This is a genomic window from Undibacterium sp. FW305-107 (assembly GCF_058788535.1).
Genome location: NZ_JBYTAV010000004.1, coordinates 433,569 through 491,239 on the forward strand (window position 1 = coordinate 433,569; position 57,671 = coordinate 491,239).

Annotated in this window: 42 protein-coding genes (2 of these 42 cut by a window edge); 18 read left to right on the forward strand and 24 right to left on the reverse strand. The window is 51.0% G+C overall.

The genetic code is table 11. The features are described from left to right. Window positions 1-493, forward strand: partial view of a GGDEF domain-containing protein gene (locus tag AC3WQT_RS11480; RefSeq protein ID WP_492703999.1) — the 3' portion only. The gene continues 170 nt to the left of window position 1, outside the view; 493 of the gene's 663 nt are visible here — the last part of the coding sequence; its start codon lies off the left edge, out of view; the stop codon is at window positions 491-493. Between the two features lie 149 nt (window positions 494-642). Continuing rightward, window positions 643-2,607: a CocE/NonD family hydrolase gene (locus AC3WQT_RS11485; RefSeq protein WP_492704000.1), complete on the forward strand. Its 1,965-nt coding sequence runs from the start codon at window positions 643-645 to the stop codon at window positions 2,605-2,607. Window positions 2,608-2,659: 52 nt separating this feature from the next. Here AC3WQT_RS11485 and AC3WQT_RS11490 read toward each other — a convergent pair whose 3' ends face one another. Together AC3WQT_RS11490 and AC3WQT_RS11495 are read right to left on the reverse strand one after the other, a co-directional pair. Then, window positions 2,660-3,532: a DMT family transporter gene (locus AC3WQT_RS11490; RefSeq protein WP_492704002.1), complete on the reverse strand. Its 873-nt coding sequence runs from the start codon at window positions 3,530-3,532 to the stop codon at window positions 2,660-2,662. 144 nt (window positions 3,533-3,676) lie between these two features. After that, window positions 3,677-4,060 carry a hypothetical protein gene (locus tag AC3WQT_RS11495; protein WP_492704004.1) on the reverse strand — a complete coding sequence of 128 codons (384 nt, stop codon included), beginning with the start codon at window positions 4,058-4,060 and terminating at the stop codon, window positions 3,677-3,679. Window positions 4,061-4,772: 712 nt separating this feature from the next. On the opposite strand from AC3WQT_RS11495, the gene AC3WQT_RS11500 reads away from it, so the two are divergent. Beyond that, the gene (locus AC3WQT_RS11500) at window positions 4,773-6,500 is read left to right on the forward strand and encodes a rhamnogalacturonan lyase B N-terminal domain-containing protein (protein ID WP_492704005.1); all 1,728 of its coding nucleotides are present in this window, start codon (window positions 4,773-4,775) and stop codon (window positions 6,498-6,500) included. Between the two features lie 50 nt (window positions 6,501-6,550). On the opposite strand, the gene AC3WQT_RS11505 is transcribed toward AC3WQT_RS11500, so the two are convergent. Then, the gene (locus tag AC3WQT_RS11505; protein ID WP_492704007.1) at window positions 6,551-7,126 is read right to left on the reverse strand and encodes a hypothetical protein; all 576 of its coding nucleotides are present in this window, start codon (window positions 7,124-7,126) and stop codon (window positions 6,551-6,553) included. A 249-nt stretch (window positions 7,127-7,375) separates the two neighbouring features. Here AC3WQT_RS11505 and AC3WQT_RS11510 point away from each other — a divergent pair, with 249 nt between their 5' ends. Further along, window positions 7,376-7,957 carry a CcdC protein domain-containing protein gene (locus AC3WQT_RS11510; RefSeq protein ID WP_492704008.1) on the forward strand — a complete coding sequence of 194 codons (582 nt, stop codon included), beginning with the start codon at window positions 7,376-7,378 and terminating at the stop codon, window positions 7,955-7,957. 8 nt (window positions 7,958-7,965) lie between these two features. Here the strand turns inward: AC3WQT_RS11510 and AC3WQT_RS11515 are convergent, their stop codons facing one another. From AC3WQT_RS11515 to AC3WQT_RS11545, 7 genes are all read right to left on the reverse strand, one after another. Continuing rightward, complete coding sequence (locus AC3WQT_RS11515; RefSeq protein WP_492704010.1) at window positions 7,966-8,778, reverse strand: TatD family hydrolase; 813 nt, start codon at window positions 8,776-8,778, stop codon at window positions 7,966-7,968. Window positions 8,779-9,006: 228 nt separating this feature from the next. Further along, window positions 9,007-9,762, reverse strand: a complete 756-nt coding sequence (locus AC3WQT_RS11520) for a LytR/AlgR family response regulator transcription factor (protein WP_162044253.1) — start codon at window positions 9,760-9,762, stop codon at window positions 9,007-9,009. A gap of 21 nt (window positions 9,763-9,783) precedes the next feature. Then, entirely contained in the window at window positions 9,784-11,124 is a 1,341-nt protein-coding gene (locus tag AC3WQT_RS11525) for a sensor histidine kinase (protein ID WP_492704011.1), read from the reverse strand. Window positions 11,125-11,232: 108 nt separating this feature from the next. Next, a complete protein-coding gene (locus AC3WQT_RS11530; protein WP_492704012.1) occupies window positions 11,233-11,652 on the reverse strand; it encodes an ANTAR domain-containing response regulator in 420 nt (139 codons plus the stop codon). Window positions 11,653-11,769: 117 nt separating this feature from the next. Next, window positions 11,770-14,232: a S9 family peptidase gene (locus AC3WQT_RS11535; RefSeq protein ID WP_492704013.1), complete on the reverse strand. Its 2,463-nt coding sequence runs from the start codon at window positions 14,230-14,232 to the stop codon at window positions 11,770-11,772. Window positions 14,233-14,433: 201 nt separating this feature from the next. Further along, window positions 14,434-15,861 carry a M16 family metallopeptidase gene (locus tag AC3WQT_RS11540; RefSeq protein ID WP_492704015.1) on the reverse strand — a complete coding sequence of 476 codons (1,428 nt, stop codon included), beginning with the start codon at window positions 15,859-15,861 and terminating at the stop codon, window positions 14,434-14,436. 4 nt (window positions 15,862-15,865) lie between these two features. Beyond that, entirely contained in the window at window positions 15,866-17,188 is a 1,323-nt protein-coding gene (locus tag AC3WQT_RS11545) for a M16 family metallopeptidase (protein WP_492704017.1), read from the reverse strand. A 280-nt stretch (window positions 17,189-17,468) separates the two neighbouring features. Here AC3WQT_RS11545 and AC3WQT_RS11550 point away from each other — a divergent pair, with 280 nt between their 5' ends. Next, entirely contained in the window at window positions 17,469-19,427 is a 1,959-nt protein-coding gene (locus AC3WQT_RS11550) for a methyl-accepting chemotaxis protein (RefSeq protein WP_492704018.1), read from the forward strand. A 79-nt stretch (window positions 19,428-19,506) separates the two neighbouring features. Here AC3WQT_RS11550 and AC3WQT_RS11555 read toward each other — a convergent pair whose 3' ends face one another. Continuing rightward, a complete protein-coding gene (locus tag AC3WQT_RS11555) occupies window positions 19,507-19,905 on the reverse strand; it encodes a glutaredoxin family protein (protein ID WP_492704020.1) in 399 nt (132 codons plus the stop codon). Window positions 19,906-20,716: 811 nt separating this feature from the next. Between AC3WQT_RS11555 and AC3WQT_RS11560 the strand changes: the two genes are divergently transcribed. Then, window positions 20,717-22,246 carry a peptide MFS transporter gene (locus AC3WQT_RS11560; RefSeq protein ID WP_492704022.1) on the forward strand — a complete coding sequence of 510 codons (1,530 nt, stop codon included), beginning with the start codon at window positions 20,717-20,719 and terminating at the stop codon, window positions 22,244-22,246. 68 nt (window positions 22,247-22,314) lie between these two features. Here AC3WQT_RS11560 and AC3WQT_RS11565 read toward each other — a convergent pair whose 3' ends face one another. Together AC3WQT_RS11565 and AC3WQT_RS11570 are read right to left on the reverse strand one after the other, a co-directional pair. Next, window positions 22,315-23,706 carry an RtcB family protein gene (locus tag AC3WQT_RS11565; RefSeq protein ID WP_492704024.1) on the reverse strand — a complete coding sequence of 464 codons (1,392 nt, stop codon included), beginning with the start codon at window positions 23,704-23,706 and terminating at the stop codon, window positions 22,315-22,317. A gap of 160 nt (window positions 23,707-23,866) precedes the next feature. Then, complete coding sequence (locus AC3WQT_RS11570; RefSeq protein ID WP_492704025.1) at window positions 23,867-24,271, reverse strand: tautomerase family protein; 405 nt, start codon at window positions 24,269-24,271, stop codon at window positions 23,867-23,869. A gap of 117 nt (window positions 24,272-24,388) precedes the next feature. On the opposite strand from AC3WQT_RS11570, the gene AC3WQT_RS11575 reads away from it, so the two are divergent. From AC3WQT_RS11575 to AC3WQT_RS11600, 6 genes are all read left to right on the forward strand, one after another. Then, window positions 24,389-25,306, forward strand: a complete 918-nt coding sequence (locus AC3WQT_RS11575; RefSeq protein WP_492704027.1) for a LysR substrate-binding domain-containing protein — start codon at window positions 24,389-24,391, stop codon at window positions 25,304-25,306. Between the two features lie 110 nt (window positions 25,307-25,416). Continuing rightward, the gene (locus AC3WQT_RS11580; RefSeq protein ID WP_492704029.1) at window positions 25,417-26,919 is read left to right on the forward strand and encodes a DUF4331 domain-containing protein; all 1,503 of its coding nucleotides are present in this window, start codon (window positions 25,417-25,419) and stop codon (window positions 26,917-26,919) included. Window positions 26,920-26,959: 40 nt separating this feature from the next. Next, window positions 26,960-27,223, forward strand: coding sequence for a hypothetical protein (locus tag AC3WQT_RS11585; RefSeq protein ID WP_492704030.1), 264 nt, complete (start codon window positions 26,960-26,962; stop codon window positions 27,221-27,223). Window positions 27,224-27,317: 94 nt separating this feature from the next. Further along, complete coding sequence (locus AC3WQT_RS11590; protein WP_492704031.1) at window positions 27,318-28,502, forward strand: hypothetical protein; 1,185 nt, start codon at window positions 27,318-27,320, stop codon at window positions 28,500-28,502. Continuing rightward, window positions 28,499-29,644, forward strand: a complete 1,146-nt coding sequence (locus AC3WQT_RS11595) for a HupE/UreJ family protein (RefSeq protein ID WP_492704032.1) — start codon at window positions 28,499-28,501, stop codon at window positions 29,642-29,644. Before AC3WQT_RS11590 ends, AC3WQT_RS11595 begins: the two co-directional genes overlap by 4 nt. Window positions 29,645-29,793: 149 nt before the next feature. Then, entirely contained in the window at window positions 29,794-32,205 is a 2,412-nt protein-coding gene (locus AC3WQT_RS11600) for an alpha/beta hydrolase family protein (RefSeq protein WP_492704033.1), read from the forward strand. Between the two features lie 122 nt (window positions 32,206-32,327). On the opposite strand, the gene AC3WQT_RS11605 is transcribed toward AC3WQT_RS11600, so the two are convergent. The 4 genes from AC3WQT_RS11605 to AC3WQT_RS11620 form a co-directional block, all read right to left on the reverse strand. After that, window positions 32,328-33,797 carry a serine hydrolase gene (locus AC3WQT_RS11605; RefSeq protein WP_492704034.1) on the reverse strand — a complete coding sequence of 490 codons (1,470 nt, stop codon included), beginning with the start codon at window positions 33,795-33,797 and terminating at the stop codon, window positions 32,328-32,330. A 68-nt stretch (window positions 33,798-33,865) separates the two neighbouring features. Beyond that, window positions 33,866-35,017: a GGDEF domain-containing protein gene (locus tag AC3WQT_RS11610; protein WP_492704035.1), complete on the reverse strand. Its 1,152-nt coding sequence runs from the start codon at window positions 35,015-35,017 to the stop codon at window positions 33,866-33,868. 381 nt (window positions 35,018-35,398) lie between these two features. Beyond that, window positions 35,399-36,574: an acetyl-CoA C-acetyltransferase gene (locus tag AC3WQT_RS11615; protein ID WP_110254571.1), complete on the reverse strand. Its 1,176-nt coding sequence runs from the start codon at window positions 36,572-36,574 to the stop codon at window positions 35,399-35,401. A 190-nt stretch (window positions 36,575-36,764) separates the two neighbouring features. Continuing rightward, window positions 36,765-37,658 carry a LysR family transcriptional regulator gene (locus tag AC3WQT_RS11620; RefSeq protein WP_492704036.1) on the reverse strand — a complete coding sequence of 298 codons (894 nt, stop codon included), beginning with the start codon at window positions 37,656-37,658 and terminating at the stop codon, window positions 36,765-36,767. 118 nt (window positions 37,659-37,776) lie between these two features. Between AC3WQT_RS11620 and AC3WQT_RS11625 the strand changes: the two genes are divergently transcribed. Then, window positions 37,777-39,564 carry a sulfatase family protein gene (locus AC3WQT_RS11625; RefSeq protein ID WP_492704037.1) on the forward strand — a complete coding sequence of 596 codons (1,788 nt, stop codon included), beginning with the start codon at window positions 37,777-37,779 and terminating at the stop codon, window positions 39,562-39,564. Between the two features lie 17 nt (window positions 39,565-39,581). Then, window positions 39,582-39,995, forward strand: a complete 414-nt coding sequence (locus tag AC3WQT_RS11630) for a hypothetical protein (RefSeq protein WP_492704039.1) — start codon at window positions 39,582-39,584, stop codon at window positions 39,993-39,995. A 95-nt stretch (window positions 39,996-40,090) separates the two neighbouring features. Here the strand turns inward: AC3WQT_RS11630 and AC3WQT_RS11635 are convergent, their stop codons facing one another. The 3 genes from AC3WQT_RS11635 to AC3WQT_RS11645 form a co-directional block, all read right to left on the reverse strand. Further along, entirely contained in the window at window positions 40,091-40,654 is a 564-nt protein-coding gene (locus AC3WQT_RS11635) for a phasin family protein (protein ID WP_492704040.1), read from the reverse strand. A 244-nt stretch (window positions 40,655-40,898) separates the two neighbouring features. Beyond that, complete coding sequence (locus tag AC3WQT_RS11640; protein WP_492704042.1) at window positions 40,899-41,381, reverse strand: methylated-DNA--[protein]-cysteine S-methyltransferase; 483 nt, start codon at window positions 41,379-41,381, stop codon at window positions 40,899-40,901. A gap of 21 nt (window positions 41,382-41,402) precedes the next feature. Then, the gene (locus AC3WQT_RS11645) at window positions 41,403-42,956 is read right to left on the reverse strand and encodes a DNA-3-methyladenine glycosylase 2 family protein (protein WP_492704043.1); all 1,554 of its coding nucleotides are present in this window, start codon (window positions 42,954-42,956) and stop codon (window positions 41,403-41,405) included. Between the two features lie 163 nt (window positions 42,957-43,119). Between AC3WQT_RS11645 and AC3WQT_RS11650 the strand changes: the two genes are divergently transcribed. From AC3WQT_RS11650 to AC3WQT_RS11665, 4 genes are all read left to right on the forward strand, one after another. Beyond that, window positions 43,120-45,999, forward strand: coding sequence for an ATP-binding protein (locus tag AC3WQT_RS11650; protein ID WP_492704044.1), 2,880 nt, complete (start codon window positions 43,120-43,122; stop codon window positions 45,997-45,999). Between the two features lie 118 nt (window positions 46,000-46,117). After that, the gene (locus tag AC3WQT_RS11655; protein ID WP_492704045.1) at window positions 46,118-47,332 is read left to right on the forward strand and encodes an MFS transporter; all 1,215 of its coding nucleotides are present in this window, start codon (window positions 46,118-46,120) and stop codon (window positions 47,330-47,332) included. Window positions 47,333-47,350: 18 nt separating this feature from the next. Further along, the gene (locus AC3WQT_RS11660; RefSeq protein WP_492704047.1) at window positions 47,351-47,488 is read left to right on the forward strand and encodes a hypothetical protein; all 138 of its coding nucleotides are present in this window, start codon (window positions 47,351-47,353) and stop codon (window positions 47,486-47,488) included. 141 nt (window positions 47,489-47,629) lie between these two features. Continuing rightward, window positions 47,630-49,798, forward strand: a complete 2,169-nt coding sequence (locus tag AC3WQT_RS11665; RefSeq protein ID WP_492704049.1) for a M3 family metallopeptidase — start codon at window positions 47,630-47,632, stop codon at window positions 49,796-49,798. Between the two features lie 139 nt (window positions 49,799-49,937). Here AC3WQT_RS11665 and AC3WQT_RS11670 read toward each other — a convergent pair whose 3' ends face one another. From AC3WQT_RS11670 to AC3WQT_RS11685, 4 genes are all read right to left on the reverse strand, one after another. Then, complete coding sequence (locus tag AC3WQT_RS11670) at window positions 49,938-50,222, reverse strand: energy transducer TonB (RefSeq protein WP_423006498.1); 285 nt, start codon at window positions 50,220-50,222, stop codon at window positions 49,938-49,940. A gap of 202 nt (window positions 50,223-50,424) precedes the next feature. After that, window positions 50,425-52,155 (reverse strand): methyl-accepting chemotaxis protein, encoded by a 1,731-nt coding sequence (locus AC3WQT_RS11675; RefSeq protein WP_492704051.1) that lies wholly within the window; start codon window positions 52,153-52,155, stop codon window positions 50,425-50,427. Between the two features lie 548 nt (window positions 52,156-52,703). Beyond that, window positions 52,704-55,556: a TonB-dependent receptor domain-containing protein gene (locus AC3WQT_RS11680; RefSeq protein ID WP_492704053.1), complete on the reverse strand. Its 2,853-nt coding sequence runs from the start codon at window positions 55,554-55,556 to the stop codon at window positions 52,704-52,706. A gap of 1,058 nt (window positions 55,557-56,614) precedes the next feature. After that, window positions 56,615-57,671 carry the 3' end of a TonB-dependent receptor gene (locus AC3WQT_RS11685; RefSeq protein WP_492704055.1) on the reverse strand. Its footprint extends 1,730 nt past the window's final position, so only the last 1,057 of its 2,787 coding nucleotides appear in the window; its start codon lies beyond the right edge, outside the window; it ends in the stop codon at window positions 56,615-56,617.

Genomic DNA, 57,671 nt, shown 5'->3' on the forward strand with positions numbered 1-57,671 from the left:
CCGCCGCACACTGATGGCGAAGCTTGATGGCGAACTGGCACGCTCCTTCCGTACTGGCCATACCTTTACCCTGGCAGCCATTGCCGTCGATGGTCTGGAGCAAATACTGGAACAACATGGCCAGGCAGTGGCGCGCCAGGTCTTGCAGCAAGTCGCCAAAGAAGCACTGACCATGTTGCGTACCCTGGACTCATTTGGCCGTGTCGCCGCCAATGAATTTGCCATCGTCATGCCCACTACCTGGCTGGAAGCCAGCCGCAAGGCCATTGCCCGCCTGAAGTTACGCATCGCCGAAATAGATTGGGAAGCCATCTCGCCTGGACTGAAAGTGACTTTTGCCACCGGCCTGACCACCAATGCCCACAAGGACAGTGCTGACAATATGCTGAAAAGAGTCAACAGCGCCTTGCAGACTGCCCGCAGCCAGGGTGCAGACCACATCGTGGAAATTGAGCCCCCTTTGCCAGACTACGACCCGAATGCAGAAGATTAAGGGAACTTGTTGGCGTCTTTGCAGACCAAGTAGTGCCGGTTAAGTTTCAATTAAGCATCCAAAAGATATCAAACTGAGTGTGTCCTCTGAGGGTGCTCTATTTGATACCTGGCTGGCCCTAATCCAAACAAAAATATTCAGGGAACCTCATGAGAACACCGCAGTTGCGACAGGCATTGCCTGCGCTATCCATCATGCTGGGCGCAATATTGACCAGCATTGCCACACCAACGCTGGCCTTGAGCAGCAATATCGTCAACACAGGCAACAGCGTCGCCACGGATGACAAAACCGAAGCCGCCAGATTGCGCGCCGAGTACATCCGTAAAAACTATGCCAAGTTTGAATACCGCATTCCCATGCGCGATGGCAAACTCCTGTTCACTGCCGTGTATATGCCGAATGATGCGAGTGCCAGCAAGCGCTACCCCATCCTGATGAGCCGCACGCCCTACTCCGTCGCACCGTATGGAAGTGACCAATACAAAACCATGCTGGGGCCAACTGCCGAGTATGAAAAAGATGGCTTCATCTTTGTCTATCAGGATGTGCGTGGCACCTATATGTCAGAGGGTGAATTCATCAACATGCGCCCGCATCTGGACCAGAAAAAATCCAAAACCGACATCGATGAAAGCAGTGATACCTATGACAGCATAGAGTGGCTGGTCAAGCATCTGCCACACAATAATGGCAAGGTTGGCCAATGGGGCAATTCTTACCCCGGCTTTTATACCTCCGCTGGTGCCATCGACAGCCACCCGGCACTGAAAGCCATCTCACCACAAGCGCCGATTGCGGACTGGTTCCGTGGTGACGACATGCACAGGAATGGCGCTTTCAACTTGCAGATGGCCTTTGGTTTTTTCCACAGTTTTGGTCAGCCACGCCCGCAACCGGTAGCAAGTACAGGCTGGAAGACTTTTAATTTTGGCACACCCGATGGTTACCAGTTCTTCCTGGACCTGGGTTCGGTGGCGAATGCAAATACTCGTTATTTCAAGAACGGCATCCCCTTCTGGAACGAGATCACGGCACATCCAAATTACGACAACTTCTGGCAAAGCCGCAATATCCTCCCTCACTTGAAAAACATCAAGGCAGCTGTGCTGACCGTGGGTGGCTGGTATGACACAGAAGATTTGTATGGCCCGCTCAATACCTACAAGGCCATAGAAAAACAAAACCCCGGTATACAAAACACCCTGGTCATAGGCCCATGGACACATGGCGGCTGGTTCCGTACAGACGGTGACAAAGTGGGTGATGCGAATTTTGGCTACAAGACTGTGCAGACCTACCAGCCCGTAGAACTGGCTTTCTTCAAGCACTATCTGAAAACCGGCGATAAACCTACGCTGGCAGAAGCATGGATGTTTGAAACCGGTGCCAATCGCTGGCGTGGTTTTGACAGCTGGCCACCAAAGGAAAGCAAGGACAAGGCTCTGTACTTCCAGGCTAATGGCAAGCTCAGTTTTAGTGCCCCCACCAATCAGGATGCGCAGTTTGCAGAATACATCAGCGACCCAGCCAAGCCAGTTCCTTACACTACCGAGATAGAAACGCGCTGGAGTAAACAATATATAGCAGCTGACCAGCGCTTCGCCACCAGCCGCCCGGATGTACTGAGCTGGCAAAGTGAGGTACTGGAAAAAGATGTGACACTGGCTGGCCCGCTGAGTGCCGATCTGTTTGTCAGCGTCACCGGCAGCGATGCTGACTTTGTCGTCAAGCTCATTGATGTCAACCCAGCCAACCTGGAAATTGATGCGCAAACAAATCGCGGCAACCAGCAAACCCTGGTACGCGGTGAACCTTTCCGCGCCCGTTTCCGCGATGGTTTCGAGACGGCCAAACCCATGGTACCGAACCAGATGACCAAGGTGAAGTTTGCCATCAATGATGTCTTCCACACTTTCCAGCGCGGCCACCGCATTATGGTGCAGGTGCAGTCCAGCTGGTTCCCCTTCATAGACCGCAATCCACAATCCTTTGTGCCGAATATCTATGAAGCCAAGGATAGTGATTTCATCAAGGCCACCCACAAGGTTTATTTTGGCAGCCAGCAACCCAGCGCCCTGCATGTCAAGGTCCTGCCAGCCCTGGACGAATGAAAAAATGCCGCTTACCCAAATCAGGTAAGCGACATTTTTTAATCAATAATCTTTACGCTGGTTTTGGTGTTGGCTGGAACACGACCAGCCAGGTCGCCAGCACCACTCCAGCACAACCTATGACGGTATTCATGGTGATGTGTTCATTCAGGAACAAGTAACCCCACAGCAGGGCAAACAGCGGAATCAGGAAAGTCACCGTCAGCGCCTTGGTTGGCCCCAGGTCAGCCATCAGGCGAAAATAGATCAAATAGGCAACCGCACTACATAACAAGGCCAGTGCAACACCCACCATCGCTATGGTCAACGTAATCTCGCCCTGCACGGGTGCCAGAGGCAGGAAGGGCAATAGCACAAATGCCGCACCTACTTGCGAACCTGTTGCCATTTGCATGGACGTCAGGCCCGTCAGTTTTTTCTTGGTATAGATACCAACGATGGCATAGCACAAAGTCGCGCCCACGCAGGCCAGCACCGCCAGCACCAGTTTGCTATTGAATTCTACTGGCCCCAGGCGCACCAGGAAGGCGACACCAAGCACACCGATTGCCATGCCAGCCATCTTGCGCAGTGTCAGCCGTTCGTCCAGGAATGCCGCGCCCATCACCGCACCCCATAGAGGACTGGTGGCATTCACGATGGCGGAGTAACCAGCCGGTATGCTGAGCGCCGCATATGAATACAGGGCAAACGGCAAGGCTGAATTAATCGTACCCAGAATTAAAAAAGACTTCCAGTTTTCACGGAAGTTCATCGACCTGCCAGTGACAAGCATCATGGCCAGCAAGGCCATACCAGCCAGCCCCACCCGGACTTCGGCACTCCATAATACCCCGACCACAGGTGCCAGCACCCGCATGAACAGGAAAGACGCACCCCAGATGGCAGCCAGGGAAATAAGACGTAACAGGTCAGCACTGCGCATACACACTCCATCAGAATCAGGATAGCAGCTTAACAAACTACAGGAAAAGCTGCTGGCAGCTTTCGGACATGAGGGGAATAAACAGTGAAAAGCGAATAGCAAGCCATCTCAAATAATGGTGCAGAACCGATTCAGAAATTTTTTTTACTTCTTGAAATCTGGATCACGGCGAGGGTCACTGCCAGGATCACAAGCCAGTGATTCAAGGCTGGCACACTCGCGCTTCCGGTTAGCGGGATGGTCGCTCAAACTATTTTTTCCTTCGGCATACCCTTTCAGGTATTGCTCCCGGTGCGGCGACTGATTACGCAACTTATTGCGCCACTGTTGAAACTCAGGTTCACTGAGATGGCATTTTACCGAACGATACAGTGCATCATTGTAGATCGCAGCCTTTTGAGGGAAGGCTTCAGTACATGCCTGCGCCGCGCCGTCCACTGAGCCGACATATCTTGCCGTTGATAATTCCTGCGCACCTGACACGTTCAGCAGCAGGTAGCTCACTGCAAATAGCAAGATGTGTTTCATTTTTCCTCTTCAATCCACATTAGGTGTTACCGGGCAACCTGAAAAATCCATCATCCAGCGCGGACACAAAAAAACCAACACGCTCCAGCAAGTTCAATACAGCAGCTTAACAAACATAGGGCAAAGCTGCTCGCAGCCTGCGGATATCGCAAGATCGACCGACAAAAAAGGAAGCGGATACTGATGCATTGCAGCAGTGACTCAGCATAAGCCCGGATCGCTCAAAAAAATGATTTATTGATGGAAACGAGGCTATTGTTGTCCAATTGAATTGACACGCTGAATACAGAAAATAATACTGCAAGCACTACACGAGATTTGCGCAGCAGGATTTTCTTTACCTGACTCGTCGCAAACAAACACTCTTTTCATCAACTCAAACATTACACTATTCCCTGTGTTTTTTTGATCGCGGAAGCTGCGCAGATGCGATCACGATGACTGTCTGCAGAACAGCAAACCATGCAGGATACCTATCAGTGTCCTGCTGATGGCTGCTGCCTCAAAAGCGTCCGACCATTCCACGCCCGCGACAGTATCAGAGTAAAGAACTGACAAATATTTTTTCGCCACATCCTGCATAAAACATGAGCATGCCGCATGCTTTACTACATTTGTATATTCATACATTTGAAAAGGAAAAGCACGACATCTGCTCAAGGTAAAAATATAGAAAGACTGAATCACATCCTATCAAGAACAGGAGACAAAATTGAAAACAAGAAAATTACGTAGCTATTGGGCAAGCGGTATATTGTTAAGCATGCTGACCGTGCTGGCAGCTTGCGGTGGTGGCTCGCAAAGCGGTAACGCGCTGACCGCTGCAGTTCCACCGGTACAAGCACCACCAGCCGACACGTTCGGCCTGACTTCCGACAGCAATTTCTTTATCGTCGATACCGGTGCAGGTCTGGTTTTCAAGATACGCCGTCTGGATAATGGCGTCAGTACCCAGTCTGCCGGTGACATTGCTTCTTTGATTTACAACGGCGTGCAATACCAGGACCAGTCGCGTGGTTCACAGGTGAATAGTGGCTTTGATTTTCTGTACACCGGCATATCTGCAGTGACTGTAAATGCCGATGTCATCAATACCGACTATATACGTGTCACCGTGCAGGCAGGCAACCTGACCCATTACTACCTGGCCAAGCGAGGCAACCCACACATTTACATGGGCACTTATTTCACTAGCGAACCCGACACGCTGAATCTGGTGCGTTATATCGTGCGCGTACCCGTAGGCGTACTGCCGTTTGGTCCGGGGCCTTCAGACTTGCGCAACAATACCGGTGCCATAGAATCTGGCGACATCTTTGGCATGGCGAATGGCGAGACACGCTCCAAGCATTATTCAAACATGCGGCTCAAGGACTGGTCTTATATAGGCGGTACCAGCAGCAGCGTGGGCCTGTGGATGGTCAGGGATAATAATGAAGGTGGTTCTGGCGGGCCCTTCTTCCGCAGCCTGTTGAACCAGATTACATCCACCAATCAGGAAATCACTTACATCGTCAACTATGGTGAAAGCCAGACGGAAGCCTACCGCCCTGGCATACTGAATACCTATACCCTGGTATTTACCAATGGTGCGGCACCCGGTACGCTCGATACTTCATGGTTCGCCAACATGGGCATGAGCGGATATATACCCTCATCAGCACGTGGTGCAGTGGCAGGCACAGCCATCAATGGCCGCAACACCAGCTATGGCTACACCGTGGGTTTCTCGAATGCGATGGCACAATACTGGGCCACGGCAAATGCCGGCAATGGTTCATTCTCCAGCCCGAATATGATACCCGGCACCTACACCATGAAGATTTACAAAAACGAGCTGGCCGTCGATACCCGCACAGTCACCGTGAATGCTGGCAGCACCTTTAACACGGGTGCCATCACCATCACAGGTGACCCCAGCAGTAGTGCAGCATTGTGGCGCATCGGTGACTGGGATGGTACGCCCGCTGAACTGTTGAATGGCGACAAGGTCACTACCATGCATCCATCCGATGTGCGCATGAGCTCATGGGTGCCTGGTAATTTTGTGATAGGTAGCTCAACTGCCGCTGCCAACTTCCCGGCCTATCAGTGGAAAGCGGTGAATGGCAGCTACACCATCAAGTTCAATCTGACTGCCAGCCAGATTGCCGACCACACACTGCGGGTAGGCATCACCACTGCCTATGCTGGCGGGCGTCCAAAAGCGCAAATGAATGCCTGGGTCTCTGCCAATCCGGCAGCATCAACCCAGCCATCCAGCCGCACCCTGACCGTTGGCAGCTATCGGGGCAATAACACCATGTACACATTTGCTATTCCGGCCAGTGCTTTTGTTGTCGGTGAAAATACGCTGACCCTGACGGCTATCAGCGGCTCCAGCGGTACGACTTATCTAAGTCCGGGTTATTCGTATGATGCGGTAGATCTCTTGCAATAAGAACGTTCTTCAGGCCAGCAGTTTTTGCTGGCCTGAATTCAAGCATAAAACTATGGATTCCCCATATCTTTCGTGAGTTGTGCAGTAACTTTTTGCAATGTATAGCGCGCTGCTTCTTCTGGCGTATTCACATAAAACCCGGACAACTCCCATCCGCCTTTATATGCATAATCAGCAGTCCAAAGGCGCTTGCCTTCTGCATCGCGTATAACCAGTAACATGGTACTGTTCTGCCAAGTGAATGAAGAGCCAGAACTGACTGATGACCCCACCGTAGTAGCATGTCCGTTGACATACGCCGCATTACCAGAATACCAGCCATTTGAATTGAAATTTGTGCTGGAAGTGTTAGTGGCCACTCTCACCCAAGCGCTATCACCTGTGCTGGCAAAAGTCACTTCGATTCGCCCTTTCGCATCTGCCCCCTCTGTGACTTCGAGCACCTTTCCAAGTTCGCGAACTGAGAACTCGTATACGACGGGCGAGATTGATCCCGCTTTCACAACAATCGCATATGGCCCATTAGAGGCAAGTTTTTGCATTCCCCCTTTTACGGGAATGGACTCCATGGTGGAGCAGCCAGACAATACCAAAACGAACAACAATAGAAAAAAGCGTAAATTCATTTTTTATCCTTTCCCAGAGGTCTTTATGAGGTAATTTGAATATATTACAACTTGATACTCTGCTTAAGTATAAAAATCGACTTGATCCCAACTTTCTTAGTGCAATTTTAAAGTACATTTTCATCGCATTAGTGATACAAAGTACGCCAGCAATATCTGTGTTTTTTACCTGATACATTCTGGTACAGGCGAATTTTTGTACATGGTAGACTTTTACGCTTCATCTGCATGCGAAATTGAAAGTCCATCATGAGTACAAGTCCAACATCAATGCTATTCGGTGCCGCCATCGGTGCGTTCGTAGTCTGGCGCATAGTCTCGCGTATCCGGCGCATGGTGGGCAGGCAAAAATACTCAGGTGTGCGTGCCATTCTCACGGTATGCATTTTCCCTGTATTGATTGCGCTGGTGGCATTTGGCGCACTGAATCATGAAGGCAATATACTGTTCATGCTGGCTGGATTGACAGTCGGTACCGGTCTCGGTTTTTATGGTCTGCGTCTGACCAGGTTTGATAACAGCCCGGCCGGAAAATTCTATACACCGAATGCCCATCTCGGGATTGCACTGTCACTGCTGATGATAGGCCGGATAGCCTGGCGCATGGGTACGCTGTATTTCACGACACAATCCTTTACTGCACCACCTGGTGATTTTGCCAGCAGCCCGCTCACTCTGTTCCTGTTTGGCATGTTGGCTGCTTACTACATCAGTTATGCAGTTGGCTTGTTGCGTTGGTCACGCAGTTTGCAAAAACCAGTGGCAATTGCATCATCAGTTACGTCATCAATTGCAACAGACGTTGTTGAAGGTACAGAGCAGAAAGTGTGAGCAAGGGCTCATGATACGGCTTTGGTCAAACCAAAAAACTGTTCAGTATTGTTTCGTATCTGCTGCGCAAGCGCTACTGGCGATATACGTAAAATGGCAGCAACTGCTTCCAGCACTACCGGCAGATGCATGGGTTCGTTGCGATTATCTTGCGGGCGTACCGGCAAGTTCCGCGGCAACAAAAACGGTGCGTCAGTCTCTATCATCAGTTTGTCTTTGGGCAGGTATTTGATGGCCTTGCGTAAATCATCACCACGCCTTTCATCACATATCCAGCCGGTAATGCCGATATGGCAGTCAAGGTCGAGATAGGCGCGCAGTTCTTCAGTATTACCAGTAAAGCAGTGTACCACTGCACCTTTGAGTTGTGGACGGTATTGCCTCAGCAAGGCAAAAAATTCTTCATGCGCATCGCGCTCATGCAGGAATACAGGCTTTTGCAAACGCACTGCCAATTGCAGTTGCGCTTCAAAACAGGCGCGTTGTTGTACTTCGCTTGAAAACATGCGGTTATAGTCGAGGCCGCATTCACCAACCGCCACCACAGTGTCACTGGTCGCAAGTTTTTCTATCGCTTTTGCACACTGCGCATTCCAGTTTTTTGCTTCATGCGGATGCACGCCCGCAGTGCTGTTTAAATAGCCGGGATAAATTTGCGTCAACACATGGGCATCATGGCTGGCACGTTCGGATGTCCCGGTGACGATGATATGTTCGACACCCGCCTGTTTTGCGCGTGAAATCACGGCATCAAGGTCATTGTGAAAACGATGGTTGGTCAGGTTCGCACCGATATCTATCAGTACAGGTTTTTGTAGCATGGTATAAATTTCCTGTTGTTTTTATTATTTGGATTACTAGCCGCTCAGTAAATAATACAGATAAAACTGAGGGTATTCTGAAGCAGAAACTGCGAGGGAATAGTCTGGATAGATCCAAATCTTATTGTTTAAATTAATGGCGCTGATTTCAACGCCAGCGCCATCTTAATTCGGGATGATGAAAAATATCAAGCGTTTTCATCAAAGTGTGTTGTTGATCCAAGCTAGTTACATTGGCTTAAAGCGCCATGCATACGCCTGACTGACCTTGAGCTTTTCTTGCAAGCCTCTAAGCTCCACCGTGTACTTGCCCAGTTCATCCCTGTGCGCACGCGTAATCGCATCAGCGCGCACGACCGTGCCGCGATGCACTTGCCAGAAGATATCAGGGTCAAGACCATCCATGATTTCTTTAAGTGGTTTGCGTACATGCGCCTCATCATCGGCGCAAACTACCCGCGTGTATTTTTCATCGGAACTAAAGAACAGGATTTTTTCTACCGGGAACATCTTGATGGTGTCGCCAACGCTAGCACTGATCCAGCGTATCCGTTCTGCGGTCGTGTTCTTCAAACGCTTGTCGAGTTCAGACATGAGCTGGCTGACATCTGCCACGGGTTGTTTGCTGGCGATGCGCTCTTTCAATCGGGTGACGGCCTCTTGCAGCCTGATTTCAGAAACAGGTTTGAGCAGATAATCAACGGCACCGGCGGCAAAGGCATCGAGTGCGTGGCTGTCGTAAGCAGTGGTGAAAACGGCGTGGCAACGTCCCTTTACGGCATGCGCCACGTCGAGGCCGGTCATGCCCGGCATGCGTATGTCTAAAAAAGCGATGTCAGGCTCTTCCTGATGTATTGCTTCCAGCGCTTCAGCACCATGTTCACATTCGGCCAGTATTTCAAGTTCTGGCCAGACTTTGTTGAGCATGCGGCGCAATTCCTTGCGGGGCAAATCTTCGTCATCGGCAATGATGGCTGTGGTCATGGGATTATCTCTTTTTATTTATTATGCTTCCAGGGGAAGAAGTATGGTCGCTGCAACACCGCCTTCAACTCTGGCTTTTAATACCAGGCTGGCACGCGGGCCATACGTGGATTCCAGTCTTTCATGTATATTCGCCAGACCTATACCAGTGCCGGAACTGCTACCTGCAAAACCGACACCATTGTCGGCGACGGTCAGTTCCAGCATGTCTACGCCATAGCGTTCGACCTTCTTTGCAAAAACAGCGATATGCACGGCACCTATCTTGGGTTCTACGCCATGTTTGACGGCATTCTCAACCAAAGAAATCAGCATCAGTGGTGGCAGTGCGGCATCTGTCACTTCACTGTCCACGCTATAACTGAGGCGCGGTATGCGTGCCTGCATGAGACCCAGATAAGCACTGGCAGCTTCCAGTTGCTGTTTGAGTCTGGCCTGGGCAGAACTGCCGTCGTTACGCATTTGCGGTATAGTGGCACGCAGGTAATCAACCAGGTGATCGACGATGGCGGTAGCGCGTTCAGGCTCGGTCAAAATGGCTGAGCGTACACCTGCCAGGGTATTGAAAAGAAAATGCGGCTCCACCTGGGCAGCCAATACTGACAGTCGCAATTCAGCTTCACGGCGCGCCTCCTGTGCCAGGCTGAGTTCACGCTGACGCATGACTTCCAGCAGGCGTTTTTTCTGACGGAAGAAATACCAGAGATCAACCGCACCCGCCGTATAGGTGACGAGACCAAACACCAGCATGAAGGAAAAACCTTGCACCAGCATTTTCAAGGCCGGTGATTGCTCAATCTTGCTGACGTTTTTGTCCTTATCACTCTCCTCGGCCGGGCGAACCGTCACTCCGGTGGCTGGCTTGTCTGTTTTCGATGGCGGTAAGCCGGAGGCAGTAATACTACCCTGAACCGCAAATTCCATATTTTCACCACCGTAAGCCAGGTACTTGGTGGCATAGTTAGTCCCAGAAATAATGCCATAGCTGATGCCTGCACCAACCAACAGGGCCAGTGTCAGCGATATGGCTTCTTTCTTGCTCGCATAAGCCTGGTTTCGGACCCATACCGCCATTGCAGGTCCGATCAGGTGCAAGGCTGTGCCACCTATGGTCAGAGGGACGAAGGCCACCGCCAGCTTGCGCAGATCTGTATCTGCCACCAGACCTGTCGCTATCACCAGCAAGTCAACGATGATGAACAAACCTATCCATGCCTGCGCCCGGTAACGGAACCAGGTACGCGAAAACACGGGGTAGTTACGGGCCCGGGTCAGCCAGGTTTCACTTCTCGCCGTTACTTCGGACGGCAATAATTGTTCTGAAGTATGTAAAGCTGTGCGCATAGGATTAATGGCTGACATGGCAATTCCTTATGAAGTTGCAGCTAGTCTAAGGAATGCGACAATGATGTGGGAAGAATGCGATAAAACTGGCTGGCGGTCGATGAAATGCGATTTTGCAGCGACGAATTATTCCACCCCGGCTTCGCTGCCATCTTCCGCCGCGCTCGCTCTTTGCTGTTTGGCAATACGTATGATGGTATTGCGTATGGAGGTCAGTACCGCCACGGAATTGAAGGGCTTCACGATAAAACCCTGTACCCCGCGTTGCTGGGCCGTCTGCAGTATGGTCGCATCAATTTTTGACGACACCAGGAAAAGCAATGCTTTGGGCAATTCAGCCTTGATCTTGTCGAGCAAAGCCAAGCCTTCTTCATCGGTTTCGCCTATGTCCACGCAAACAATCTGTGGCTTGAGTTTGATCACACGGGCCAGGCTGGCGGGCGTCAGATTGGCATCTCCCACTACTTCATGACCCCCATTCACCAGAACAGAAGTCAGCAAATTACGGGCAACAGCATTCGCATCCAGAATGACGGCTTTTAGCATGGCTAAATGTAGAAAAAGATTCAATTTGCATATTAATGCAAAACTTTAAGTTCATGTGAAAAAGGCGGCAGATATGTCGTATCTGCCGCCTTTCCATCACCATTACTTGCGTATGTCCTAATCCCGGTTACCGTCCGGTTTGGCGTTTTTAACATACATCTCCAGCCAGCGGTCTTGTTCCCACAGCATGTGCAGGATGGATTCGCGGGCGCGGTAACTGTGGCTTTCATTTGGCAGCATGGACAGCCTGGTAGCCCCACCCAGGCCCTGTATGGCCTGGTACATGCGTTCGCTTTGCATGGGGAAGGTGCCGGAATTATTGTCTTGCTCGCCATGAATGAACAGGATGGGGTCCTTGAACTGGTGGGCAAAATTGAAGGGGGACATTTCCTGATAGACCTTGTTGGCTTTCCAGTAATTTCTGTCTTCGGACTGGAAACCGAAAGGCGTCAGGCTACGGTTATAGGCACCAGAACGGGCAATCCCGGCACGAAAAAAGCGGGTATGCGCCAGCAGGTTGGCGGTCATGAAGGCACCATAACTATGCCCACCGATGGCGATACGGTTGCGGTCTGCGACACCGAGGCGCACCACTTCATCGACGGCTGCTTCTGCATCCATCTTCAGTTGTTCGAGATAGGTGTCATTTGGTTCTTTCTTGCCTTCACCGATGATGGGCATGGTAGGGCCGTCCAGCACGACATAGCCACGGGCCAGCATGGGCAAGGGGCCGTTATAGGAAATGCGGTTGAACTTGTATTGCGAACCTATGACCTGCCCGGCAGCTTCTATCGATTTGAATTCACGAGGGTAAGCCCACATCAGCAGGGGTCGCGGGCCGTCGCGCTTGGGGTCGTAGCCGGGTGGCAGATACAGCGTTGCCGTCAGGTCTACACCATCTTCACGCTCATAACGGATTTGCTGTTTCTTGATGCCCTTGAACTGCGGCATGGGATGCGGGAATTGCGTCAATGCGCGCGGTGCAACATTTGCCTGCAAATCATGCAGATAGAAATTGGGCCTTTCTTCGACCGATTCGCGGCTGGTAATGAAGCTGCTACCCTTGTCATTCAGCAGTGCCTGTATTTCTTCATAGTACGGGGCTTGCGAGCGCCACAGGCGGGTGATCTGCTTGTTGGTCAGATCGAATTTATCGAGGAAAGGCCGGTCACCCTCAGCACTGGCGCCATTGCCGGTAAAGAAGATGGCCTTGCCATCCGGGCTGATGCGCAAGACCAGGCGGCCCTGGGCGTTTTGTGTCATGACCGGGTTGCCGGGATTGCTGTACTGGTCTTCTGACTTGCGGACAAACATGAGTTCGGGCTTGCTGTCCGGTACGCCCGGCTGTATGCGCCATGTACGCGTGTCGCGGGTCTTTACCCAGTTCTCGGTCACGACGGCCAGATAATCATTGCCCCATTGTACATTTCCAAAACGCCAGCCCAGGTCCATGATTTTTTGCGCCGGGGTATCGAAAGGGGCAGCCTGCTGGAACAGGGCATCATGGATTTTGCTATTCACCTCAGGGTCGCCACCGGCCTGTGCTTCCAGCCAGTACAGGGTGGCAGGTTTATCCGTGCGCCAGCCAAAATCACGCGGGCCGGCTTGTACGGCATCATTGCCGGTGGGGATGCGTTCACGCAGTGGGCGCTCAGCAACCGTCTTCACCTTCTTGCCCTGGATATCCCAGAGTTCTATCAACTGAGCAAAGCGGTCTACCGGCAACATGGTGGAATACGGGCGGCGCAATTGCGTGGTCAAAATCAATTTGCCATCAGGTGAAGCCTGGGATTTGATCAGGGTCATAGGGCGGGTGATACGGCGCACCTCGCCATTCAGGTTGACGATGCCCAGTTGGGTCTGCAAATACCAGTCCAGGGTATCGCTATCCCGCGCTGTCCTTAGCATGTCTGGATAGATGCGGTTTTGCAGGGTTTTGCCACCCTTGGTCTCTTGCATATTCGGCCCTGCCGGTACTGCAGGCAGGGGAGGCAATTCCTTTTGATGCTGGGGAGTCAGCCTGACCAGTATTTTTTCTGAACCTTCTATCCAGGAAAAACCGGGGCCGGTCACGGCATTGAGCTTGTCGGCCATCAGGCGGCGGGCAGTACCTTTTTTGATATCCAGCAACCAGAGTTCGACGCCACCTTCTACCCACAGGCTGAAAGCCAGCCATTGTTCGTCAGGAGACCAGGCGGTTTCGGCGATCTTGAGTTTTGCTGGCAAACCCTTGACTTCACGCGCCTTGCCAGTGGCGATATCCAGCAAACTCATGCCATTGCCAAAGTCAAAATGGCTGGTGGCGCGCGTGCGTGGATTGATGCGCAAACCCGCCAGGCGCAATTCTGGCTGGGAGACATCGGCAATACTGGGCAAACCAGGCAGTGTCAGCAGCAATGCTGTCTTGCGTTGCGGTCCCAGGCGAAACAGCGGGCCTCGGGGGGCATCGACCACGGCTTGCAGTTCTGCCGGTGGTAGCTGGTAGCCGGATTCCGGTACATTGCCAGCCTGGATCTGGCTACTGGCCGACGCTAACAGAGCGAATGTAGCGGCGACGAACAAGGGTTTAATACTTATCATTAACAGAGCATCCTGATTACAACTTAACAACGAGCTTAAGCACGAGCTAAACCGCAGTTTGACAATAATTTCAGGGCTAATTTGATAATTTTTTACGCCCTATAAAGAACTACCGCCCCATATTGGGGCGGAGTTTTTATTGCATTGTAAGCGCTTTACAGGCTTTTTACAGCTTAGTTAGGGCTCCATATCGCTAATCGCTTATTTTGTGCCTGGTGCAAAACCATTGGCGGTAATGTCGAGTTCAGTGACTTCACCATAATTGGCAGCAATACCGCGTATGCTTTCGGCCTTGCCTATCAATACCATTTGCAGCTTGTCGCGTGGGAAGTGTTTGTCCACCAGTTGTTTGGCTTTGTCTACGTTGAGGCCATCCACATCACGCATGAAATGGTCAATTTGTTCACGTCCTACTTTGGCAACAAACATTTCACCCAATAAGCCAGCCAGTTGCTGGTTGGTTTCAAAACGTGGAGGGAATTGCCCTTTGACATAGGCCTTGGCTGATTCCAGGGTAGCGGCATCAATACCCTTGTCCCACAGGCGCTGATAAGTCTTGGCTGCCAATGCGAGCGCTGCCTCTGTCTTGGGCGTGGCAGTGAAACTGGAAACGGCAAAGCTGCCCGTCTCAGCCAATGGTGAGAAGCTGCTATTGGCGCCATAAGTCAAACCGGAATTGACGCGCAATTCATCATTGAGCCAGGAAGTAAAACGCCCGCCCAAAATGGTATTGATGACTTGCAGAGGTACATAGTCAGGGTCATTACGGGCAATGCCCTTGCCGCCAAACAGGAAAGTGGTTTCGACAGCATCTGACTTGTTGACCAGCCAGACCCGGGCCTTGTCTGCTTCAACCTTGCCATTGGCAGCAATTGCAGGCATGGCAGTAGTGGCTTTCCAGGAACCGAACAAGCTAGTCAGCTGGGCACGCATGACGCTGGGCTTGAAGTCACCGACGATCACCAGCGCCGCATTTTCAGGGCGGTAATAACTTTGATGGAATTTTTTGGCATCCTGGGGTTGCAGTGCCGTCACGCTGGTGACCGTACCTGCCACCGGGTTGGCATAGGCACCATGACCAAACAACATGCTGCGGTAATAGGTTTGCACCACATTACGCGGGCTTTCTTTGGCCTGCTTCAAACCATCGACAGTACGCGAACGCAGCTTGCCGAATTCTTCCGCCTCAAATGAGGGATGCAAAATGGCATCGGCAAAGATGGGCAAAAGCACATTCACATCGGCGCTGGCAAAGTCTGCATTCAGGGAAGTGGATTCTGTCGTCGTCGCACTGGAAATACGGCCACCACGAAAATCAAAGCTCTGGTCCAGGGTCTTTTTATCAAACTTGCTGCTGCCTAATAACAGAGCATCACCTGTCAGGTTGGACAAGCCTGCATTGCCAGCATCGCTGACTGCACCAGCCTTGACGACGGCACGCACGGCAATCAGTGGCACGTCATGGCGTTCCATCAGATACACAGTCAGGCCATTGGGCAGCTTGGTGGTTTCAAAAGCAGGCAGGCGGAATTCAGCCGCCTGGCTGTTCGCTGCCAGCAAACTCACGCTGGTCAGGCCGGCCAGACTGCTGGCGAGAATTCTTTTATTAATTATTTTTATACTGATCATCTTCTTATTCCTCCACAGCGGCGAGCACGCCTACTGTTCTTTGTGATTTTTTAAAGTATTTGGCGGCAACACTCTGGATATCTGCAGGAGTCAGTTTGCGATAGGCATCCGGTGCGTCAAAGAGTTTCTTGTAATCGCCAAAGAACATTTCATATTCACCAAGCTGGGCAGCCTTGCCATTGATGGTTTCCTGGGCACGGTAGAAATTCAGGAGTTTCTGGTTTTTCACTTTTTGCAATTCATCTGCCGTGACACCGTCTTTGACCAGCCTGTCTATCTCGGCCAGCAATGCAGCTTCGACCTTGGCGGCAGGCACCTTGTTGGCAGCAACGGCAAAGAAATTGAACAGGCCAGGGTCAAAATTCTTGCCATGGTCGGCACCGACCTGGGTTGCCAGACGCTGATCCACCAAAGCCTGATACATGCGCGAAGTCTTGCCATCAGTCAGTATGCTGGCGATGACATTCAAGGCATAGTAGTCAGGATGGCTGGTCGCAGGCATCTTGTATGAAACCATGAGATTGGCAGCAGTGGCAGATTCCTTGCGCACGAACACGCGGCGCTCACCTTTTTGCTCAGGCTCCACCGTACGCACGGCAGGCGGCAGGGCGCGCTGCGGGACATTGGCAAAATACTGCTCTGCCAGGCGTTTCACTTCTGCTGCCTTGACATCACCAACGATGACAGCCACTGCATTGTTCGGGGAATAATAGACATTGAAATAACGCTGCAAGTCATCTTGCGTCCAGGCCTTGATGTCGGATTCATGACCGATAGTCGGAATAGAATAGGGATGGGCGCGGAATGCAGATGCGTACACCTCGCCCCACAGGGCGCGCAGATTGGAGTTTTCCAGCCCGGTGCTGCGCTCGGACAAGACCACGCCGCGCTCGCTCTCGACCATCTTCGGATCTATACTGAGATTAGCGATACGGTCGCTTTCCAGATCAAAAATGGTAGGCAGGGCAGTGGCTGGGAACCAGTCCTGGTACACCGTCAGGTCATTGCTGGTATAGGCATTATTGGCACCGCCGTTGGCTTCCATGGTGCGGTCAAATTGCTTGGGGCCGAATTTTTTCGAGCCATTGAACATCATGTGTTCAAAAAAATGCGAGAGACCGGTGATGCCTGGCACTTCATTGCGCGAACCGACTTTCCAGTAGGTGTACATATTCGCATTTGGTATTGTACTGTTTTCCAACACCAGGAATTTCATGCCGTTTGGCAGCGTAAAAGTTTTTACCTGTTCAACTGTAACGGCCTGGGCCGTCCCCGCCATCATGCCCAGATAAAGACCGCCTGCGGCAGCCATGGTTTTCCACTTCATTGCATTTTCTCCCTTGTATGCTTATTGATTGCGGGTGCTGATCCCTGAGCTATGACAGAGAATACCGTCTCTAGTTCTGATCAAAAATATTCTGGATATATAAAGATTTCTAAAGACTGCAGATATTTACCCTAATTTGTCATACTGGCAAGCAAAATCGTTGCAAATAACCACTCTTACACCAGGTAATTTATTCACTGCGGCAAGATTGCCTTAATCCGTCATATCATTCACATCATTGCAGACACTTCTGCTTGGAAAACACGCAAGGCTAAGAATCATGACATTAACGACATCCCCAGCCCGCTTTGGTTTGCGGGCAAAAATGCTCTTCGCTGTGCTGGCTATGGTGCTGGCAGGTTTTACCGTCACCATCAGCCTGCTGACCAAGCAGGCTGGCAGCATGCAGCAGGAGTCAGCCCAGCAATACGCCAGACAACTGGCCATCAATAATGCAGGCAAGGTGGCGGAGCGCATCAACCTGGCCCTGCATGCAGCACGCAGCCTGGCGTTTGAACTGGCTGCCATGCAAGCCAGTGGCAAGGCAGAGCGCGCCAGTGCCGACCTGTTACTGAAGAGCGTGCTGGAGGGCCATCCTGAATTTACCGGCGTAGGCACGATATGGGAAGCCAATGCTTTCGATGGCAAGGACAGCGAATACGCTGGCAAGGAGGGCCATGACGCCACTGGCCGCTACCTGCCCTACTGGAACCGTGGCAGCGGCAAGACCCAGGTTGAAGCCCTGACGGATTACGAAAAAGAAGGTGCAGGCGACTATTATCTGCTGGCCAAGAAGAGTGGCAATGAAGTCTTGCTCGAACCGTATATGTACAAGATCGCTGGCAAGGATGTATTCATGACTACAGTCACTGTCCCGGTCAAGGCCAAGGGCCAGGTCATAGGCGCAGTCACGGTAGATTTGCCGGTAGCAGGCTTCCAGGAAGATGTCAGCAAAATCCATCCTTATGAAACCGGCTATGCCAGCCTGATTTCTAATAACGGTATCTATATCGGCGATGCTGATGCAAAAAATGTGGGACAGAACATCGGCGACAGCGCCGCTGCAAAAGCTGCCAAGACGGCCATCAAAGCTGGCCAGACTTATAGTGACAGCTTTGAGCACAGCACCATGCAGACGACGGTAAGCCGCATTTATGTTCCGGTGCAGATAGGTGCCACCACTACACCATGGTCATTTGTCATCAGCGTGCCAGAGAATAAAATATTGGCCGACGTGCGTTATCTGCGCAATACCGCGATCCTGATTGGTATCTTCAGCGTGCTGGTGGTATCGGCCATCCTCAGTTTCGTCATCAACAAACTGGTGATCGCCCCTCTCGGTGGTGAACCTGATGTCGCCGTCAATATTGCCAGAAGCGTGGCTGAAGGTGACCTGACTACGGTGGTGACACTAAAACCCGGCGACCGCAGCAGCATGTTGTATGCCTTGCATGGCATGCAGCAACAATTGACCGTCATGGTCACGCATATACGCGACAGTAGCGAGTTCGTCTCGAACGCATCTGGCGAAATTGCCATGGGCAATATTGACCTCTCGCAAAGAACCGAGAACCAGGCTTCGTCACTGGCACAAACTGCCAACAGTGTAGAAAGCCTGAACCAGACCGTCAGACAAAATGCCGGCAATGCCGAGCAAGCCCGCCAGCTCGCCGTCTCTGCGGCGCAGACGGCACAACGCGGCAGCACCCAGGTCGACAAGGTAGTGAATACCATGGCAGACATCTCGTCAGAATCCAAGAAGATGTTTGACATCATTGCTGCCATAGAAGGCATCGCCTTCCAGACCAATATCCTGGCACTGAATGCTGCAGTCGAAGCTGCCAGGGCTGGTGAACAGGGTCGCGGCTTTGCCGTGGTGGCGTCAGAAGTGCGCAACCTTGCCCAGCGCAGCGCTGTCGCCTCGAAAGAAATCAAGTCACTGATAGAAACCTCGATCGCCAAAGTGGATATGGGTTCTGAAGTGGTTGGCCATGCAGGTAAGACCATGACCGAGATACTGGCATCGGTAGAGGGCCTCTCCACGATACTCAATGAAATCTCCAGTGCCTCTGCCGAACAAAGTCACGGCATAGCGCAGATCACGAATGAGATAGGTTTGATGGACCAAACTACCCAGCAAAATGCAGCATTGGTGGAAGAGTCTGCAGCGGCAGCGGCATCGTTGAAAGAAGAAGCGCAGAAATTGTGGCAGGCATTGCTGGTGTTCAAAGTCAATTAATTTCTAATCGCGCTGTACAGTAAATCAGTAACAAGAAATGGACATCAAAACCAGTGTTTGATGTCCATTTTTTTCAGCATCACTTTGCCGCAGTCTGCACCTTTGCCATGGCCTGCAAAGCCTCAGCAAATACTTCAGGCTGATAACCACGTATCATGCGCTTGCCTATGATGATGACTGGCACACCTTCACCGCCCAGCTCTGCATGTCTGGCCGCAGCGGCAGGAGATTTCTCTACATCCAGGTCCACGAATTCGATTTTATTTTCATCAAAATAAGCCCGCGTTTTTTTGCAAAAACTGCAGCTGGCCGTGCCATACATCAGGACTTTGCTGTTGGTATTCTGGAAGTGGGCCGAATAATCAGCTTCCTGATAAGCAGGTTTCAACCACATGGGAAGACGCGGTGCAACATAGCCTATCAACAATCCTACCGCAATGATGAGCGCATAGCTCAGTATCGTCTTTGCTATTTTCATACTGTCTTCCAGATAAACGGGATTTGATGAGCAAGGTTTTCATGCAATCAGTGACCAGCCTGTTGCTGATCACTGCCGTGGAGCAGCCATGCCAGACCACCCGCACACAAACTGGGTGGCATCAGCTTAGCCAAGCTTCACAAAATCATTACTCCGGATAACCGCTGAGGCAATCCTCCATGCAGGCGGCCCAAGCCTCAGAGCCACGCGGGCCTTCCTTGATGCAGATCTTATTGCAGAAATAGAACGGTGGAGGATAGGCAAATGCAGCACTGCAGCCAATTGCCAATGCCAGAGCGATCAATTTTTTTGTTGTTGATTTAAACATCTAAAGTCTCCTGATTTATTGAATGGGGGAACCTAACAGCACCGGAACATTCGCCCCCAGATCAAATGCCGGTTTTATGACACAAGGTAGTTTTGGCTACCGTCTTCTCTGCATTTCTTATCAAGACAATCTAGTAACATGCTTTTTTATAATTATTAATTCGACAAAATAATACCATCAAATATATTTGACTTAACATTATTTAACTATTGCACCTGCACAGAAATTTTGCTTTTTTACTATTTATTTTGTTAACAAGAGCCAGCTCTTCAGAGGGGGGATGGCGACATCCTGAATAAAGTTGCTAGTGGAAATCAGCACAGCATTTTTTGCTGCGGCGCAGCATATGTCTTTTTATATGAGATTTTTGTCGTGGTAAGCTACGCGCCGAATTGACTCAATTCACATCATTTACAGGTACGCATTGAAAAAAATTTTGCGGCCAGCTGCGACTTTTATACAAAATAATTATTGGAGAGCACTTTGAACAAAATTCAAACGCCAGGTGCACACACTATTCTGGGACACCCGGATAGCTTGTTCGTCCTGTTCTTTACAGAAATGTGGGAACGGTTTTCTTACTACGGCATGCGCGCCCTGCTGGTGCTGTTCCTGGTCACCACGGCAGCCAAAGGCGGCTGGGGCTGGAGCCGTGCCGATGCAACGGCCCTGTATGGCTGGTACACTGGCCTGGTGTACCTGACCCCTATCCTTGGTGGCTATATCGCCGACAAGATACTGGGCAGCCGTCGTTCCGTCGTCCTGGGTGGCTTCATCATCGCTGCCGGACATGCCTGCCTGTTGTTTGATACCCCGGCCATGTTCTATACGGGCTTGGGCCTGGTGGTTGCCGGTACCGGTTTGTTCAAACCAAATATCTCTGCCATCGTTGGCCAGTTGTATACCAAGGAAAATGAAGGTGGCCGTGATGGTGGCTATACCCTGTTCTATATGGGTGTGAACTCTGGCGCTTTCTTCGGCATCCTGTTGTGCGGTTATATCGGTGAAAATATCTCCTGGCCTATGGGCTTTGGCCTGGCCGGTGCCTTCATGATTTTGGGTGCGATCCAGTTCTATTTTGGCCAGGGTATCTTTGGTGATATCGGCCTGGCAAAATCCCAGCAAAGTACGGACGTGGTTGCGGCGGAAGAAGCTGAACCGCATATCGTCGCTGACCGCCTCAAAGCAATTTGCGTCTTCTCTTTCTTCACCATCTTTTTCTGGTTTGCGTTTGAACAAGCCGGTGGTTCGATGACGATTTTCGCTGCTGACTATACCGACCGTGCACTGGTTGGTACCAGCGGCATGATGTTCAAGATCGTCAACAGCCTGATGACAGTCATCCCGACCATCATCCTGAGCTGGCTGCTGATCAAATTGTTTGCAGGTACGGCAAAACGCTATCTGTTATCGAATGCCTTGCTGGTACTTTGCATAGGCCTGATCTGGGTGCTGGTGATCTGGATGTTGCGCCGTGAATTTGGACTTGATCAATCCAGTGTACCTGCTACCTGGTTTGGTGTGTTGAACTCCTTCTTCCTGGTGATCCTGGCACCGATGTTTTCCAAGATGTGGGAAAAATACTGGAACCCGAGTGGCCCGGTCAAATTTGGTGTGGGCCTGATCTTGTTGGGTCTGGGCTTTGCCGCCTTGTCCTATGGCGCATCCAGCATCCCTGCCGGTGCCAAGACAGCAAGTGTAGGCATGGTCTTCCTGATCGCTGCTTACTTCTTCCATACCATGGGTGAGCTTTGCGTTTCTCCGGTAGGCTTGTCATATATCAGCAAACTGGCGCCACCACGTTTGCTGGGCCTGATGTTTGGTGTCTGGTTCCTCAATACGGCGATTGCCAACAAACTGGCTGGGTTCACCGGTAGTTATATCGACCATATTTCTGAAACTTATTCACTGTCAGTCTTCTTCCTGATCTTCACGCTGATACCTATTGGGGCTGGCCTGGTTCTGATGATGTTGAACAAGTGGATGGAAAGAAAAATGCACGGCGTCCACTAAGCGGCTGACTGCATAAAAAAATCCCCGCCCAATGATGATTGCGCGGGGATTTTTTATGGCAGATTACTTTAAGCCTTGAATGTCACCCAGGGTTTCAATCTGACTGCTGCCTTGATCAGGCCTGCGGTCTCTTGCGCCTCTATCACCGGGCCTATGGGTTTATAGGCTTGCGGTGCTTCTTCTACCTTGCGCTCTTCCCTGAGAGTCACGCATTGCCAGCTGGCGTCGGCATTATCATGACGCAGACGCCGCACGTCCTGCCTGCGTACACGACGACCCGCACCATGACTGCAAGACCATAACCAGTCAGGGTTGCCCAGTCCTTCTACCAGGTAGCTGGCATCACCCATGGAGCCGGGTATCAGGGCCAGGTCACCTTCCCTTGCCGGGGTTGCACCCTTCCTGTGGATGTTCATGCCATGCTCACGCAGGATGACATTGTGAGGTACATCCACTATCAGCGATGATTTGGCATGACCCAGCACCACCTGCAATTGCTGCCTGACCAGTTCTGCCAATACCATGCGATTGGCCCAGGCATAGCGCGCTGCCACGCCCATGGCTTGCAGATATTCTTCAGCCAGTTCCCCACTGAGTCCATACAAGGCAGACTCAGGATGTTTGAGACCGACAGGCCATTCTGCCCTGGCCCTGTCCATCCAGCGCTGGCCAACGTAGAAGCCTAAATCGCGTGAACCGCTATGTATCATGACGACGATATCGTCCTTGGACAGACCAGCACGATATGCCAGATGGCGGTCGAAGACAGCATCGACGATCTGCAGTTCGACAAAGTGGTTACCACCACCTGGCGTACCAAGGCTGGGGTCACGCACGATGCCATCGCGGTTGAACCAGGCCTCAGGTGCATAGCGACTGGCACCGCCAAACTCTTGCAAGCCTATACAGACAGCCAGTTCTTGTTGCAGACGGTCACGGTCGGCTGCGGCCCAGATACCACTATCAGGCAAGCTGTCCAGAAAAGCAGAAGGACCGGCATCGCTGAGTGCAACAAAGGCTTTGGCGTGGGCAGGCACATCCCGGCCATTTTCCAGCAAGACTCGTTGCAACTGCCGTATCAATGCAGGCTTATGCTGGTTTGCCTGGGACAAATTAAACCCGGTGGTCAATAAGCGCATGCCGCAATTGATGTCGGTGCCTATGGCCGCGGGAATCACAAAGCCTGCATCGGTGGCAACGATGGAACCTACCGGTGCAATGCTGCCGGGATGAAAGTCTGGCGTTGCACAGGCCTTGCAGACTGCATGATGGCCGTCTGCCGATTTGACTGCGGCAAAAGCCATTAATTGTTTTACTGCTTTTTCTTCCAATGGAAGAGTGTCAGGCAATAAGACTGTTGCCTGCGCATATTCATGATGAAGCTGAAATATGCCATTGGCATGTTCAACATGGATGCCCTGTCTTTGCAGGGCCGCTTGTAAACGAGATATAGAAGTCATGGCTGCTACCAAAATTTGAAGTACAGGTGAGCCTCCGGCGATTCGGGGGCATTTGTACCTCTAGCAGCAGCGCCAAGAGGAAGATTTTTAGTATAACTAAAATTGCTGCATCTGCAAACAATTTGGCGGGGGGATGTCTCTTGCCAGCATCCCTCGCTTTTCAGCCAGCAGCCACCTGCTGCACCAGCGCCATGGCAAATTTGCCGTTGCCTGTAGACCAGTCGGAATAGTCGTTTTCATGCATGAAGATGAAAACATCGGCCTTGGCCACACCCGCATTTGCTGCCAGGTTTTCTGCAATGTGAGCGTACAGATCACGCTTCATGGCGTCGCTGCGGCCGCGCCTGAGGCTGATGTCGATGACCACCAGTTTGTCTGAACGCGCCACGCCGTTGAAGCTGCGGCTATAGAAAAAATCCTCTGCCTCATAGCTGCTGACGAGATTGAACAACTCGTCTTGTGGCATGCCTATGCTGCTCACCAGCGCCTGGTGTATGCCTTCGACGATAGCCTGGCGTTGTTCCTGGCTGGTGCTCTTGCTGACATGGGTGCGGATGAATGGCATGTGATATTTCCTAAAATTAATTTGATTGAAATGTAAAACCGCAAACAACATTCTCATAGGTATCATCTTGAAAGAAAATCGATATTCATTCACTCATATGTGCGATAAACTCACATAATGAAACGTCGCCTGCCTCCTCTGAATGCACTCCGCGCCTTTGAATCCGCTGCCCGGCTGGGGCGCATGACTGCCGCTGCCGATGAACTGGCGGTGACACCCGGCGCCATCAGCCGCCAGATACAACAACTGGAGCAAAGCCTGGGTACAGTCTTGTTTGAAGGCTCCAAGAACCGCCCGCAACTGAGCGCCATGGGCCAGCAGCTATTACCAGCACTGACAGCCGCCTTTGACCAGATGGACACTGCAGTGAATGCTGTGCGCAATGACAATAACGGTACGCTGGACATTTGCTGCTTCAACACTTTCACGGTGAAATGGCTGATACCACGTTTGTATGATTTCAATTCCAGATATCCCGACATCGACGTCAGGCTAAGCTCCACTGACCGTCGTCCCTACGCTGCGCCAGATACTGAGTATGAACGCTACGACCTGTTGATCAGCGTGGATGAAGCCAGTGCAGATTCAGACGACCGGAACAGAATCTTGCCGCTGTTCCAGGAATGGCTGGGGCCAGTACTTTCACCAGCGCTGGCAAACAGTATCAGCATCACTGCAGCAACTGACCTGACCGGGAAACCCTTACTGCACACCCACACCAGAGCGAATGCCTGGCAAATGTGGGAACAGGCAGCTGGTTGCACAATCGCTGTGGCAGAAGGCAGGGAGTTTGAGCACTATTACTTTACGCTGGAAGCTGCCATCGCTGGCCTGGGTATCTGTATTGCCCCCTGGCATCTGGTGATAGATGATATCCGCAGTGGCAGGCTGGTCGCCCCCCTCGGTTTTAGTGCCAGCACTTATCGCTATGTGGCACGGCGCAGCCGCAAGCAAGATAAAAAGCTGGACCTGTTTTGCAACTGGCTGCAAAACCAGGCCGCACTCAGCCCATTGCCGGGTGACAAGCTGAAATAAACATTATTTTTAAATAATTGCATCCAAAACCAAATCTCCTGCGTAAGAACAGTGCCCGTAAAGTTTTTTAAATTTCGACGGTCATTTTTCCTACACTTCAGGAGTTGGTCATGAGACAAGTAACATCGAAGTTCAAGCAAAAAATTCTGCTCACCCTGGTCACTGCAGGCAGTATAAGCGGCATCGCCGCCCTGCCGGCACAGGCATCCAGCCATCGCGAAGCACCCTTTATTACACGCCACCCAAAAGTGGATGCGGCTGATTTTTATATGTTCCGCAGCTATGAAGCCAACCGCGCGGCATTTACCACATTGATCGCCAATTACTCGCCCCTGCAGGATTCTTACGGAGGCCCGAATTATTTCTCCATGGATCCGGATGCGCTGTATGAAATCCATATCGACAATGTCGGCGATGGCAAAGAGCACCTGACTTTCCAGTTTCGCTTCAGCAATACCAATAACGATGCACAGTTCACTGTGGGCGGCAAGAAAGTCTCCATTCCTCTGGTCATTAATGGCGGTGCGATTGATGGTGTCAATCCGGCGGGTTTGAATGTACGTGAAACCTATACCGTCACCATGGTGACGGGCGACCGCCGTACCGGTACCCGCCAGGCCGTGACTAATGCCAATACTGGCTCCGCCACCTTTGACAAGCCAATTGACTATATCGGTAATAAATCCATTCCTGACTATGCAGGCTATGCCGCCAAGCATGTGTTTGCTGTCAATATCCCGGGCTGCACGACACCAGGCAAAGTCTTTGTCGGCCAGCGTAAAGACCCCTTCGTCGTCAACCTGGGTGAAACTTTTGACCTGATCAATATCAAGGCACCTGCTACAGCATTTGATCCGAATGCAGAGAAAGCCGGTCATGATGACCTGGCCATGAAGAACGTCACGGCAATAGAAATGGAAGTACCGACCAGCTGCCTGACCAATGGCAAAGAAGCCGTGATCGGTGGCTGGACCACGGCCAGCTTGCGCCAGGGCCGTGCCATCAATCCTACGCCTAGCAGCACAGGTGCGGCATCCAAGGAAGGTGGAGCATGGACGCAGGTATCGCGTCTGGGTATGCCATTGGTGAATGAAGTCGTGATTGGCCTCAAGGACAAGGATCAGTTCAACCACAGCAAACCCAGTGGTGATGCCCAGTTCATCAACTATGTGACCAACCCTACCCTGCCTGCACTGGTGGAAGTCTTGTTTGGCAGCGCTGGCGTCAAGGCACCAACCAACTTCCCGCGTAATGATCTGGTGGCAGCTTTCCTGACGGGTATCAAGGGCGTCAATCAACCAGCAACGGTCACACCATCTGAAATGCTGCGCCTGAATACCACAACGCCTGTCAGTGCAACGCAAAACCGCCTGGGTGTGATTGGCGGGGACAGCGCTGGCTTCCCTAACGGTCGCCGTCCTGGTGATGATGTGGTGGATATTGCCTTGCGCGTGGTCATGGGGCGTTTGTGCACACTCAGCTTAGGCTGCGTACCAGCCGATGCACCAGCGGGCAGTATCGATTTCACAGACGGTGCCTATCTCGACAGCAGCTACACCGACAATGCCTTCCCTTACCTGAAAACCCCTGTGGCTGGCGCACTGAAACGTTAAACGTATCAGTCATTTTGTACACCATACTCAAGGAGCAATCATGAAAGCAAGACATTCTTACCTGATCGCCGGTGCATTGCTGACGCTCATGTTGACAGGCTGTGGCGGCAGTTCAAGTCCGCCAACCAGTACCACGACACCCGGTACTGGCACTGGAACAGGGACGACCACACCCACGGTCATCGATACCTTCACGCAATATGTGCTGAACCTGTTCGGTGCAGCGGATACAGCAGAACCACAGTCCATCGATGCAGCAGTCGTCACGGCGCCGGAAGCAACAGAACCTGTTAGTGTCAACTAGGTGGATAGTTGCAGCCAACTGAAGTTGCGGGCTCAGGACATTTTATTTGCTGTATGTCTTGAGCCCGCCCATGAATTTGGAGATTTAAAAGAATATGCGCCTGTCTCGTTTTTTATCTGCGCTGCTGATCTTTGCCAACCTTGCCTTTAATGCACAGGCGACGCCGTTTATTCCCGGCAACGGCAAACAGGTGCTCGAACAATTGCCATCACGTACAGACCCTGCCCAGCGTGCATTTGCAGAACTGCGCAAGCGCCTGGCAGCAAAGCCAACTGACACTGCCATTGCCAGCGAACTGGCACAAGCCTATATCAATGCCGCCCGCAATGATGGTGACCCGCGTTACCTCGGCTATGCACAGGCAGTATTGAAACCCTGGTGGAGCCTGCCAAATCCGCCGATACCTGTACTGGTATTGCGTGCCACCATACTGCAAAGCACGCATCAATTTTCTGAAGCCTTGCTGGACCTTAACAGTGTATTGAAGCAGGACAGGGATAATGCCCAGGCCTGGCTGACCCGCGCCACTGTCTTGCAGGTACAAGGACAGTTTGCCCAGGCCAAAGCCAGTTGCATGCACCTTTATCCTCTCGCGACTGAACTGGTCACGCTGACCTGCTTGCATAACATCGGCAGCTTGAATGGTGACGCGGCCAACAGCTATGCTGCGCTTGCTGCTGCCTATAAAAAGTACGAAAAAGATGCCAATAGCGATGCAGGTACAAAAATTTGGGTCACGACACTGCTGGCAGAAATGGCTGCCAGACTGGGCGATGTCAAAGCAGCCGAAGCCTGGTATCAGACAGCTCTGTCACTGGCAGAACCTGACAGTTACTTGCTGGGCTCTTATGCAGATTTTTTGCTGGATCAGCAAAGACCTGCTGAAGTCGTCAAGCTGTTAAAAGACAAGACCAGAATCGACGCCTTGTTGCTGCGTTATGCGCTGGCCTTGCAAGCGCAAAAATCCCCTCTGGCAGCGGGACAAATCAGCTTGCTGGATCAACGTTTTGAAGCTGCCATGCTGCGTGGCGACACTGTGCACCAGCGCGAGCAGGCACGCTATGAATTGCAATTAAAGAAGCGCCCGGCAATTGCCCTGAAACTGGCGCAACTGAATTGGGCAATACAAAAAGAAACCGCAGACTTGCGCATCCTGCTGGAAGCAGCCGCAGTACATGAGCCTGAGGCTGCAAGCCCGGCCCTGGCATGGATGACTCAAAACAAACTGCAGGACATCGCATTGAATCCCATACTCGCCAAACTGGGAGTCAAGTCATGATGCTCAGCACCATGCATCAACTGGCGCGCCGTCTTATGCTGGCAATGCTATTCAGTCTGTTCAGTCTGCCTGCCCATGCCCATAAACCCAGTGATAGCTACCTTATTCTGCAGGCAGACCAGGCCGGTATCCACGGTCAATGGGATATCGCCTTGCGCGACCTGGATTTTGCGATAGGCCTCGATGAAGACGGAAATGGCGAACTGACCTGGGACGAAGTACACAACAAACATGCTGACATCGCCGCTTATGCACTGGCCAGGTTGAAGATCACTGCGGGTGAGCAGCCATGCCCGTTGACAGCAGGACAACAACTGATAGACCAGCACAGCGACGGCGCTTACACCGTATTGATGTTCGACAGCACCTGCAATGCTGAAAAAATCAGAGTGCAGTATCAATTATTTTTTGATCTGGATACCCAGCACAAGGGCTTGCTGCGTCTGGTCAACAAAAAGGATGCAACAACTACCGCCATCTTCAGCCCCGAGCAGGCCAGTCAGGAATTTGTCGTGGCCGAGGTCAATCAATGGCAGCAGTTCAGCGATTATATTTTCCATGGCATCTGGCATATCTGGATAGGCTTTGACCACATCCTGTTTTTATTGTCGCTATTGTTACCGGCAGTACTGGTGCTAAAAGCAGGCAAATGGCAAGCAGCCAGCAGCTTTAAAGCAGCAATGATCGATGTATTGAAAATCGTCACGGCATTTACCGTCGCCCATTCGATTACGCTGACACTGGCTGCCCAGAACCTCGTGGCCCTGCCTTCACGGTTGGTAGAGTCAGCGATTGCGGCATCTGTCATCCTGGCAGCGCTGAATAATCTGTTCCCGCTTTTCCAGGGTAAGCGCTGGCTGGTGGCATTTATTTTTGGGCTTATCCACGGCTTTGGTTTTGCCAGTGTACTGGCTGACCTTGGTTTGCCACAATCAGCATTGACGCTGGCACTGGTCGGTTTTAATCTGGGCGTGGAAATCGGCCAGTTGACCATCGTGGCAGGCTTTTTACCTCTGGCTTATCTGCTGCGCCGTCACTGGCTGTATCAGCGTGCCGTTGTGCAGGTAGGTTCAGGGTTGATCATCCTCATTGCGCTGGTGTGGTTTGTTGAGCGCGCCTTTAACATGCGCCTGATTTCATAGGGGCTGCGGATCTGTCCTCTGCCACTTTCTTTTCATATTCGTTTGGTTATGAATATGCGAAGAAAACTGCGCATTTTTTATATATTGCGGTGCTAGAATAAACAATTTCGACCTGTGCCGATTTATATAAAGTTCAACCGAGGATATTAATGAAAAGCAAACTGAGTCTGCTATTGCTGGCCGCGCTGAGTGCCAATGCTGGTTCGCAAGAAAATCTGAACTATCAAAAACCACCACAAGCCATACTGGACCTGGCCGACTTCCAGCGCGCCCCGGTAGTGAGCATGGATAGCCATAGAAAGACGCTGTTGCTCAGTTATCGCAATACCTATAAATCATTGAATGATTTGAACCAGACAGAAATGCGTCTGGCTGGTTTGCGCATTAATCCGGTCACGAATATTTCCAGCACCCTTACCTATGTCAATAATCTGAAGTTGCGCAAAGTCGACGCCACTGAAGAAGTGCAGGTCAAGGGTTTACCCGAAAATCCTTTGATCAGTCACCTGACCTGGTCGCCGAATGAAAAGAAAATCGCCTTTACCAATACCGCTGCCAAGGGTGTCGAGCTGTGGGTCATAGACGTGGAAACAGCAACGGCGAAAAAACTGACAGAAGCCAACCTGAATGCCAATCTGGGCACGCCATTTGACTGGTACCGCGATAGCGAAAGCCTGCTGATCAAGGTCTTGCCCAAAAACCGTCCTGCCCTGTTGGATGCCAGCAAGGACTTGCCCAGCGGCCCTATCATCTCAACTTCAAGCGGTGCGACTTCACAGAACCGCACTTATGCCGATCTGTTAAAAAACCAGAATGACGAGAGTAACTTCGAAAACCTGACAACTTCCGAGCTGCATAAAATCAGCCTGAATGGCAAGAGCAGCCTGTTCAAGAAGGCTGATATGTTTGCCGATGTCAGCTTCTCGCCTGATGGTAAATATCTGCAGATCAGTACCATACAAAAACCTTTTTCTTACATAGTCCCGCTGCAACGCTTTCCTTCAAAAACCATCGTCAGTGATGTCAACGGCAAGCAAATCAAGGTCGTCAATGAAACGCCCTTGCATGAAATCATTCCCAAGGGTTTTAGTGCTGTCCCTGTTGGCAAACGCTATATGGCCTGGCGCGCTGACAAAGCAGCCAGTCTGAGTTATGTGCAGGCGCTTGACGGTGGCGACCCGGCCAATAAGGCAGAGTTCCGTGATGAAGTGTTTTCCTGGGATGCGCCTTTCGACAAACCCGCAACCTCACTGGTAAAAGTCGCGCAGCGCTATGGTGGCATCGTCTGGGGTAACGATAATCTGGCCGTCGTCACTGATGGCTGGTATGACACGCGCAATACCAAGGCCTATCTGTTTAATCCTTCCAATCCGGCAGAAGCAGCACGTGTGATTTCTGACCGCAATATGCAGGATATCTATTCTGATCCTGGCCGTTTTGAAACCAAATTTAACCAGTACCATCGCCGTGTGCTGGCGATAGAAGATAACAAGGCGTATCTGCTGGGTGCTGGTCACACTAAAAAAGGCCAGTTCCCTTTCATCGATGAAATGGATTTGAGCAGCCTGAAAAAGAACCGTCTGTATCAGTCCACCTATACCGACAAGATAGAAAGCATAGTCTCGATAGAAGATGTCAAAAAAGGAGACGTGCTGGTACAGATACAATCGAAGACAGAATATCCGAATTACTACTTCCGTAATATCAAGGGCGGCAACCAGCTCACGCCAGTGACGCAATTCAAGAATCCCTTCATGGGCCTGAAGGATGTCTCGAAAGAAGTCATCAAGTACAAGCGCAAGGATGGCGTGGAATTGTCAGGCACCCTGTACCTGCCACCAGCCTACGATAAAGAAAAGAAAGAGAAACTGCCTTTGCTGATCTGGGCTTACCCGGCAGAATTCAAGGACAAGGATTCGGCCGGACAAAGCAAGCATAATGAAAACCAGTTCACTTTCCCCGGCTATGCCTCATTCATTTATTGGGTGACGCGCGGTTATGCTGTGCTGGATGATGCAGCCTTCCCCATCATCGGTGAAGGCAAAACCGAGCCTAACGATAACTTCATCCCGCAACTGGTGGACAATGCGCAAGCTGCAATCGATGCGGTTGACGCGCTGGGTTACATAGACCGCAAGCGTGTTGCGGTAGGCGGCCATTCTTATGGCGCCTTCATGACTGCAAATCTGCTGACGCACTCAGACCTGTTTGCCTGCGGTATCGCACGCAGTGGTGCCTATAACCGCACGCTGACGCCTTTTGGCTTCCAGAGTGAACAGCGCAACTACTGGGAAAGCCCCGAGGTGTACAACAAGATGTCACCTTTCATGAGTGCCGACAAAATGAAGACGCCAATGTTACTGGTACATGGTGAAGCCGACAATAACCCTGGCACATTCACCTTGCAAACCGAGCGTTATTTCCAGGCCTTGAAAGGCCTGGGTGCACCGGTACGCATGGTGATCCTGCCCAAGGAAAGCCATAGCTATGCTGCCAAGGAAAACATCATGCATCTGTTATGGGAACAGGATCAGTTCCTGGAAAAATGCCTGAAGAAATAAGCGTAACGAAGATTCAATGACTCCAGTAGTGAGCGCCATGGCTGAAAAAAATCCCGGATCATTAATCCGGGATTTTTTTCGCTACCATGCATACTCGCTTGCGCCCTCATGCAAACTGACTGTCATTTGATCTTCTTGCCGCTTGAGCTGTTCCCACCCTCAACTACCAGGCTGGTCACAACACCATCTGCGTTCTTTTCAAAGCGCACTGCAATCCTGTTATTAAGCATAAAGAAGCTACCGTTCACACCTGAGAAAAGTTCCTGCTGACCAGCACCCAGGGGATCTGCCTTGACGTACAGACGGTCGCCGTCGGCTGTCACCACGACAGGAAAATTAGCGACGAGATATTCACCGGCAAATTTCTTGTATTCTGCGGCATCACCAGCGAGAGCAACTTTCTCTACTACCTTGTAATCAGTCCAGCCGTATTCTGCAGAAATGGCACGCAAGACTTCCTGTATCAGCTCCATGCCATTATCGCTATTTGTCATCAGAGCAGCACCTTGTCCGGTACTGGTAAAGGCGGTGAACATGGTGCGTATACCCACATTACCACCACTATGGCCAAAGCTCTCATGCTCATCCTTGGCTTCACCTAAAAACAGGCCCAGACCATAATCACTGAGCTTGCTGCGCGTCAGCATTTGCCTGGTCATTTCTTGTGACAATACCTTGTTCGATTTGCCTGCACTGCTTTGCTGTATCTCGATGACAAAGCGTGCCAGATCTGATGGTGTGGTCCACAAAGCCGCAGCCCCGAGCTCAGGATAACGATGCCAGTTGCCAGGCACAGGCTTGCCATCAGCAAGGTAGGCAGACGCCGTGATTGCCTGCCAGTTGGCAGGTAATTCATAGCTGCTATGGTCCATGCCCAGCTTGCCGAGCACGTTTTTTTTCATCAAGGCAGAAAAGTCTTCATGCGTAGCATCCATCATCAACAGCTGGACTATGGAATACCCGCCACCGGAATAACGCCAGGCACTGCCGGGTAAAGCCGTCACCATGACAGCGGCAGAATTGGCGGGCTTTTTACCGTCCAGCACTTGCAACAAGGATGGCAGCTCTGCATTGTAGGCATAGCCTTCGAAACCATGCACATTCACTCCTGCGGTATGACTCAATAACCCTCGCAGGCTGACCGCTTGTTTGTCTGTATATGCATTGCGAGGCAGCTTCCATGACACCAGTTGTTGATTGACATCAGCATCCAGATTCAGGGTGCCGCGTTCCACCAGTGCCAATGCTGCCATGGCTGTCACCGACTTGCTGATGGATGCCGCCTGGAAGCGGGTTTCGGCAGTCACCGGCCGCTTGCTGGCCACGTCCGCGTAGCCATAACCACGCGCCCATTCGAGCCTGCCCTGATTGATGAGAGCGATGCTGATGCCTGGTACCTTGAGTGCCTCCATGCGCTCAGACAAACGCATGGGCTGTACTGGCCTGCCCTTGATCACGGTTTGCGGTAACAGGCCATTTTCTATGCGAGCTATATGTGTATCAATAGCAGCATCGTCAGCAACTGCGAGCCTTGCCTGCATCAGGCAACCCAGCAATGACAGGCAAGCTAAGGAAGCGAGGAATTTCTTCATTTGTTTTGAACCCAATTCGTGGCAGACGTGGTCTGGATCGGGGCGACTCTAGCACGGGGTGTCCAATATTAGCAACGCACGTAAGTGGACTCATCAATAAGGAAACGATTCCGGCCAGCTTTCTTGGCAGCATAGAGTGCAAGATCGGCTCTATGCAGAATCTGGTTCCAGGTATCATTCTTGCCAGTCGCAAATGCTGCGCCCATGCTGACTGTCATTGCGACACGGACACTCTGGCTCATGACTGTCAGTGACTCGACTTCCCGACATAAGCGTTTGCCGATTGCCGTCAACTCAGACACCGATATCTGCGGGAAGTAGAGTACAAATTCTTCGCCGCCATATCGTGCAAAGGCATCTCGTTCCCTTAAGGTGCCACTGACATGACGCGAAAACTCCACTAAAACCAGATCCCCCACGGCATGTCCAAAACGGTCATTGATCTGTTTGAAATGGTCCAGGTCCATGATGATTACTGCCATATCCTGGCATATATTTTCTGGAAGCTGATCCAGGAACCAGCGGCGATTTCCTATGCCTGTTAATTGATCTGTCTGTGCCATCAGTTTCAAGTGCCGTTCAGTACGCTCGTTGACCAAAATAACAGTCAGCAAGGCAATGCCGAAATTCAGCAGTATCTGCAGCAGGAACATCTCTGCGATAGAAAAGATGAAGGTCGTCCCAGAGATCAGGCTAATCAGATTGATAGTATAAACAAGCGCACTCAGGAGCAGTGCTACAGCCAATAAGCGGCGAACAGGAAGTGCCTCACTACGGTAATCACGCCGGACTTTCAATGCGGCAAGCATCAAAAAAATAACTGCATTCATATGAAAGACGCTGGCCCGCAAAACGTTTTGACTTGGGAAATTTGTCATCCATCCAAGTAAAGTCAGGCCCACTGGCACTAGCAGTACCAGCTTGTTTTTCTGCCAGCCACGCCGCCCGCTTAATTCGCTCAGTCCGGCCCAAAAAAGCGCATATCCCAAAGTGCCAAGGAAAAGGCTCAGGTGTGTCCACAGCCAATAAGGCAGACTCACATTTTCACCGAGACCTGCAATCGTTGCCCCGACAGCCAAGGCAATAAAAGCAATGGCTAACAAGCCCAGACCTTTCGCCGAGACTAATTGTTTTCGTAAGTACAAAAAAGCAAGTGCGCCGACAAAGAGTGAAGTTTCGTGCAGTAGCAGGACTGTGGCCAGATTGATTTCAGGGAGCATAAATGCGGAGAGGTCTTTGAGAGCATCATGTGATGAGCACGCATAAACAAAATAAGTACACCAGGCGCTTTGCGGTTCAGTTCACTTATTTCAGTTCATTTAGTCGCACTAATATATTAGCCCGCAAGTATAACAAGGGCATGAATTTAAGCCCCGGAACCACACGTAATAAAGCGGTCAATTACAATCAAATGGATGATTGCTTGCATTTTTGAAGAAATAAATAACTAAATTTCATTTTTTTCATTAACAGATGTGAGCCGCTTTCTAAAAAGCCAGGTAGATATTTTTTATCACTCCCACAATAGAAAAACCCCGCTGAATAATCCCAGCGGGGTTGGCAATCTGAAACTGAGCTATATGGCTCAGGCTCAGTGCAGTTTAGCGTTCTATCGCCAGCGCCACGCCCATACCACCACCGATACACAAACTCGCCAGGCCTTTTTTGGCATCGCGGCGTATCATTTCATGGATCAGGCTGACCAGGATGCGGGCACCGGATGCGCCGATAGGGTGGCCAATCGCAATCGCACCACCATTGACGTTGATCTTGCTGGTGTCCCAGCCCATTTCCTTGTTGACGCCGATGGCCTGCGCGGCAAAGGCTTCATTGATTTCCATCAGGTCCAGGTCCTGATGTGTCCAGCCTGCTTTTTTCAGACAGAGCTGGGCGGCAGGTACCGGGCCCATACCCATGATGGTTGGATCGACACCAGCAGAAGAATAAGCCTTGATGCGGGCCAATACTGGCAAACCCAGTTGTTCGGCTCTTTGGGCTGTCATCATGATGACAGCAGCGGCACCATCGTTGAGGCCGGATGCATTACCGGCAGTCACAGTGCCATTCTTGTCGAAAGCCGGACGCAGGGATGCCAAAGATTCCAGCGTAGTGCCATGTTTGATGAATTCATCAGTATCAAAAACAGTTGTACCTTTTTTGCTGACCAGCTCAAAAGGAATGATTTCATCCTTGAACTTGCCCGCTTTTTGCGCGGCTTCTGCCTTGTTTTGTGAGGCCAGGGCAAACAAGTCTTGCTCTTCACGGGTGACGCCGTATTTCTTGGCGACGTTTTCTGCGGTGATCCCCATATGGTATTGGTTGTAGACATCCCACAGACCATCGACGATCATGGTATCAACCAGTTTGGCGTCGCCCATGCGGAAGCCATCGCGTGAACCATTCAATACGTGTGGCGAAGCGCTCATGTTTTCCTGGCCACCGGCGATGATAATGTCAGCATCGCCAGCCTTGATGGCTTGTGCTGCCAGGTGGGTGGCTTTGAGGCCGCTGCCGCATACCTTGTTGATGGTGAAAGCAGGCACCATGTCTGGCAAACCGGCTCTGATAACTGCCTGGCGCGCAGCATTCTGGCCTACGCCAGCGGTCAGTACCTGACCCAGGATGACTTCACTGATCAGGTCACCGCTCAGGCCGGTTTTCGCCAGCAGGGCTTTGATGACATGTGCACCCAGGTCGGAAGCAGCCGTTTTTGCCAAAGAGCCACCAAATTTGCCTACTGCAGTACGGCCTGCAGCTACGATTACCACGTCTTGCATGTGAATTCTCCTGGTTTTGTCCCTGAGGGCAGGGATGGTCAAATGAATGCTGCTGAATTATTGCAAATGCGCCTGCATATAGAATACATGCTCTAGCTTACCACTGCTCGCGCCCGCCTGAGTTCTCGGGCTTTAAAAAAGATGGTGTTTTGCCATGTCTGGTTCTTGATCCTGCTCAAAACCATGCGGTTTATACATGCGCAGCGACCCTGGCCAATACCAGTTCTGCCATCGGCGACAGGCTGCGTCTTGCCAGGCTGACCACACCAATTTCTGCGTGGATGGCTTGCCAGCCATCGACTTTTAGCTCGACCAGTTCACCGCACTTGAGTTCTGCTGCTACTGCTGCTTGAGTACACAAGAGGATGGCATCGCTGTTCATGACTACATGCTTAAGGACATAAATATTGTCGCAAGTAGTGACCATAGGCAGATCCTGGCCGGGTTCCAGGCCAAGAGCCTTGCGCATGGATGACAGGAAAATGTCTGCCAGATATACACTGGCATAACTGGCGTTTTGCAAGTCTTGCAGACTTAGTACCGCTTTCTGCGTCAGTGGGTGCTCACGGCGGCAATACAGGCCACCAAATTGGCGCGTCAAAGGCCTGGTGTTCACATGCTTGTTGGGGTTCAGGGTACGGGTGTCAGCGATGAAGAATTCCAGCTTTTCTGCCAGCAGGTGTTCCATCAGAGTGTCGCTATTATTCACTTCCAGCACGGTACGCATGCGTGGATAGGCGGTCGCCAATTCCGTCAAAACACCGGGTAAAAAACTGGCGGCGGGAAAAGGACCGGCACCAAAAACGATCTGGCCACTTTCGCAATCGCGCAGTTGTGCCATTTCCTGCTTGAGGTTATTTGCCGCATACAATAAATCACGGGCACGTACAACCAACTGCCTGCCGGCGGTAGTGGCTGTGGCACCAGCCTGATCACGGTCAAACAGGCGCATGCCCAACTCATCTTCTAGGCTTGAAATGCTGCGGCTCAATGCAGGTTGACTAAGGCTGAGTTTGTCTGCTGCACGGGCAAAGTTGCCTTGCTCTGCCAGCACGACGACATGTCTGAGCTTGTTGAGGTTCATGTACAGACCATAACAGATCATACCTTTTAGGTATCAATACGATGATTATAATGCACTGGACGTATGCGCTTAAGTGACACACACTGCTTTAAGCTTAGAACTCAGATGGAGACCATACATGGCAGATCAGTCAGGCAACATCAGTCGCAGAAAAGTACTGGCAGCGATGGCAGGGGTAGGCCTGGGTGCCGCCATTGGCGATGTGGCCGACAAGCAGCACAGACCGCGCAGCATACCCAAAGTGCCCTCTGCCATGTCAGCCGCAAGCTTGCGCCAGCGGCAGCCAAATATCTTGCTGATCGTGAATGACCAGTTACGTCACTGGCAAGACTTACCGCCTGGCCTGGGTTTGTCCGCCCATGAAATGCTGCTGGAGCAAGGTACAGGCATGATGAATTTCCATGCGAATACCACGCCTTGTTCGCCTTCACGCTCGAATATGTATTTTGGCCAGCATACCCAGCACACCCTGATGACAGCGAATGTCGATGCGCCACCCTCTTTCCCAAAACTGGCAGATGGCTTGCCCAGCCTGGGACATTTGTTAAGGGCGCAGGGTTATTACACGGCCTATAAGGGCAAATGGCATTTAAGCCACCTGCGTGCCGACCCTGGCCTGGTATATGGCCCTTATCCCAGCACCGAAAATGCATTGGAACCTTACGGTTTTTCTGACTACAACCTTGATGGCGATCCGCACGGCGCTACCTGGACCGGTTACCGCTATGACGGGCAAATCGCCAGTAATGCTGTGCAATGGCTGGGCAGCAAGGGGCGTGACATGCGCGGCAAGCAACCCTGGTTTCTGGCTGTGAATTTTGTTAATCCGCATGATGTCATGTATGTCAGCACTAGCGATAAACAGGTAGCCAGCCGGCAGCAGCGCAATATGTTGTCGCCCTTGTCCAGCCCACCCACTGGCGGCGTTTACGACAAAAACTGGGACCTGCCTTTGCCGGACAGTTATTACCAGGATAAATTAAGTGACAAACCCTGGGCCACCAGTTCTTACATGGAAATGTGCAACTGGCTGTATGGTCATATCGATCCACACGATGAATCTGCCTGGCGCGCCTATCAAAGTTATTATTTCAATTGCGTGCGTGATGTAGACAGCCATGCCCTGACCGTCTTGCAGGCACTGAAAAAGCTGGGCATGGACAAGGACACCATCGTCATCTATACCTCAGACCATGGTGAGATGGCCGGTGCGCACAAGCTGCGCCAGAAAGGGCCGTTCATGTACAAGGAAAACATGCGCCTGCCTTTTATCGTGCGCCACCCCGATGTGGCCGGTGGCAGGATGACGAATGCATTGGGTTCACACATGGACCTGGTGCCCACCATTCTGGGTATGGCTGGTGTGGATGCGCGTGCAACTGCTGAAAAATATCCCTATTTGAAAGGTCTGGACATCAGCGCCGCCATCGGCACAGCTGGCGCGGCCACAGAACGCGATAAAAAAGGGATTTTGTTTAATTACGGCGTTCCTTTGTATATGGACCCGGAATTTACGCGTAAAGGTGCAAAGACCGGCAAGACTTATAACCGGCTGAGTTCGCTCTTCATCGGTTTTGAAAGCGGTCAGTTCCTGCCAAGCCTGGACAACCCGGCCCTGTTCCGTGGCATCCATGATGGCCGCTATAAATTTGCCCGCTATTTCAAACCTGCTGATCATCACCAGCCACGCGACTGGCAAAATCTGACGACACGCAACCAGTTGGAGCTTTATGATACGCAAACCGACCCGAATGAAATCACCAACCTGGCAGCAAAGCCCGAGCAATACAAAGATTTGTTGCTAGACTTGAACAGTAGATTGAATGTACTGATCACTGCCGAAGTAGGTGCCGATCTGGGCAGGGATTTGCCGGGACCGGCATTTTTATATCAACGTGGAACCTGAACAAGCTGGGGGAGAGCATGCAAGAAAAAACCATAAGCAAAATCCTGTACGTTAGCGGCACAGTCACCATGCTGGCTGGCTTGCAGTTTATTGCTCCCACCCTGTTCTTGCAGGCATCAGGCATGCAAGTAGGCGACGTCACCGGCCTGTTCTTTGCCAGGCACTGGGGTTTGATGGCTTTTGTGGTGGGCGCGCTGATCATCTATTCAGTTAAACAAACGCAGGCAAGAAGGGCGATTTTACTGGCGGCGGCTGTTGAGAAACTGGGACTGGTTGTGATGCTGGCCATCAACTGGACTGAGCCCGCCTTGCAGGGTCTTCGTAACGCAGCCTTGTTTGATGGCGTTTGCGTAATACTGTATCTGATTTATTTATTGGGTAAACAACCAGCGCAACCAGCGCCATCAACTTCACCACCAACGCAGACTTGAGTTATGGCTGCCCATGAAAAAATCCCCTCATGCGAGCATCAGGGGATTTTTTTACTGCAACTCACCGCAGTGAGCCTGAATCTACAATTGCTAAATTACTTCTTTTTAGCAGTTGCTTTTTCAGCCGCTTGTGTGAACTGCTGGGTAGCCTTGTTCAGGTTTTCTTCCAGAGTTTGCACAGCTTGCTTGGTTGTCTTGGACAGTTGCTCGTAACCTGCGTTGATGTTGCCAACAACAGATTTCAAGGCTGTTACAGCTTGTTCGGAACCAGCTGGTGCATTTTTAGTCACTTCATCGATCAGGGAAATCACTTTAGTGTTAGTTTCAGCGATGTGCGCTTCAACTGCTTTAGTGAATTCTTGCTGAGTTGCTGTAGTGATGCTCGCCAGGTGACGGCCATAAGCCAGGGCTTTTTCAGCATTTGGCCGAGCTTGGGCTGCAGACAAAGTGAAAAATTCTTGTGGGTCTTTGGCGCTCAACAGTTGCTTGGCAGCAGCAGTACCTTCTTCGAAACTTGCCTTGGCAGCATTGACGTTCAGGGCAAACAGCTGCTCCAGGCCTTCAAATGCTTTTTTGTTCAGGGAAGTCAGGGAAGCAAATTGGGCTTCCAGGTTAGCTTTAGTCGTAGCGATAAATTGTTCTGGTGTATTGGTAGTCATGGCATTCTCCGGTAGATGGAATTAAGTGGCTTTAGTAATCGGCAGCGCTTTCCATGAATTCTTGAATGGTGCACCGCAACAATTACGATTCTACACGTAGAATTTAAAACGTCAAGCACTTTTTGTGCATCGCACCAAAATTATCTAAATGATATTTTCAGATATCTATCTGCTTTTCCTGAAATTACTTGCCCTGCTTACTCTTTAGGCACATGCCTGGCATAGGCGTGACCTGCCAATATTGCTATTTAGAAAATTTTCTTTCCAGCATCAACAAGGCTTCCTTATTCTGTAAACCACCCGCATAACCTGTCAGCGCGCCATTACTGGCGATCACCCGGTGGCAGGGAATGATGATGGACAAGGGGTTACGCCCATTCGCCGCTCCCACGGCACGTACTGCCTTGGGTCTTGCTATACCCTGCGCCAGGGCCAGATAGCTGCTGGTCTGGGCGAAGGGTATGCGGCGCAAGGCTGCCCATACCTCTTGCTGGAAGTCTGTGCCTGCAGATAAATCCAGCGGCAAATCAAAATCCTGGCGCTGCCCGGCAAAATATTCCTGCAGTTGCTGGCGTGTCTGTATCAGGACAGGATCAGACTCATCTTCTTGCCAGCCTGCACTACCTTTGAAGTGCTTATGGTTTTCAAAATAGACGCCGCTGAGACCACGCTCACTGGCGGCTAATAATAATTGCCCAACCGGGCTGCTGTAATTAATGTATTTCATGATATTTCCTTCCCTCTTTCTTTACTCTTTACTTAGTGATTGCCATAGCAGGAGTGCTGCATAGGCCCGCCACGGTGCCCAGGGCTGGGCGATGCTCAGTAATTGTTTTTCAGTCAGGCGCTCGCTTACCGGTGTCGCCAGTAAAGCCGCCGCTTTTTGCAAACCCAGGTCCCCCGCCGGAAAGGCATCCGAGAAGCGCAGGGCGCGCATGACGATGTATTGCGCCGTCCATTCGCCTATGCCTTTAACAGTCTTCAGTTTTGCCACCATCTCATCTGAACTGGCAGCCAACTGTCTTTGCAAGCCGCCATCAAGTGCAAACCGGGCGATGTTTTGCAGGGTGGCAGCACGGGCACCGGGTATGCCTATGCCTGCCAGTTGGTCTATCGACAGGTCTACGATGGTTTGCGGGCTGGGGAAGTGGTGGGTGACAGCAGCAAACGGTGTAAGCACCGGTTGACCAAAACGGGTCACCAGCCTGCCAGCGACGGTAGTAGCACCAGCCACACTGACTTGCTGGCCCAGCACGGCACGGATAGCCAGCTCAAAGCTGTCAAAGGCACCCGGCACGCGCATACCAGGCGTGCGCAGGATTTGCCCGGCCAGCAAGCTATCTGTTTGCAAATGACTTTGTATGACAGCAGGGTTGGCTTCCAGGTCAAATTGCTGCCTGACTCTGGCCATCAAGGGCATGAGTACCGGTGCCAATGAAGGCGAGACTTGCAAGCTGAGTTGCTGTTTGGCTGGCAGATGCGCGACTTTGAGCCAGCCTTCCAGCCCATCCATCTGCACACTGCGCACATAGGCTTTGCCGCCTTTTTCATCGATGACGGCTTCCAGTCCCGGCATGGCGCGCCCGGCAAGGTAAGCGATCACTGCGTCCCAGGCATAGGGTGGGCGGTAAGCCAGTTTCAGACTAACGCCTTCGCCAGCACTATCTGCCGCACGCCGTATCGAGCCTGGCGCCATTTGATAGCGCTCTGAAAACAGGGCATTGAAGCGCCTGACACTGCCAAAACCGGCGGCAAAGGCAATCTCAGCCATCCCCAGTTGGGTTTCTTGCAGTAGTTTTTTTGCAAACAATAAACGCTGGGTTTGCGCCAGTTCTACCGGGGTCACACCAAATTCCTGCAACATGACGCGGCGCAACTGCCGTGAAGACAAGCCGACCTGGTGGGAGAAATTTTCTATGTCCATTTCATTCAGAGCACCGTCAGCGATTTTTTGCCAGATGGCATGGGCAAGATTCTGTTGTATCGCATAAGGTGCCAGCTCGGGGCGGCAACGCAGGCAGGGGCGAAAACCGGCAGCCTCTGCCGCGGCAGCACTGCTGAAAAACTCACAGGACGATTCACGTGGCGTCTTGACGCCACACACCGGACGGCAATATACGCCCGTAGTTTTGACACCAGTAAAAAACACGCCATCGAAACGGCTGTCCTTGGCGGCCAGTGCACGGTAATAACACTGCTTTTGTGTCAAACCATCGCTAGCCTCAGTCAGCATGAGACTGGTCGCGTCAGGCGGTACTGCTGTTTGATGCTTGCCCTGCATGGTTGGTATCTGCTGTTCCATAGCCGCCACTTTCTTATGCGTAATCAATTCCCGGATAGCTAAAATTATGTACCCAATTTGCAATCTGCATTACTATCTTCAGGAATCGTTATACGCGAGTGCCAGTCACTCTTCTAGCCATTTTCGGACAAACAAATCGGGAATCATGCGCCAGGCGCTGAATTTGAATCGCAATTTACATCGTATCGTCAAGACCGCGCGCAGGCATCCGCGGCTGGCGACTTGTTTACTCGGCCAATTAAGCCAGCAAGCCGCAGCAGCCGGGCAAGCTGGCTTGCAGCTTGACGCCTGTTACCAGCGCTACCTGATACTGGAAAGATTGGGTCAGGCGCATTCCATGCAAAGCGAACTGGAACAGGGCTTGCACATCGCCGAGCAACAGCAACTGACACGCCCGGCTGGCCTGATGCTGCTGGCACTGGGCCGTATCAGCTATACCCAGGGTGCCTACCGCGACGCCCTGATGTACTGGACGCGCTGCGTAGACCTGAGCAAGTTCAACCGTGACCAGTTGACGCTGGTAGAAGCCCATATAGGACTTGGGCAAATTTATGATGCCCTCGGTGACAGGAAAACCGCGGCACGCTTTCATACCGATGCCGGCATTTTGCTGGAGCAATTGAATGAGCCCTATCTGCTGTGCAAGCAAATCATCAACCTGGGTGTCAACGAACTCAATACCGGTGAATTGCTGGCAGCAGAAGCCTGCTTTCTGAAGGCGAAAGTATTAGCCGAGCAACATGCTATCCATGAATACCTGGCCGAGACTTACTGGTATCTGGGTCTGGTCGCGAGCAGGAATGCACAACTGGAAATAGCTGAAACCCATATCCGCACTGCACTGGATCTGGCCGATGCCTGCAACTATGTATGGTTGAAAGGCGCAGTGCTGGATTCGCTGGCCGACATATTGCGCGCAGCAGGACAATTCGATGAGGCGCTGGATGCCTATGGCAAGGCCTTGAGTTATTCAGAAAAAGTCGCCTCACGCCGACAAAAAGTACGCAGTCTGGCTGCCCTGTCAGAAATCCACGAGCAGCAAGGCAACTGGCAGCAAGCCTTGCACTTTGCCCGCTTGCATCAGCAAACCACGAGCGAGCTCAGTGAACTGGGCATGATGGACAAGTTCCATGAATTGCGTGCCTATGATTTGTCGCACAAGTCACCGGTAGAAATCCTGCTGGAACTGTCATCGAATCGCTTGCTGGAAGAAGGCCAGCAAGGCGAAGTATTACAATTGATCGCAGATACTGCCCTGGCCATCCTGAATACCGAACTGGCTGCCGTCTTTTTAATTGATGGTAATGAAGTAGGTTTGCACTGCCATGCGAAGGCGGGCAGCAGCCAGGCCCAGGTCAAGGCAGAAATGCCTTGCCAGAACTTGCCACTGTTGATGCATATATTGCAGCAGGATGAAGTACCACTGGTAGGGCATGATATGCGCCTGCATGTGGTGGCGACAGAAATGAAAACATTGCTGGGGCAACAGCAATTGTATTCAGCGCTGGAAATACCCTTGCGTTTGCATGGCAAAAGCGTAGGGTTGATCTGCTTCGCACATACAAGCGGGGTCAGGAACTGGTCACGTGAAGATGTCTTGTTTGGCCGCCATCTGGGCAATCTGATACAGCAGGTGCTCAGTCACGCTGAGCATGCGCAAACCCAGAAACAACTCGAAGCCCGGGTGCTGGAGCGCACAGCCAGCTTGCAACTGCAAACCGAACAATTACAGCAGGCACACAAACATATCTACCGACTCAGCGAAATAGGCAGGGAAATCACCTCCAGCCTGGACCGCGATACCATCATGGAAATCGTCTACCGTCATGTGCATGATTTGATGGGCGCAGAAGTATTTGCCGTGGGTCTGTACCGGCCAGAACAGGAGACCATAGAATTCCCCTGTAATATCTTGCGCGGCCATCGCATGCTGCCGTATATACGCGATATCAGGGACAAGGATTTACTGTCAGCCTGGTGTGTCTCACATCAGCAGCCTATCTTTATCAGCGACATCTATACCGAATACCAGAATTACATTAGCGAAGCGGGCTTGAACAAGCTGACGGTGGACAGTGCCTACTTTGCCGGTCTGGAAAAAATCATCCCCATCTCACATATCTATGTGCCCTTGATGATCAAGGGCCGTACCGTAGGTATCATCGCCATACAAAGCACGCAAAAAAATGCCTTCCAGCGCATGCATCTGGACATCGCCATGATGCTGGCGGCCTACACTGCGATTGCTGTGGAAAATGCCGAGACTTATCAGCAGCTTTTGAAAGCCCAGCAAATCCTGATTTCACAAGAAAAACTGGCGGCGCTGGGTTCACTGGTAGCAGGCATTGCCCATGAATTGAATACCCCCATAGGAAATAGCCTGCTGACAGCGACGACCTTACAGGAACAATCAGTCCTGTTTTTACGCAAGCTGACAGAAAACACCTTGAAGCGTTCTGACCTGAACCAGTTTACGGCCACCATCAATAATGCCAATGAATTATTGCTGCGCAATCTCATGAGTGCCAGTGACCTGGTCAGCAGTTTCAAGCAAGTCTCGGTAGACCAGACCAGCCAGAAACGCAGACTGTTCAATTTGCGCAAGACTACCCTGGAAGTCATACGCACTTTGCACAATCTCATCCATAAACATGGGCATACGCTGGAAATTGATATTCCCGACGATATAGAGCTCAACAGCTTCCCCGGCCCTTATGGACAGGTACTGACCAATTTCATCAACAATGCCATGCTACACGCCTTTGAAAACCGTGAAAACGGCAAGATGCTGTTACGTGCCCACAAGACGCCGGACAATCAGGTGCAAATCACCTTTAGCGACAATGGCAAGGGCATAGAGACTCAGGATTTGCGCCGGATTTTCGACCCCTTCTTTACCACCAAGCTGGGCCAGGGTGGCAGTGGGTTGGGGCTCAGCATAGTCCACAACCTGGTGACCACCATCCTGCATGGCAACATCGCTGTCGACAGTGCGCCGGGCATGGGGACACGGTTTACCATGGATCTGCCACTCAATCCATAAGAGCTGGACAAAACAATTCTGACTGCTGCGAGACACCATACCGTCATGGTGTTTTGGGCAGTCCACATGATTTTCAGGATTGGCATACACTTACCAAGTTTGCTTATAAGTGAAAATCATGACTACTCAACGCGCCCCCGACCTGAAAACCGTGCTGCTGGCCAGCGGTATTGTCATCACCTTATCCATGGGTGTCAGGCATGGCTTTGGTTTCTGGATGCAACCCATCTCGCAAGAACATGGCTGGACCAGGGAAACCTTTTCCATGGCCATGGCCTTGCAAAACCTGATGTGGGGCGTGTTTGGCCCGCTGGCTGGCATGGTGATAGACCGTGTAGGCACGATGAAGATGATGGTGCTGGGTGCCTTTCTGTATGCCGCAGGATTGCTGTGGATGGCCTTGATTGACCAATCCGGCCTGTTCATTGTGGGTACCGGGATATTGATAGGTGCAGCACTGGCCTGTACCTCGTTTGGTGCAGTCAGCGGCATCATAGGCCGCACTGCTCCGCTGGAAAAACGCTCCTGGGCTTTTGGCATATCCTCTGCCGCTGGCTCCTTTGGCCAGTTTGTCATGATGCCCATAGAACAGCAATTGATCGATCACGCGGGCTGGCAAAATGCTTTCTATGTGCTGGCAGCACTGGTCGTGGTGTTGATGGTGCCCATGGCCTGGAAGCTGCGCGAACCGGCACTGGAACAAGCCACTGGCCCGCAGCAAAGCATTACCGAAGCGATACGCGAGGCCTTTGCCTATAAACCCTTTTTGCTGCTGGTGGCTGGTTATTTCGTCTGTGGCTTCCAGCTGGTTTTTATCGGCGTGCACATGCCTGCCTACTTGAAAGACAAGGGCGTCATGGACCCCAGCGTCGCCGTGTATGCGCTGGCGCTGATCGGCCTGTTCAATATCTTCGGCTCTTATTATGCGGGCAAGCTGGGTGGCATGTTCCCCAAACCCTATCTGTTGTCAGCCATCTATCTGGCGCGCAGCATCGTCATAGGTCTGTTCTTGCTGGCACCGTTGACACCCTATTCTGTCTATCTCTTCGCCGCAGCGCTGGGCTTGTTGTGGCTCTCCACCGTACCATTGACGAATGGTGTCGTTGCCGGGATTTTTGGTGTCAAGTATTTGTCGATGTTGTCAGGCTTTGTGTTCTTCTCCCATCAGGTGGGCAGCTTTATCGGTGTCTGGCTGGGTGGCTATATCTATACCAGGACCGGCAGCTACAATATGGTGTGGGGCATCGTCCTGGCGCTGGGTATCTTTGCCGCGCTGGTGAATTTGCCTATCAGTGAAAAACCTATAGTCCGCGCCAATCCAGCCCCGGCCTGAGCAAGCACTATTAAAATCATGTCCAAACAATTATCGCGAAGATTATTGCGTCTGCTCTGGGGCAGCATCATCGCTATGGTGCTGGCCCTGGTGTTTTTCGCTTATCTGCGTCCTTCTTTCATACTTGACCTGGCGAACCGCTTCGTCATGTGTTGAAAGCAGATTTTTGCAGACAGTTTTTTACACATTTTTTAGCGCCTCAGGGCGCTATTTTTTTTGCCCAGATTGAACGATCTTTCCAGTTGAGGGTCTGCTACACTGGGTTCCCTTTTTGATCAAAGATACTGGTAAAACTACATGAACAAACATTTACTGCTCATTTTGCTGGGTACGGCACTGGCCACACCCGGCAGCTATGTCGTTGCTGCCGAAGCTAAAGAAGCTGGGCAGGCCGTCTCGCAAAAGAAAACTGCCAGCAAACTGGCGGACAATCCCTTTGCCAGTATCAGCAAACTGCCTTACCACTATCCGGCTTTTGACCAGATCAAGAATGAACACTACGGACCTGCCTTCACCGAAGGCATGCGTCAGCATGCTGCTGAAATTACGCTGATTGCCAGCAACCGTGCCGCCCCCACATTTGAAAATACCGTAGTCGCCATGGAACGTGCGGGCCAGATGCTGAACCGCGTCTCCACTGTCTTCTTCAGCCTGACAGGTGCGAATACCAATCCTGCACTGGAAGCCCTGTCGCGTGACCTGGCACCCAAGCTGGCTGCTCATCAGGACCAGATTTTCCTGAATGCACGCCTGTTCCAGCGCATCAGCAAATTATATGAAGCACGCCAGGCACTGAAGCTGGATGCAGAATCAGAACGCTTGCTGGAACGCTATTACACAGACTTTGTGCGCGCCGGTGCCAGGCTGGGCGACAAGGATAAGCAAAAACTGAAGAGCCTGAATGCACAATTGGCCAGCCTGTCTACCAAGTTCAGCCAGAATGTGTTGAAAGAGACCAATGCCTCGGCCATCGTCGTCGATAGCAAGGCAGAATTGCAGGGCTTGTCTGAAGAAGAAATCGCCAGCGCCGCTGAAGCTGCCAAGACGCGTGGCTTGAAAGATAAATTCGTGATACCGCTCATGAATACTACTGGCCAGCCATTTGAGGCCAGCCTGGCAAATCGTGCCCTGCGCCAGCGCCTGCATGAAGCATCGGTCAACCGTGGCAGCCATGGCGGTGAATTTGATAACCGTCAGGTCGCCATCGACCTGGCACGCCTGCGCGCTGAACGTGCCACCCTGCTGGGTTATGCCAACCACGCCGCCTATGGCCTGGAAGACGAAACCGCCAAAACCACTACGGCAGTCAACAAGATGCTGAGTGAGCTGGCACCGGCAGCAGTGAATAACGCAAAAGCCGAAGGCGCAGAGCTGCAAAAAATCATCGATGCACAGCAAGGTAATTTCAAGCTGGCGGCATGGGACTGGGCATTTTATACCGAGCAATTGCGCAAGGCGAAATACAGCTTTGACGACAGCCAGTTGCGCCCTTATTTTGAATTGAAGAATGTGCTGGAAAACGGTGTCTTCTTTGCTGCCACCAAGCTGTATGGCATTACCTTCAAAGAACGCACTGACTTGCCGGTGTACCACCCCAGCGTCAAGGTGTATGAAATATTTGATGCAGATGGCAAGAGCATGGCCTTGTTCATTGCCGACATGTATGCGCGCGACACCAAGCGCGGCGGTGCCTGGATGAATGCCTATGTAGAACAATCCACGCTGTTTGGTACTCAGCCTGTGATTGCCAATCACCTCAATATCCCGCAACCGCCAACAGGCCAACCTACCCTGCTGACCTTTGATGAAGTGCGCACCGCTTTTCATGAATTTGGCCATGCCCTGCACGGCCTGTTCTCGAATGTGAAGTACCCGCGTTTTTCTGGCACCAATGTGCCGCGTGACTTTGTCGAATATCCTTCACAAGTCAATGAAATGTGGGCGACCTGGCCTGAGGTATTGAAAAACTACGCCAGACATTATCAAAATGGTGAAGTGATACCGCAAAGCCTGGTCGATAAAATCACGGCAGCCAATAAATTCAATCAGGGTTTTGCAACAACGGAATATCTGGCAGCATCCCTGCTGGACCAGCGCTGGCATCAACTGACGCCTGCACAGATACCAAAAGATGCCCTGGCTTTTGAGGCAGACGCATTGAAACAGGCAGGTGTCGACTTTGCGCCTGTGCCACCGCGTTACCGCAGCACGTATTTCTCCCACATCTTTGGTGGTGGCTATTCAGCTGGTTATTACGCCTATCTGTGGAGTGAAGTGCTGGATGCCGAGAGCGTGGAATGGTTCAAGGAAAACGGTGGCCTGAACCGCAAGAATGGCGACTGGTTCCGTCAGCAATTATTGTCCAAGGGGGGCAGCATGGACCCGCTGGAATCTTTCCGCAATTTCCGTGGTCGCGAGCCGAAGATAGAACCATTGCTGATACGCCGTGGTTTGCAAAAGCAATAGGACGAGATGAAGTGAGGAGCTATGCAAATAAATCTGCATAGCTTAGTTCACTGAACACTAAAGACATTAAAAACGGATCAAAAAAAGAGGGAACATTATTCAATGTTCCCTCTTTTCATTTATTTGACTTCAACTGAAGTTACTCAAGCTTCCAGACAAAATCAACCTTTGCCCATAGCTGATCTGGTTTACCGTCCTTGGTACCTGGCTTGAATTTACACTGGCTCAATGCGCCCAATGCAGCCTTGTCCAGGCTCTTGGATCCGCTGGATTTTTCGACTTTGGATTCAACAACCTTGCCATCTGTGCTGATGAGAAAACCCATGGTAACCGTGCCGGTTTCTTCATTCATCAAAGCTGCTTTTGGGTACTTTGGCGGTTCGCAGGATTTGCTATCCATGACTGGCGAAGTTTCGGCAGCCATGACAGATGCACTGGCGCACAGCAATAAGGATGAAATGAGAATTGATAATTGTGGTTTCATAGAACTCTTTGTATTCATTTTCTATTCAGTATAAAAAATTTCCAACAGATTTCAAGGCTAGACACTATTCGCAACAATTGGCGTTTAATTGTTGCGAGCTTAAGTGCTGATGATCAATCATCAGCACTTAACATTATCTGTGTCAGAACTCTTCCCATTCATCAGCGCTATTTGCTGCGGCTGCTTTTTTCGGTGCAGTTCTGGCGGCTGGTAAAGACTTTACCTGACTGCTTCTTGCTTTAGTCTTGATGGCTACCGGTTCTACCCGGCGCACCGGTGCCTGTGCTACCGGAGCAGCAATTTGCTGGACACGTTCACTTGCATGCAATTTAAAGACGCTAACCACTTTTGCCAGCTCAGACGCCTGATCTTGCAGGCTTTGAGCGGCCGCTGCTGCTTCTTCCACCAAGGCTGCATTTTGCTGGGTCATGCCGTCCATTTCGATGATGGCATGGTTGACGTGCTCAATACCTACGCTTTGCTCCTGGCTCGCTGCGCTGATTTCGGCAATGATGTCAGTCACATGTTTAACGCTGGAGACCACCTGGTCTATCGTCACACCCGCCTGGCCAACCAGTTTGGTACCGATTTCGACTTTCTCTACTGAAGTGCCGATCAGGGTTTTAATTTCCTTGGCAGCAGCAGCACTGCGTTGGGCCAGGTTGCGCACTTCCGCAGCAACGACCGCAAAACCGCGGCCTTGTTCACCGGCACGGGCAGCTTCTACGGCGGCATTCAAGGCCAGGATATTGGTCTGGAAAGCGATGCCATCAATAACACTGATGATGTCGACAATTTTCTTGGACGATTCATTGATGGAGCCCATGGTATCGACCACTTGGGCAACCACTACACCACCCTGACGCGCGACTTCAGATGCAGATGCAGCCAGTTGATTGGCTTCGCGTGCATTGTCAGCATTTTGTTTTACCGTGGTCGTCAATTCTTTCATGGACGAAGTGGTTTTTTCCAGCGAGCTGGCTTGCTGCTCGGTGCGGGAAGACAGATCCAGATTACCAGTGGTAATTTCGCTGGATGCAGTGGCGATGGTATCCGTGCCATTACGCACCTGGGCGACGATATTCACCAGGCTGTCGCGCATGTTTTTCATTTCATATAACAGACTGGTACTGTCACCGGATTTCAAATCGATAGGCGCCGTCAGGTCACCTGCGGCAATTTGACCGGCGATAGTGGCAGCATAATCAGGTTCGCCGCCTAACTGGCTGAGCAAGCTGCGGCTGATCTTGAATGCAGCAAAAATACCAGCAACCAGTGCCAGACCACCCAGGGTCAGCATCATGCTTGTTGCCGCTTTAAAAGCGGCACTTGCTTCATCGGCAGTCTGGGTATTGAGTTTATCTTCCAGCGTGACCAGTTCGTCCAGCGTATCCAGCCATTTTTTCTGTACCGGACGCAATTTCTTGATCAGGGTAATAGTGGCAGCTTCGGCATTATTTGCCAGGCCCAGTTCCTGTGCTTTGGCAGGCAGGGCGGCAGCAGCGGTTTCTGCCTCTTTCAACTTGGTCAGCAAGGTTTTTTTCTCTGCCGAGACATTGCCTTCTTCAGCAGCCATCTTGCTTAATTTTTCATCAGCCGTTGCGTACTGCTTGGATTGCTCGGCAATCTTTTTCAGTTCCGGCTCCATATCTGCTGCATCATTCAACAAGGTCAGATTACGCAGCGACACCATGCGATCATAAACGATGGCGCGCATATCCAATGCCAGACGGGTCTCGGCATTGCTGACATTCACGATTTTCTCCAGTCGCCCCTGAATCTGGGACATTCTTGAAATGCCGACAATGGTTACGGCAATTAAAAACGTCAAAACCAGAGCAAAGCCCAGTCCCAGACGTCTGCTTACTGTCATTTTTGATAAATTCATTTGCTTGACTGGTGTGAAAAATGGTTGAGGAAGATGAGAACAAAGATGTTACAAAGTACTACGTCGCTTGCTTATCATTGCCGGAAAAATTACCATCAAGCCACTTTATCTTATAAATGCATGATGAAGCGTGCATTTATTGAAAGTACGGCTGTTAATCAACGGAAAAGCAATAGATAAAGTTAGAAATATACTCGAATTTTGCTCAGTAGCAAGGGCTTTTTGCGTGCGTTTTCGCTCAAAGAATTGACTACAAGCGGCAATTTATTTCCATTTAGACAGGTATAAAAGTTTGCTTATTTTTTATGCAGATTAACTATACTCGCCCCAGTTGTCCGATGACTGAATTTTCTTCACAATTTTCACGATTTCCCCATGGCAACATCGCTTTATTGAAAAATCATCACGCCTTGTAAATAGTAGAAAATATTTCGTTAAAGAAAGAAAATTTATTTTCAATATTTGTGCCAGCATAGCAAAATTTGAAAAAAAACCCGGACAAGTCCGGGTTTTTTTTCTGACTGAAACTTAAATCAGTATTTGTATTGCGCTGTCACATAGAAGGTACGGCCCAGAGGGTCAGTATAGCGACCATCGTAACCAACCTGATTACCACCACCTGTATTACGGATAGTGAATGGAGGGTCAACATTGAACAGATTGCGGATACCGCCTGTGATTGTCAGGTTCTTGATGACCTTGGCTTGCAACTGGTAATCAATAGTCGTGTAGTTGCTGACATCACGGTTCATATCCACCAGACCACCGACGCTACCATCAGCATTCACGGAACGTACATAGCCATCACCAGCAGCCGCCACTTTGTCGTGGTAACCGGAACGGTAGTTCATTGTAACGCTATGAGTGTACTGATCGGATACCTTCAACGAAGTCACCAGTCTGGAGATAACCCGGAAGGTAACATCGTCATAAGAGTCAAAACGACCGATACTGCTTTCTTTCTTGGCGCCTGGCACATCTTTTTCTGCCGTCAGCATATAAGTACCAGACCAGTTCACATTCAGCTTACCGATAGGCAGGGCTGATTTGAACGTGGCATCCCAGTCCAGACCGGAATAACGGGAGCTGGCCAGATTCACAGGACTGCGATTTGCCACCAGGACTTTGGACTTCTGGATAGGATCGTAGTACAGGGAAATGTATTGATCAGCCAGTGAAGGCGTCGTGAAAATCAAATCCTGGGACAATTTCTGGATTTGGTTTTTCAGTTTCACATCCCACCAGTCCAGGCCCAGGGACAGGTTGCTGCTTGGTTCAAGGCGGAAACCAAATGCTGCCTGTTTGGATTCTTCTGCTTTCAGTGCATCTGCGCCTGTGCTTGGGTTACCTTTTTTCAACAGACCGTATTCCGACGTACCACGGCAATATGGGAAACGTGGGTCAGTTGCTTTGGTGATAGGGCAAGGGAAGAAATTCGAAGAACCATCGTTTTTCAATGGGTCAGAAATATCATTCAACGTCGGTGCCTTGAAGCCTGTGCCATAAGAACCGCGCAGCATCAGACTTTGGACAGGCTGATAACGTGCAGACAATTTATAGGTTGCCTTGGAAACAGACACACCCTGGGTACCAGGCTGTGACGCATTACCATTGACGTCATAGCTGACATTGTCTTTCTTGACAGCGTCATAGCTGTCGTAACGCACAGCTGCTGTGACATCCATGTTTTTGATGACAGGCATCAGCAATTCGCCGAATGTACCCCAGCTCTTGCGGGAAGCTACCAAGCCTTGCGAACCGGTAGAGCCACCAATGATAACGTCAGTCCAGGCAGGATGCTGAGGACCAGGCCCCTGCACAAGTTCGCTAGGTGCGTCATTGAAAGACTGCTTGGTCATATCCGCACCCAGACCCAGTTGCGCCTTGCCACCGCTCATCTCAAACAATTCTTTGGATGCATGAGCACTGAGGACATCAATCTTGGATTTGGTGACACTCAGGTTTTCTTGCAATACTGCAGGTGCCAGGATGGCTGATGCATTCTGATTGATGATGTAAGGATTATAAGCACCTGATTTGACCAAAGCATCAAAGCGGTTAGCACTCATGTACCCGGAAACGGCATCATCTTTTTCTGTGTTTTCGGAATGGGTATAACTAGCGCTGACATCCCAACCCATCAGGTTACTGTCCAGACCCAGCACCAGGTGACGAGCTTCAGTCTTGTAATCATCAGCACGGCCACCTGCATCACGTGCACGGAAATAGAAGAAGGCATCAGTCACGTCATTAGGATTAATACCTTGTCCAGCCAGCAGTGGTACGACAGACTTGTTATAGGCACCAATGTAATTCGGGTTGATGACTTTCTGGCCAGTCACAGGGTCTGTGCTGAACGTAGTCAATGGCTGGGCTGGTGCTGCATAGCGAGCCTTGTTGGAGAAATTGGACATAACCAATTCACCAAACAAAGTTGTGTCCTTGCCTATTTTCAAATTACCGGAAGCAAAGAAGCTGTCGCGCTTGAGTTCTGGCAGCAATTGTACTGTCGACGCATAGTCATAACGACATACACCGCCACGTTCGAAAGTGTTAGGGCCATTACATTTGCCAGTATTCACCAGGTCTGGCGAGAATGTCGCATTATTACCCAGAGAATCATAGATGTCGGCATTGGCAGGTATCGAGTTGATACTGGTTTGCCAGGTGGCGTACATCTTGCCATCTTTCATGAACTTCTGGACACCGGAATTGGCGAAGTGGCGTTGAGTAGCCTCCAGAGGTTTTTGTTCATCATGGCTATACGCGAACAAGACGTTAAAGCCGTCTTTTTCAGGGTCACCGAAGCCTTTGGAAATGGAGAAGTTACCACTACGGCCACCGCTTTGTTGCGGGCTGGTCAGAGTTGCTTCTACATTCAGATCTGTCTGGTTCTTTTTCAGGATGAAGTTGACAACACCAGCAATCGCATCTGAGCCATACAGTGTGGAAGCGCCGTCAGTCAAAATCTCAACGCGCTCAACTGCAGACAAAGGAATACTGCCCAGGTTGACGGCACTACCTGTGCCATACGGTGCCATACGGCGACCATTCAACAATACCAGAGTGTAGTCAGTACCGATCGCGTGGATGGAGGCAGACTGGCGACCAGCACCACCACCGTTGACGGAAGTGGATGCAGTGATAAAGCCTTGCATGGCGGGGAGGGCAGCGACGAGGTCGGCCACATTATTTGCACCACTTTGTTCGATGTCTTTACGGCTCAGAGTTTGCACAGGCAATGCGCCTTCTTGTGCTATCCGTTTGATCGAGGAACCCGTGATTTCCACTTTTTGTACGTCTTGCGACATCGCTGGTTGTGCCAGCAAACCTGCACCGACCGCGACACCACCCAAAAACATCAGGCGTACGGATCGGGCCAACATTTTTTCTACCATGACTAAACCCCCAAAAATGTAACTAATGAGCGAGGCCGCCCGGACAAGACCCTGATTGGTAACCAGAATCCCCTATTTGCCCGGAACAGCCAGATTATCTTTTCTGGATTATTTTTAGCGGAAAATGAAAAAAGCAATTCATCGCAATTTGTTCATCATTTGTCTGTTTCAATTACAGCTTCATTTTCCGAAAAAAAATCTCCTTGTCATGGAACCATTTGAAAACTTTGATGTCAAGACTGCTTATTTTGTTTAAAAAACCGGATTTTTCCTGCCTGCAAGCCAAAATGTTAAAAATGTGCAGGTCATAAAATTACGCAAGATGAACTGTTGTGTAATAACGTCGGCCTGCGATATTTATATTTAATTTAGCTATTTATTCGTATCCAAGAATTTGCACCCGCCTAAAAGCCTGAATGACAGGATAAAAAATGGGCACTTATAGACCTTGCACCATTTTGGACTTGATTTGACGTTGCTTTTTTCACCATCTGAAATTTGTATGTACAATTTCAGATGTTTTGAAAGAACTCGAATGGAAATTTTTCTTTCCATCGAGAACGATAGAACGCCTCATTCAATGATTTGACTTGTCTCTTAATGACAACAAGTTATAGTTTACGCCTAAAACGTTATGTGTTTTATTGATAACTTTTTTGAATTAACGAGCTTTCATTTCATCAACTTATCCAACGACCTGCGCCGTCTTTAAGTCAAAAACAAGTAAAAACCTGATGCCCATGAAGACAGTTCAGAGCATACATCCTCTGTGATCACCGCCCTTGAGCTTGCTAGCCAATACCAGACTATCAACATGCGATAGCATGTCCCCCGAAGGAAATAGGACAGGTCCAGGCAAGCTTTATCGCCTGCAGGAAGTCTCGCTGAATCCGGCAGGGACGGGGGGCCTGATTTGGAGCGCTAAGAAGAGCGCACATAATAAAAAACCCCCACAAGCGAGCTTGCGGGGGTTTTTTTCAGCAATTGTTCGTATCACCAACACCGGTATAGCAAGTCCGGTGTGATCATACTAAGCTACGCCAACATTAGAACGTGTAACGTCCACCGATGTTGAAGTAACGGCCAACTGCGCCTGATTGATGCAGGGATGGGTTGTAGTTGATACGGCCATAAGTCTGGACGTCCAACGGTGCCATCTTGTCAAACAGGTTAGTGATGGATGCTGTGAATTCCAGGTTTTTGGACATTTTCCATTTACCAAACACATCAACTGTCGTGAATGCAGCTACGCGGCAACCCAGGTATGGATTGTGGTTTGCATCAGTATCCAGGCAGTCGCCACCGATTTCATTGGTGTCGCTGATGCTGGATACGTGGTTGATGTTACCGGACACTGTCCAAGGACCACGTTCCCAACCCAGACTCAGGCTGACTTTAGTACGTGGTGTACCGCCGTCACCGGACAAGTTCACGTCACCGTGAGTACCAGCAAATTCATGCACAGTACCATCAGCGTCAGTTCTTCTGAATTCATGCATGTAAGTCACAACCAGGCCAGCATTCAACTTGCCGTTGGAACCCAGGTCAAACTTGCTGCGCATGTCCAGATCCAGACCCGAAGTTTGTGTCTTACCAGCATTCAGGTAAGGCGCTTTCACCATCAGGATAGGACCAACCAGGCCAGGGAAGTTTGTTGTTGGTTCGCCGCGGACGATTTGTGCATCTGGGTAACCAGCTGGATTGGTAACAATCGCGCTAGGGTCAGAACCACCGATTTCGCCGTCACGGACGATTTTCCACCAGTCCAGGGAGATACTGAAGTTCTTGACTGGTTCTACAACAAAACCAAGGCTATAGCTCTTGGATGTTTCTGGTTTGATGTTTTTGTTACCGATCGTGATCGCACCAACACTTTGTGAAGAGCAATCTGCTGGCAATTTGGTCACTGCGCAACGGATAGGATCACTAGGGATGTTAGTAAATGCAGCTACAGCGGAATCACCGTTCTCTGCCGCGCTAGGAGCACGGAAACCTTCAGCATACGTACCACGGAATGCAATGGTATTAGTAGGTGTGAATTTGAAACCGGCTTTTGGCGTAGTGGAACGGCCATAGTCAGAGTACTTGTCTGAACGTGCAGCC

Excerpts from the sequence above, each read along its gene's own strand:
- AC3WQT_RS11545 (WP_492704017.1), bottom strand. The coding sequence starts at position 17,188 with ATGAAGTGGAAAACCATGGCTGCCGCAGGCGGTCTTTATCTGGGCATG.
- AC3WQT_RS11600 (WP_492704033.1), top strand. The coding sequence starts at position 29,794 with ATGAAAAGCAAACTGAGTCTGCTATTGCTGGCCGCGCTGAGTGCCAAT.
- AC3WQT_RS11640 (WP_492704042.1), bottom strand. The coding sequence starts at position 41,381 with ATGAAATACATTAATTACAGCAGCCCGGTTGGGCAATTATTATTAGCC.
- AC3WQT_RS11645 (WP_492704043.1), bottom strand. The coding sequence starts at position 42,956 with ATGGAACAGCAGATACCAACCATGCAGGGCAAGCATCAAACAGCAGTA.
- AC3WQT_RS11620 (WP_492704036.1), bottom strand. The coding sequence starts at position 37,658 with ATGAACCTCAACAAGCTCAGACATGTCGTCGTGCTGGCAGAGCAAGGC.
- AC3WQT_RS11655 (WP_492704045.1), top strand. The coding sequence starts at position 46,118 with ATGACTACTCAACGCGCCCCCGACCTGAAAACCGTGCTGCTGGCCAGC.
- AC3WQT_RS11565 (WP_492704024.1), bottom strand. The coding sequence starts at position 23,706 with ATGACTTCTATATCTCGTTTACAAGCGGCCCTGCAAAGACAGGGCATC.
- AC3WQT_RS11610 (WP_492704035.1), bottom strand. The coding sequence starts at position 35,017 with ATGCTCCCTGAAATCAATCTGGCCACAGTCCTGCTACTGCACGAAACT.
- AC3WQT_RS11605 (WP_492704034.1), bottom strand. The coding sequence starts at position 33,797 with ATGAAGAAATTCCTCGCTTCCTTAGCTTGCCTGTCATTGCTGGGTTGC.
- AC3WQT_RS11590 (WP_492704031.1), top strand. The coding sequence starts at position 27,318 with ATGCGCCTGTCTCGTTTTTTATCTGCGCTGCTGATCTTTGCCAACCTT.
- AC3WQT_RS11675 (WP_492704051.1), bottom strand. The coding sequence starts at position 52,155 with ATGACAGTAAGCAGACGTCTGGGACTGGGCTTTGCTCTGGTTTTGACG.
- AC3WQT_RS11510 (WP_492704008.1), top strand. The coding sequence starts at position 7,376 with ATGAGTACAAGTCCAACATCAATGCTATTCGGTGCCGCCATCGGTGCG.
- AC3WQT_RS11525 (WP_492704011.1), bottom strand. The coding sequence starts at position 11,124 with ATGTCAGCCATTAATCCTATGCGCACAGCTTTACATACTTCAGAACAA.
- AC3WQT_RS11665 (WP_492704049.1), top strand. The coding sequence starts at position 47,630 with ATGAACAAACATTTACTGCTCATTTTGCTGGGTACGGCACTGGCCACA.
- AC3WQT_RS11615 (WP_110254571.1), bottom strand. The coding sequence starts at position 36,574 with ATGCAAGACGTGGTAATCGTAGCTGCAGGCCGTACTGCAGTAGGCAAA.
- AC3WQT_RS11530 (WP_492704012.1), bottom strand. The coding sequence starts at position 11,652 with ATGCTAAAAGCCGTCATTCTGGATGCGAATGCTGTTGCCCGTAATTTG.
- AC3WQT_RS11540 (WP_492704015.1), bottom strand. The coding sequence starts at position 15,861 with ATGATCAGTATAAAAATAATTAATAAAAGAATTCTCGCCAGCAGTCTG.
- AC3WQT_RS11485 (WP_492704000.1), top strand. The coding sequence starts at position 643 with ATGAGAACACCGCAGTTGCGACAGGCATTGCCTGCGCTATCCATCATG.
- AC3WQT_RS11580 (WP_492704029.1), top strand. The coding sequence starts at position 25,417 with ATGAGACAAGTAACATCGAAGTTCAAGCAAAAAATTCTGCTCACCCTG.
- AC3WQT_RS11550 (WP_492704018.1), top strand. The coding sequence starts at position 17,469 with ATGACATTAACGACATCCCCAGCCCGCTTTGGTTTGCGGGCAAAAATG.
- AC3WQT_RS11520 (WP_162044253.1), bottom strand. The coding sequence starts at position 9,762 with ATGACCACAGCCATCATTGCCGATGACGAAGATTTGCCCCGCAAGGAA.
- AC3WQT_RS11515 (WP_492704010.1), bottom strand. The coding sequence starts at position 8,778 with ATGCTACAAAAACCTGTACTGATAGATATCGGTGCGAACCTGACCAAC.
- AC3WQT_RS11635 (WP_492704040.1), bottom strand. The coding sequence starts at position 40,654 with ATGACTACCAATACACCAGAACAATTTATCGCTACGACTAAAGCTAAC.
- AC3WQT_RS11570 (WP_492704025.1), bottom strand. The coding sequence starts at position 24,271 with ATGCCATTCATCCGCACCCATGTCAGCAAGAGCACCAGCCAGGAACAA.
- AC3WQT_RS11535 (WP_492704013.1), bottom strand. The coding sequence starts at position 14,232 with ATGATAAGTATTAAACCCTTGTTCGTCGCCGCTACATTCGCTCTGTTA.
- AC3WQT_RS11585 (WP_492704030.1), top strand. The coding sequence starts at position 26,960 with ATGAAAGCAAGACATTCTTACCTGATCGCCGGTGCATTGCTGACGCTC.
- AC3WQT_RS11575 (WP_492704027.1), top strand. The coding sequence starts at position 24,389 with ATGAAACGTCGCCTGCCTCCTCTGAATGCACTCCGCGCCTTTGAATCC.
- AC3WQT_RS11595 (WP_492704032.1), top strand. The coding sequence starts at position 28,499 with ATGATGCTCAGCACCATGCATCAACTGGCGCGCCGTCTTATGCTGGCA.
- AC3WQT_RS11505 (WP_492704007.1), bottom strand. The coding sequence starts at position 7,126 with ATGAATTTACGCTTTTTTCTATTGTTGTTCGTTTTGGTATTGTCTGGC.
- AC3WQT_RS11630 (WP_492704039.1), top strand. The coding sequence starts at position 39,582 with ATGCAAGAAAAAACCATAAGCAAAATCCTGTACGTTAGCGGCACAGTC.
- AC3WQT_RS11660 (WP_492704047.1), top strand. The coding sequence starts at position 47,351 with ATGTCCAAACAATTATCGCGAAGATTATTGCGTCTGCTCTGGGGCAGC.
- AC3WQT_RS11490 (WP_492704002.1), bottom strand. The coding sequence starts at position 3,532 with ATGCGCAGTGCTGACCTGTTACGTCTTATTTCCCTGGCTGCCATCTGG.
- AC3WQT_RS11625 (WP_492704037.1), top strand. The coding sequence starts at position 37,777 with ATGGCAGATCAGTCAGGCAACATCAGTCGCAGAAAAGTACTGGCAGCG.
- AC3WQT_RS11670 (WP_423006498.1), bottom strand. The coding sequence starts at position 50,222 with ATGGCTGCCGAAACTTCGCCAGTCATGGATAGCAAATCCTGCGAACCG.
- AC3WQT_RS11495 (WP_492704004.1), bottom strand. The coding sequence starts at position 4,060 with ATGAAACACATCTTGCTATTTGCAGTGAGCTACCTGCTGCTGAACGTG.
- AC3WQT_RS11680 (WP_492704053.1), bottom strand. The coding sequence starts at position 55,556 with ATGTTGGCCCGATCCGTACGCCTGATGTTTTTGGGTGGTGTCGCGGTC.
- AC3WQT_RS11555 (WP_492704020.1), bottom strand. The coding sequence starts at position 19,905 with ATGAAAATAGCAAAGACGATACTGAGCTATGCGCTCATCATTGCGGTA.